The organism is Streptomyces sp. NPDC037401, assembly GCF_055602345.1.
This window is the reverse complement of sequence record NZ_JBVJWO010000013.1, coordinates 103,166-154,699: the sequence shown is the minus strand read 5'-3', so window position 1 is coordinate 154,699 and position 51,534 is coordinate 103,166. Positions and strand designations below refer to the sequence as shown.

Sequence of the window (51,534 nt, the reverse complement as noted above, 5' to 3'; positions counted from 1 at the left end):
CCCTCTCCAAGAACCAACCGGACGACCGATCCGCTCGTGGCGACGCCCACATGGTAGCTGGGGATCATTGGGACCCCCCCCCCCCCCCCCTGCGGCCCCCCCCCCCCCCCCCCCCCCCCGGTCCGCTGCTCCGGCGCCGCTCCCGCGGGCGTGCCCGCCAGCAGCGTTCCGGCCACGGCGGCGGCCACGACGGCCGCCCCCGCTCTCGATATGGGTCCCACCCGTGTACTCCCCCGTACCTGTCCTGCACGTGGCATGCGTGCATGGCGATGTGTGCTGACGCATTGTCACGCATCGCTTCAGGAAGGGAGATGGGGGGTGTCGATCAAGCCGGTCGGCCGGATCCTGCCGCGACCGCCCGGACCCGCCGGCCCGGTCAGGCCTGGATGCGGCCGCTCAGCCACACCAGCATCGGCGGGATCTCACGGCGCCAGGTGTTGAAGTTGTGGCCGCCGCTGTCGAGGACGATCGAGGAGACGCGGTCGGGGGACTTCACGTCCGCGATGAACCGCTTCGTCGGGCGCAGGTTGTCCTCGCCCTTCTTGCTCGTCGTCACCAGGAACGACGTCTTCGACGGCGTCTTCTCCTTGAGGCTGCGCAGCAGGTCGGCCCGCGCCTTCAGGGCCTTGTCGCCGTGGAAGAGGTCACCGGTGGTCGGGTCGTCCGCCGCCATGTAGTACGCCGACAGGCCCACGGCCGCACCGAAGGTCCCGGGGTGGTGGATGCCCATCTTCAGCGCGCAGTAGCCGCCGGTGGAGTTGCCGACGAAGGCCAGGTTCTGCGGCTTGTCGCCGACCCGGTAGGTCTCGCGGACCGCCTGCGGGACGTCCTTGGCGAAGAACGTCTCGGTCTGCGGGCCGTCGGGGATGTCCACGCACTCGGTGTCACGGCCGCCCGCGACGGTGGGCCGCATCATCACGAGGATCATCGGCTGCATCTTTCCCGCCTTGACCTGCTTGTAGGCCGTGATCGGGTAGTTCAGCCCTTTGATCAGGTTCTCCGCCATGCCGGGAAATCCCGTCAGGACGACTGCCGCGGGGAAGTTCCGCTTCGCGTACTGCGGCTGGAAGTACTCCGGCGGCAGGTACACGTAAGCGGGGCTGGTTATCTTCGACTGCTGGCCGGCCAGCACCACCTTCTGGATCTCACCGCCGACCGCGGGCTTCGCACCGCCCGGCACGTCCAGCTTCTGGGTGCCGACGACCTTGATGTCCTTGCTGCCGGCCGAATGGTCGACCACGACGCCCATCTCGGTCTCCTGGCCGAAGAGGTCGGCCCACGAACCGTAGAAGAGGAAGGATTTGTTCGCCCCGAGGCCCACGGCGGAGAACAGGGCCAGCTGGGTCGCGAGCAGGAGACCGACCCTTCCGAGCACGGCACGCCAGGACCGGCCCGCCAGCCGGGGCCAGAACCAGACCGTGGCTGCGAAGAGCAGCACACCGGCGACGATGGCCAGCGCCAGGACCGTATTGCTGGTGAGACCCATGAGCAGTCAGTGACTTTCTTGGTGGCGGGACGAGGCAGGATGAGTTTTTTCTTCGAAAACAGTGAACCCGCTTCCCTTCCGCGCCGTCCTAGTGGTCGCACATGTCCGGATGCCGCTGTGGCACCTCGGCCACAGGATCACTCACGGAGCACGGGAAGCGATGTCTAGCAGGATAGATGGCGATAAGTCGGGACAGGTTCCGAACAAGGCCCGCCGCATCCTCCGCGGGCCACGACCCGAGTCGGTGCCCCGGCTCGTCGGTACGGCGGTGGCCGTCGTCGGGCTGCTGGACATCGCGGCGGGTGTCTTCCCCCGTTTCCGTCACAGCCGCATCCACGCCGTCACCGAAGTGCTGCCCGGCTCGGTGGGCCCCTTCGCCGCGGCCCTCGCGCTGAGCGCCGGCGTCCTACTGCTGCTGCTCGCCCACGGGCTCAAGCGCCGCAAGCGCCGTGCCTGGCGGGCCGCGGTCATCCTGCTGCCCGCCGGCGCCGTGGCGCAGTTCACGTACCGGCACTCGATCCTGGGCATGGTCATCGCGGCCGCGCTGCTCGCACTGCTCCTTCGCCACCAGAAGGAATTCGACGCGCTGCCCGACCCGCGCAGCCGCTGGAAGGCCCTCGCCAACTTCGTCCTGATGAGCGCCGGCTCCATCGGCCTCGGCCTGGTCATCGTCAACAGCCACCCGCGGCGCGTGCTCGGCGACCCCGGCATCGCGGAGCAGATCACGCACGTCGTGTACGGGCTCTTCGGCTTCGAGGGCCCCGTCGACTACGCCGGCCGGGTGTCCTGGACCGTCGGCTACTCCCTCGGCGCCCTCGGCATGCTGACCGCGCTCACCACCATCTACCTGGCCTTCCGTCCCGAGCACCCGGCCGCCCGGCTCACCGCCGAGGACGAGGTGCGGCTGCGCGAGCTGCTCGCCCGGCACGGCGGCCGCGACTCCCTGGGCCACTTCGCCCTGCGCCACGACAAGGCCGTCGTCTTCTCCCCCAGCGGCAAGGCGGCCGTCACCTACCGCGTCGTCTCCGGCGTCATGCTCGCCTCCGGCGACCCCATCGGCGACGTCGAGGCCTGGCCGGGCGCCATCGAACGGTTCATGGACGAGGCCAGGGCCCACTCCTGGACGCCCGCCGTCATGGGCTGCAGCGAGACCGGCGGCGAGGTCTGGACCCGCGAGACCGGGCTCGACGCCCTGGAGCTGGGCGACGAGGCGATCGTCGACGTCGCGGACTTCTCCCTCAGCGGCCGCGCCATGCGCAACGTCCGCCAGATGGTCAAGCGCATCGAGCGCAACGGCTACACCACCAAGGTCCGCCGGGTCAGCGAGCTCGACGCGACCGAGCTGGAGCACGTACGGGCCGCCGCGGCCGCCTGGCGCGGCACCGACACCGAGCGCGGGTTCTCCATGGCCCTCGGCCGGGTCGGCGAGGCCGGCGACGGGGACTGCATCATCGCCACCGCGCACCGCACCGACGAAGAGGGAGCGCCCGCCTCCCCGTACGGCGACCTCAAGGCCGTCCTCCACTTCGTCCCGTGGGGCCCGGACGGCATGTCCCTGGACCTGATGCGCCGCGACCGCGCCGCGGACCCGGGCATGAACGAGCTCCTGATCGTCGCCGCCCTCCAGGCCGCCCCGCAGCTCGAGATCGAGAAGGTCTCCCTGAACTTCGCGATGTTCCGCTCGGCCCTGGCCCGCGGCGAGAAGATCGGCGCCGGCCCCGTCCTGCGCATGTGGCGCGGGCTGCTCGTCTTCCTGTCCCGCTGGTTCCAGATCGAGTCGCTGTACAAGTTCAACGCGAAGTTCCGCCCCCGCTGGGAGCCCCGCTTCGTCGTCTTCCGGACCACGGGCGACCTGCCCCGCATCGGCTTCGCCGCCATGCAGGCCGAGGGCTTCGTCACGCTGGCCCTGCCGCGGCTGTTCAACAGCCGCCCGGCCAAGAAGGAACGACCCTGCGCCCACGCCACCCTCACGGCCGCCGTACCGGCCCCCGCGGTCGAACGCGAGGTCCAGGCGGCGTAGCCCGAAGGCCCCGGCCCTACCCTTGAAGCCATGAACACATTCCGCGGTGCAGACGGCTCCAGGGGCCGGGTCGAGGGACTGCCGGACTGGGACCGCTGTGCGGTGATGGGCGTGGTCAACGTCACCCCGGACTCCTTCTCCGACGGCGGCCGCTTCTTCGACACCACCGCGGCCGTCAAGCGGGGCCTCGATCTGGTCGCCCAGGGCGCGGACCTGGTCGACGTCGGCGGCGAGTCCACCCGCCCCGGTGCCAGCCGCGTCGACGCCGACGAGGAGCTGCGCCGGGTCGTCCCCGTGGTCCGCGGCCTGGCCTCCGAGGGCGTCACCGTGTCCGTGGACACCATGCGGGCCGCCGTCGCCGAGCAGGCGGTGGCCGCCGGGGCCGTCCTCGTCAACGACGTCAGCGGCGGCCTCGCGGACCCCGCGATGATCCCGGCCGTCGCCGCCGCACAGGTCCCCTTCGTGGTCATGCACTGGCGCGGCTTCAGCGCCGACATGAACAGCCGGGCGGTCTACGACGACGTGGTCGCCGAGGTCACCGCCGAGCTCCGGGCCCGGATGGAGGCCGTCATCGAGGGCGGCATCGCCCCCGAGCGCCTGGTCCTGGACCCGGGCCTGGGCTTCGCCAAGCAGGCCGAGCACGACCTCGCCCTCGTGGCCCACCTGCGCGAGCTGCGGGCGCTGGGCCGCCCGCTGCTGGTCGCCGCCTCCCGCAAGCGCTTCCTGGGCCGGGTCCTCGCCGGCGCCGCGGACGGCACCCCGCCGCCGGCCCGCGAGCGCGACGCCGCGACCGCCGCGGTCTCCGCGATCGCCGCCCACGAAGGCGCCTGGGCCGTCCGGGTGCACGAGGTACGGGCCACCGCCGACGCCGTCCGGGTGGCGCGGGCCGTCGAGGGCGCCGCCCCGTGACCCGTAGGCAGACCGACGCCGAGACCGTCGAACAGACCAACACGGCCTTCTACGAAGCCATGGAGCGCGGTGATTTCGACGAGCTGTCCGCCCTCTGGCTGGACGACGAGATCTCCTGCGTCCACCCGGGCTGGCCGGTGCTCTCCGGCCGCGGCGAGGTGCTGCGCTCGTACGCGCTGATCATGGCGAACACCGAGTACATCCAGTTCTTCCTGACCGACACGAAGGTCACCGTGATCGGGGACGCCGCGGTCGTCACCTGCACCGAGAACATCCTCAGCGGCGGCCCCGCCGAGGACGGCGGGGAACTCGGCCCGCTCGTCGGCCAGCTGGTCGTCGCCACCAATGTGTTCCGCCGCACACCCGGGGGATGGCGCATCTGGTCGCACCACGGGTCCCCCGTCCTCACGGAATCCGACGACGCCGAAGACGCGCCGGACTCGCCGGACGCCTGAAAAAACCCGGGGAGAACGGGGCACGGCAACGGCCGCGGCAGGATCGGCGCTCCGGCCGGAGACCTGCCGGAGGAGCACCTGAGGCTCGCCGGAGGATTGCGCTCCGCTGTGGCCGGGAACACGCGATCCCGAGGCGCCGACCGCCCCGCGGCCACCCCTTGGGCGTCCGCCGCCGCAACTCGCAGGTAAATTCGAAGGAGGACGACGCCGACCGCACTCGGCGTAGGCCCATGGGACCGGGGAGCCCCGGAACCGGAAGTACCTACGAAAGCAGGAGTGATTCGCGTGGATCGTGTCGCGCTGCGCGGCCTCAAGGCCCGCGGGCACCATGGCGTCTTCCCCCGGGAGCGCGAGGAAGGCCAGACCTTCATCGTCGACCTGGTGCTGCACATCGACTCCCGCCCCGCGGCAGCCGACGACGACCTGGCGAAGACGGTGCACTACGGCGTGGTGGCCGAGGAAGTCGTGGACGTGGTCCAGGGCGAGCCCGTGGACCTGATCGAGACCCTCGCCGAACGGATCGCCCAGCAGTGCCTCAAGCACGAGGCGGTCGCCGAGGTCGAGGTGGTCGTCCACAAGCCGGACGCACCCATCACGGTGCCCTTCGACGATGTGACCATCACGATCACCCGGAGCCGCGCATGAACAACGGACTGAACGCACAGAGCGACCCCACCGTCCAGCCGGTACCGGCATCCGTCGTCGAGCAGGTGGACGCGGCGGACGTGACCCTGTCCAACCCCCGGCGTGCGGTGATCGCCCTCGGCGCGAACCTCGGCAACCGCCTGGAGACCCTCCAGGGCGCCATCGACGCCCTCGGGGACACCCCCGGCCTGCGGGTCAAGGCCGTCTCCCCCGTGTACGAGACCGAGCCGTGGGGCGTCGACCCCGGCTCCCAGCCCTCGTACTTCAACGCCGTGGTGGTCGTGAAGACCACCCTGCCCCCGAGCTCGCTCCTGGAGCGCGGCCACGCCATCGAAGAGGCCTTCGACCGGGTCCGCGAGGAGCGCTGGGGACCGCGCACGATCGACGTGGACATCGTGGCGTACGCCGACGTGGTCTCCGACGACCCCGTGCTGACCCTCCCGCACCCGCGGGCCCACCAGCGCGCCTTCGTGCTGGCCCCCTGGCACGACGTCGACCCGGAGGCCCAGCTCCCCGGCCACGGCGCCGTCTCCGGCCTGCTCGCCGCCCTCGGCGCTGCCGGAGTCACGCCGCGCCCCGACCTGGAACTCCGCCTCCCCGAGTAGTCGTTAACCTGTGAGCCGCCAGTGGCGCAGAAAGCGGGGATCGGGTACGTGAAGCAACTGAGGCTGGGCGTCCTCACGGGCATCTTCGTGATCGCCGGGGTGCTGTCCTGGGCGGGCGCCAGACTGTGGAACGCCTACGGCACCCTGCCCGGGGTGCCGCTGGCCGCTCCGATCGTGCTCGCGGTGATCGCCGTGGTCCTGCTGGCCACGGCCCTGTCCCTGCGCGCCCGCCTCAAGGCCCAGCGCGAGCGCCGGCCCGGCGCCAAGGGCGTCGAGCCGCTGATGGCGGCCCGTTCGGTGGTCTTCGGCCAGGCGAGCGCGCTGGTCGCGGCCCTGGTGTCGGGCATGTACGGCGGTACGGGCCTGTTCCTGCTGCTGGACGGCCTGGACGTACCGGCCCGCCGCGACCAGGCCATCTACGCCGGCTTCGCGGTCCTCGCCGGGGCCGCCGTGATCGCGGCCGCCCTGTTCCTGGAGCGCGTCTGCAAGCTCCCGGAGGACCCGGACGAGGACGGCACCGGCAAGGCCCGCGCCCGGGCCTGACACGCCCGTCCAGGTCCCGGGCGGGGTCCCCGGCGGGAACGTGGGCCCGTGCCGCCCTGCCGGTGTACCGCCGTCAGCGCGCCATGATCAGGCTCATGGCCTCGTTGCGGGTCGCGACGTCGCGGAGCTGGCCGCGGACGGCCGAGGTGATCGTCTTGGCGCCGGGCTTGCGGACACCGCGCATGGTCATGCACATGTGCTCGCACTCGATGACCACGATGACGCCGCGCGGCTCCAGGATCTCCATCAGGGAGTCCGCGATCTGGGTCGTCAGGCGCTCCTGGACCTGCGGCCGGCGGGCGTAGACGTCCACGAGGCGGGCCAGCTTCGACAGTCCGGTGATCTTGCCGTCGTTGGACGGGATGTACCCGACGTGGGCCACGCCGTGGAAGGCCACGAGGTGGTGCTCACAGGTGCTCTGGACCTCGATGTCCTTGACCAGGACCATCTCGTCGTGGCCGAGGTCGAACGTGGTCGTCAGCACCTCCTCCGGGCGCTGGCGCAGGCCTGCGAATATCTCCTTGTACGCCCGTGCCACGCGGGCCGGGGTCTCCAGGAGGCCCTCGCGGTCCGGGTCCTCGCCGACCGCGATGAGGAGCTCACGCACGGCGGCCTCGGCTCGCTTCTCGTCGAACTCGCCGATCGTGCCCTCGCCGTCCAGAGTCACTGGGTCGGTCATGTGTGCCTCGTTCCTGTCTTTGCTCACGCCGACACGTGAAAGTGCCGCGCCCCCCAGGCTAGAACCTGGGGGGCGCGGCATCCATTCCGGGCCGGTGAGGGCCGGTATCAGTCCTCGGGGCGGTCCTCCGGGGCCACCTCGAGACCCTTTTCCGTGGTCACCGGAGCCGGGCTGCCGTTGGCGGCGTTCGTCAGTGACAGCTCCTTGGGGGAGAGCACCGGCGGACGGGTCGACGGGGTGCGGCGGGAGGAGCCGGTCCACGCGGGGCGGGCCGGGCGCTTGACGATGGTCGAGAAGACCTCGGCGATCTCCTCCTTGCCCAGCGTCTCCTTCTCCAGCAGCGCGAGGACGAGGTTGTCGAGGACGTCGCGGTTCTCGACCAGGATCTCCCAGGCCTCGTTGTGCGCCGTCTCGATGAGCTTCTTGACCTCTTCGTCGACCAGCGCGGCGACCTCTTCCGAGTAGTCCCGCGGGTGCGACATCTCGCGCCCGAGGAACGGCTCGGTGTTGTCCCCGCCGAACTTGATCGCGCCGAGGCGCTCGGTCATGCCGTACTGCGTGACCATCGCGCGGGCCGTTGCCGTGGCCTTCTCGATGTCGTTCGCAGCGCCGGTGGTCGGGTCGTGGAAGACCAGCTCCTCGGCCGCGCGCCCGCCCAGCATGTACGCCAGCTGGTCGAGCATTTCGTTGCGCGTGGTCGAGTACTTGTCCTCGTCGGGCAGGACCATGGTGTAACCCAGGGCCCGGCCACGGGACAGGATCGTGATCTTGTGGACCGGGTCGGAGTTCGGGGAGGCCGCCGCGACCAGGGCGTGTCCGCCCTCGTGGTACGCGGTGATCTTCTTTTCCCGGTCCGACATGATCCGGGTCCGCTTCTGCGGGCCCGCCACGACACGGTCGATCGCCTCGTCCAGCATGTGGTTGTCGATCAGCTTCTTGTCCGAGCGGGCGGTCAGCAGGGCCGCCTCGTTCAGCACGTTGGAGAGATCGGCACCCGTGAAGCCGGGGGTGCGGCGGGCGACGGCCGAGAGGTCGACGTCCGGAGCGACCGGCTTGCCCTTCTGGTGGACCTTGAGGATCTCCAGACGGCCCTGCATGTCCGGGCGGTCGACGGCGATCTGCCGGTCGAAGCGGCCGGGGCGCAGGAGCGCCGGGTCGAGGATGTCCGGGCGGTTCGTGGCGGCGATCAGGATGACGCCGCCCTTCACGTCGAAGCCGTCCATCTCGACGAGCAGCTGGTTGAGGGTCTGCTCGCGCTCGTCGTGGCCACCGCCGAGACCCGCACCGCGGTGCCGGCCGACGGCGTCGATCTCGTCGACGAAGACGATCGCCGGGGCGTTGGCCTTGGCCTGCTCGAACAGGTCGCGGACACGCGAGGCACCGACACCGACGAACATCTCGACGAAGTCGGAACCGGAGATCGAGTAGAAGGGGACGCCCGCCTCGCCCGCGACGGCACGCGCGAGCAGCGTCTTGCCCGTACCGGGCGGGCCGTACAGCAGCACGCCCTTCGGGATCTTGGCGCCGACGGCCTGGAACTTGGCCGGCTCCTGGAGGAACTCCTTGATCTCGTGGAGCTCCTCGACGGCCTCGTCGGACCCCGCCACGTCGGCGAAGGTCGTCTTCGGGGTGTCCTTGGTGATGAGCTTGGCCTTGGACTTCCCGAAGTTCATGACCCGGGAGCCGCCGCCCTGCATCTGGTTCATCAGGAACAGGAAGACGACGACGATGAGCACGAACGGCAGCAGCGAGAGCAGCACGCCGAGGAACGGGTTCGTCTTGTCCGGAGAGACGGAGTAGCCGTCCGGGATCTGGCCGCTGTCGGAGGCGGCCTGGAGCTGCTTGGCGATGTCGACGCCCTGGTCGCCGATGTAGTTCGCCTGGAACTTGCTGCCGCTGTCCTTGTCGTCGAGCTTCTGGCCTTCCTTCAGCTCGATCTTGATCATCTGGGAGTCACCGGTGGTCAGCTTCGCCGACTCGACCTGGTTCTGGCTGATCGCGTGCAGAACCTTGCTGGTGTCCACCGACTTGTAGCCGCCGGACGAACCAACGACATTCATCAACACGACCACGGCGAGGACGGCCAGCACGATCCACATGACCGGCCCACGGAAGTATCGCTTCACGTCCATCCATACGGGGCGGCTAGCACCCCGTCCCTCCTGCCCGTAGGTAAATGCTGCTCTGAGTGAGACTGTGAGTAAGAACTGTTCTTCGGTTCTACGGAATGTACCCCTGCATTGTCACCCGTGGCCTCGTGGGACGGCTGACAAACCCGCCTTCCCCTGCTCCAACGGCGGGAATTCCCGAAGGGTTCCCCGGCGGCCGGGGCCGCCGGGGCGTCGCAGCCGGAGGTTCAGCCGCCGTAGACGTGCGGGGCGAGCGTTCCGACGAACGGGAGGTTGCGGTACTTCTCGGCGTAGTCGAGGCCGTAGCCGACGACGAACTCGTTCGGGATGTCGAAGCCGACCCACTTCACGTCGATGGCGACCTTGGCGGCGTCGGGCTTGCGCAGCAGCGTGACGACCTCGAGGGAGGCCGGCTCGCGGGAGCCCAGGTTCGACAGCAGCCAGGACAGCGTGAGGCCGGAGTCGATGATGTCCTCGACGATCAGGACGTGCTTGCCCTTGATGTCGGTGTCCAGGTCCTTGAGGATCCGGACCACGCCCGAGGACTGGGTGCCCGCACCGTAGGAGGACACCGCCATCCAGTCCATGGTGAGCGGGGTGGACAAGGCGCGTGCCAGGTCCGCCATCACCATCACGGCGCCCTTGAGGACACCGACGATGAGCAGGTCCTTGCCCGCGTACTCCGTGTCGATCTTCGCAGCCAGCTCGGCGAGCTTCGCGTCGATCTCTTCCTTGGTGATGAGCACCGACTGGAGGTCGCTGCCCATGTCCTTCTCGTCCACCCGCATCACTTTCGTTGTCGGCCGGGGCTCCGGGGGTGCCCCGGAGGACTCAGCCGTGTTTCAGCACCATCAGCCCTGCCGGATGACAAGTCTGCCACCCTGCCGCCGGGCCTCGACGCGGCCGGGCAGGTTGATCGCTCCCTGGCCGCGCCAGCCGGTGATGAGCCGGTCCACTTCCTCGATGTGCCGGGCGAACAGCGAGCCGGCCGGGGAGCCGGCCGCGACGGCCGCCTTGCGCAGCACCCGGCGGCGGACGGCCGGGGGCAGGGCGTAGAGCTTGGCGCACTCCAGCTGGCCGGAGTCGTCGCGTACGGACGCGTCGGCCTGGGCGGCCCAGGCGTCGAGCGCGTCGGCGTCGTCCCGGGAGAGCTGGGCGGTACGGGCGAGCGCCTCGACGACTCCCTTGCCCAGGGCCTTCTCGAGGGCGGGCAGTCCCTCGTGGCGCAGCCGGGAGCGGGTGTAGGCGGGGTCGGTGTTGTGCGGGTCGTCCCAGACGGGCAGGGACTGGACCATGCAGGCCTTGCGGGCGGTCTGGCGGTCGATGTTCAGGAACGGCCTCAGGTAGCGGCCGGTGCCCCCGCTGCCGCCGGACTTCTCGGCCATGCCGGAGAGCGAGCGGATGCCGGAGCCGCGGGCGAGCCCGAGCAGGACGGTCTCGGCCTGGTCGTCGCGGGTGTGGCCGAGCAGGACGGCGGCGGCGCCGAGCCGCTCGGCCGCCTCGTCCAGGGCGGCGTAGCGGGCGTCGCGGGCGGCGGCCTCGGGTCCGCCGTCGCGGCCGACGCGTACGGCGACGGACTCCACCGGTTCCAGGCGCAGCGCGGTCATGCGGGTGACGACCTCGGCGGCGCGCAGGTCCGAGCCGGGCTGGAGGCCGTGGTCGACGGTGACGCCGCCGGCGCGGACGTTCAGTTTGGGGGCTTCGAAGGCGAGCGCGGAGGCGAGGGCCATCGAGTCGGCGCCGCCGGAGCAGGCGACGAGTACGAGGGGGCGCGTGTCGGTGGTGCCGTTCGCGCCCGGGGTACCGGCGGGGTGGCCGGGTTCGGTGAGCTCGGTGAGGACGTCGTGGAGTACGCGGCGGACCGCCAGGCGTATCGCTGCGACCGCAGGATGGGGACCCATGTCCGGTGCCCTTCGGTGGAGTTGGGATGCCTCGGGGGTATGGCTTCGGGGTGTGGCTCGGGGGTGCGCTCGGGGTGCTGCCGCTCGGTTCCGCCCCGGGGGGCCGGGACCGGCGAGACGTCACTCAGAGTGCGTCGATGGTGACAGAGCCGAGCCGTTCCCTGAGCATCGCACGCCTATCCACGGCTCACGGTCCCTCGGATGGGTGATGCTGGGGCCTTCACAGAGACACCAATCAGCCCCATGCGTCACTCACGCCGCATCATTCCTCGCCCTCACCTTCCTCGGGGCGGGTCGGCTCCCCGGAATCCCCGGGGGCGGCGGCCTTGCGGTGCACGCGGGCGATCCAGTCGGCGGGGCGGGCGATCTCGGCCTTCGTCGGCAGGGTGTTGGGCGAGGTCCAGACGCGGTTGAACCCGTCCATGCCGACCTGGTCGACGACCGCGCTCACGAAGCGCTCGCCGTCCCGGTACTGGCGCAGCTTGGCGTCGAGGCCGAGCAGCTTGCGCAGGGCGGCGTCGAGCCGGCCCGCGCCGCTGGCCCGGCGCTTCTGGAACTTCTCGCGGATGTCGGCGACGGAGGGCACCACCTCGGGGCCGACGCCGTCCATCACGAAGTCCGCGTGGCCCTCCAGGAGGGACATCACGGCGGTCAGGCGGCCGAGCACCTCGCGTTGCTCGGGGGTCTGCACGAGCTCGACCAGGGACCGGCCCTCGCCGTCCTCGCCCTCGGGGCGGGCGCCGACGAGGGACTGGGCGGCCTCGCGCAGGCGCTCCAGCACGGTCGCCGGGTCCATTTCGGTGGCGCCCAGGAACGCCTGGATCTCGCCTTCGAGGTGGTCGCGGAGCCAGGGCACCGCGGTGAACTGGGTCCGGTGGGTCTCCTCGTGGAGGCACACCCACAGGCGGAAGTCGTGCGGGTCGACCTCCAGCTCGCGTTCGACGTGGACGATGTTCGGCGCGACGAGGAGCAGCCGGCCGCCGCCGTGCTGAGAGCCGGGCAGGTCCCGGCTCGCGGGGGCGAAGGTCTCGTACTGGCCGAGCACGCGCGAGGCCAGGAAGCTGAGCAGCATGCCCAGCTCGACACCGGTGACCTTGCCGCCGACCGCGCCGAGCACGGCGCCGCCGGGGGCCGTGCCGCGGCGCTCCTCCATCTTGCCGAGCAGCGGCTTGAGCAGCTCGCGGAAGCCGGCGACGTTCGCCTTGGCCCAGCCGGCCCGGTCCACGACGAGCACGGGGGTGTCGTGCACGTCCGTTCCGTCGGGGTCCTCGGGGAGCATCCGCGTGTAGGCCCGTACGTGGCGTTCCGCGGCCTTGGCGTGTTTGCGCAGTTCGGCCACGATCTCGCGGGCCTCTTCCCGGCTCACCTCCGGGCCTGGCCGTACCAGTCGGGTCGCGGTCGCCACCGCGAGGTTCCAGTCGACCATCCCTGTCGAGGCAGCACCACCGATGCTCGTCATGCGTCAACCGTACGTGGACCGGGGGCCCTGCGGGGTGCCCCGTGAACGGCCATTTCGCGGCCGGTGGCCGGGAAGCGGCCGCAGTGGCACGGCGGCGGGACTGCTTCCAGGCGCCTTCCCGGGGCTCACCCGGCGCTTGCCCGGCGCTTCAGCCGGCGGTCGCGACCGCCGCGGCCAGCCGGTCGAGGGCGGGCTCGGCGGTCTCCGCCCCCGCCGTGTCCGAGGCGAGGAAGGCGAAGGCGAGCAGCCTGCCGGCGGGTGAGACGACCGTGCCGGCGAGGGAGTTCACGCCGCTCAGGGTGCCGGTCTTGGCACGGACCAGGCCGGAGGCCGCGGCCTCGTCGCCGTAGCGGCTTCGGAGCGTGCCGGTGAACCCGGCGACCGGCAGGCCGGTGAGGACCGGGCGGAGCTCGGGGCGGGCCGGGTCGGCGGCGCGGGCCAGGAGGGTGGTCAGCAGCCCGGCGGTCACCCGGTCGGCCCGGCCGAGGCCGCTGCCGTCCGCGAACCGGGTACCCGCCAGCGGTACGCCGAGTTTTGCGAGCTGGGCGGTGACGGCCCGCTCGCCGCCCTCGAAGCTCGCGGGCTGTCCGGCGGCGATTGCCGTCTGCCGGGCCAGGGCCTCGGCGATGTCGTTGTCGCTCTGCGTCAGCATCCGCTCGGCGAGCGCGGCGAGCGGTGCGGACCTCACGGCCGCCAGTGCCGGGCCCGCGGCGGCGCGGCGGGCGGCCGGGGCGCCGGTGACCTTGATGCCTTGCTTGCCCAGCAGCCGGGCGAAGGTGCGGGCCGCGTCGGGGGCGGGCTCCTGGGTACGGTCCGCGCGGCCCGAGTCGGAGGCGTCGAGGCGGCCCTCGTCGGCCATGAGGGCGCTGACGGGGGCGATGTTGTCGTTGCGGGGGCCGATGGGGTGGTGGGCCGGGCCCGAGTAGAGCGAGGTGTCGTAGCCGAGCGTCACCCGGGTGGTCCCGCGCGCCTTGAGGGAATTCGCGGTCGCGGCCGCCAGGGTGCGCAGGCTCGCGCCCTGGGTGCGGCCGGGCCGGGCGGTGAGCGTGGGGTCGCCGCCGCCGACGAGGACGACGCCCTTGCCGTCGGGGTCCGCGACGACCTTGGTCTCGATGCGGTGGTCGGGGCCCAGCGCGGTCAGTGCGGCCGCGGCGGTGACGATCTTGATCGTGGAGGCCGGGGTCATGGGCTTGGCCGGACCGGCCGCGTGGAGCACCCGCCCGGTGGCCACGTCCACCACGGAGGCGGTGGGGGCGGGGCCGAGCGCGGGGTCGGCGAGGAGCGGCCGCAGGGCCGCACCGAGTGCGGCGGCGGTGGCGGGCTCGGCAGCGTCCTGGGAGGGGGCGCGCAGGCCGGGCAGCACGCCGGGGGCGCTCGGCGCGGCGGCGGGCTCGCCCGCCCTCCCGGCGCCCCGTCCGTGATCTGCGCCACCCGTGCGACCCCGGGAGGCGGCCCAGTCCCGCTCGGCCTTACGCTGGCCCGAGTCCCAGGGCCCGGCCGCGGTCACGGCCCCGGCCGCGAGGGCCAATCCGGCCACCGCCGACCCCGCGGCGAGCTGCCACGTCCTCACCAATGGCACCTCGGACCAGCCCCTTTCGCGATCACACCATTGCGTGAGGGACACTTAACCACTGCGTCTTGCCGCGAGCATGGCACCCCGGCCCCCGGGCGGACGCGCTGTCACTCGAAGCATTCCGATCATGGAGGAGCAGGACGTGGAGTTCGACGTCACCATCGAGATCCCGAAGGGTTCGCGGAACAAGTACGAGGTGGACCACGAGACCGGCCGGATCCGCCTGGACCGTCGCCTCTTCACCTCCACCAGCTACCCGGCCGACTACGGCTTCGTCGAGAACACCCTCGGCGAGGACGGCGACCCGCTGGACGCGCTGGTGATCCTGGACGAGCCGACCTTCCCCGGCTGCCTGATCAAGTGCCGCGCCATCGGCATGTTCCGGATGACCGACGAGGCCGGCGGCGACGACAAGCTGCTGTGCGTCCCGGCGTCCGACCCGCGTGTCGAGCACCTGCGCGACATCCACCACGTGTCCGAGTTCGACCGCCTGGAGATCCAGCACTTCTTCGAGGTCTACAAGGACCTGGAGCCGGGCAAGTCGGTCGAGGGCGCGAACTGGGTCGGCCGCACCGAGGCCGAGGCCGAGATCGAGGCCTCCTTCAAGCGTCTGCAGGAGCAGGGCGGCCACTGAGCCCCCGCGCTTCGGCGCACGGTTCCGCTTCCCGACGGGCGGCACTCCTTCACCGGGGTGCCGCCCGTCGGCGTATCCGGCGGCCCGGAGATCGCCCCTGACACGGGTGCCCCTCCGGGTGCACCTCGGACGAAACGATTCCGCATACTGGATCACGGGCCTGGACAGATGGAGTGCGGTGTGGCGGAGTCCGAGGGGGCTGAGGATCGAGACCTCAGGAAGCCCAAGTCCGACGAGGCGCGGAGCGCGTTCGCGTCGCCGTCCGGGGTAGCTCCCGCCGCGCCGCCCGAGGAGGACCACCCGACGTCGGAATTCGCCGTTCCGACCGGGATGGCCGGCCCGCCGGGCGAGGCGTCACCGCCCGAAGGGGCTTCCGCTTTCGTCCAGCCGAGCACCTACAGCGCCCAGCAGTCGCCGGGCGCGTACACCCCCGGGCAGAGCTTCCCGGTCACCCGGATGACCGAGTCGCCGTGGCAGGACCGGATGCGGACCATGCTCCGGATGCCGGTCGGCGAGCGGCCCGTACCCGAGACCGCGGTCAAGGCCGACGAGAGCGGCCCGCCCGTCGGCAGGGTCCTCGACCTCACCCTGCGCATCGGGGAGCTGCTGCTCGCGGGCGGGGAGGGCGCCGAGGACGTGGAGGCGGCGATGTTCGCCGTCAGCCGCTCGTACGGGCTGGACCGCTGCGAGCCGACGGTCACGTTCACCATGCTGTCGATCACCCACCAGCCCTCGCTGGTCGCGGACCCCGTCACGGCCAGCCGCACGGTGCGCCGCCGGGGCACCGACTACACCCGGCTGGCGGCGGTGTACCGGCTGGTGGCCGACATCAGCGCTCCCGAGGTGGAGATCTCGCTGGAGGAGGCGTACCGGCGCCTCGCGGAGATCCGCCGCAACCGTCACCCGTACCCGACCTGGGTGCTGACCGCGGCCGCCGGCCTGCTCGCGGGCGCGGCCTCGACGCTGGTCGGCGGCGGGGTGCCGGTGTTCTTCGCGGCGGCGCTCGGCGCGATCCTGGGCGACCGGCTGGCGTGGCTGGCGGCGGGCCGTGGGCTGCCGGAGTTCTACCAGTTCGTGGTCGCCGCGATGCCCCCTGCCGCGATCGGGGTGGCGCTGTCCCTGATGCACGCGGACGTGCGCGCCTCCGCCGTGATCACCGGCGGGCTGTTCGCGCTGCTGCCCGGGCGTGCCCTGGTGGCGGCCGTGCAGGACGGGCTGACCGGGTACTACATCACCGCCGCCGCCCGGCTGCTGGAGGTCATGTACCTCTTCATCGGCATCATCATGGGCGTGCTGGTGGTGCTCTACCTGGGGCTCCAGCTGGGGCCGCCGCTGGATCCGGATTCCGTCCTGCTGATCACCGAGCGGCCGGCCGTGCAGATCGCGGCCTCGATGGTGCTGGTGGCGACCTTCGCGATCCTGCTCCAGCAGGAGCGCTCGACGGTGCTGATGGTGACCCTGAACGGCGCGGTGGCCTGGTCGATCTTCGGGGCGATGCACTACGCGGGCGGGATCCCGCCGGTGCCGTCCACGGCGGTCGCGGCGGGCGTGGTGGGCCTCTTCGGCCAGCTCTTCTCGCGCTACCGGCACCATTCGGCGCTGCCGTACGTGACGGCGGCGATCGGCCCGCTGCTGCCGGGCTCGGCGACCTACTACGGGCTGCTGGCGATCGTCGAGAACCAGCTGAACAAGGGCCTCGGCTCGCTCATCAACGCGGCCGCGCTGGCGCTGGCGATCGCGATCGGGGTGAACCTCGGCTCCGAGATCTCCCGGCTGTTCATCCGCATCCCCGGGGCGGCCAAACGCCGCGCGGCCAAGCGGACGCGCGGCTTCTGACCTCGGATTGCGCTCTGCCTACGGGGGCTTCTAGCGCTTGGCGTGGCGGCCGCGGGGGGCCGGGGCGCCGGGGGCGGCGGTGCCGTCGCCCGCGGCTGCGGCGTTCTTGGACTCCCTGCGGGCCTTGAGGACCTCGAAGATCACGGGGATGACCGAGATCAGGACGATCAGGACGAGGATCGGCTCGACGTTGGTCTTGATGAACTCGATCTGGCCGAGGAAGTAGCCCGCGACCGTGACGCCCGCGCCCCAGCTGATGCCGCCGATGATGTTGTACGTCAGGAACGTGCGGTACTTCATCGAGCCGGCGCCCGCGACCATCGGCGCGAAGGTGCGGATGATCGGGACGAAACGGGCCAGCACGATGGCCTTGGGGCCGTGCCGGTCCATGAACTCGTGTGCCTTGTCGAGGTTCTCGGCCTTGAAGAGCTTGGAGTTGGGCCGGTTGAAGAGCTTCGGCCCGAAGAACTTGCCGATCATGTAGCCGACCTGGTCGCCGATGATGGCGGCGGCCACGATCAGGGTGCAGACCAGCCACAGCGGCTGGGTGATGTACTTGCCGTCGGCGACCAGGAGGCCGGCCGTGAAGAGCAGCGAGTCGCCCGGCAGGAAGGCGAAGAGCCCCGATTCGGCGAAGACGATGACCAGGATGCCGATCAGGCCGTATTCGGAGATCAGGTAGTCCGGGGAAAGCCACTCGGGTGCGAGCGCAAGCGTCGTGTACACGGGTTCCGGGCTCCTGGATTGGGGGTCGCGGCGGTGCGGTGGAAGAGGTGCCTCCCAATTATCAACACATGCAGACCCCGCCCGGTTCCAGTACCCGGAGGGGTCTGCTTTTCCTGCCATTTACCCTTTTTTTGCCGGCACCTTACGCACTGTCCTGCGGGGCGTGCCGGTCGGCGTTCGCCACGATCGCGTCCCGCACGAAGCGCGCGAGGCCCGGCCGGACGGCCTCGTACGCGGCGGTGAACCGCTCGTCGGCCACGTACATCTCACCCAGGCAGCGGTGCATCTCGTACGAGCAGGTGTAGTGGCTGCGGGTGATCCAGCCGCGGTGCTCCTCGGCGAGGTCCATGCCCTGCGGGGAGTCCGCCGGGACGCCGGCGTCCATGGCCTCGGCCATCCGGCGGGTGACGTCCTCACCCTCCGCCGTGATCCGCTTCCAGTCCTCCTTGGTGTACGAGGCGCTGCGGCGGGCCGACTCCCGGTAGGCGTCGGTGTCGCCCCAGCGCCGCTCGGCCTCTTCGGCGTACTGCTCCGGGTCGTGGTCCCCGAAGACCTCGAACTTCTCCTCCGGGGTGAGGTTGATGCTCATCCTGCGTGCCTCCATCGCGCGCTCGACTGCGGCCGCCATGGCCTGGAGCCGGGTGATCCGGTCCGCCAGCAGCGCGTGCTGGCGGCGCAGGTGCTCCTGCGGATCGGTGTCCGGGTCGTCCAGGAGGACGGCCACCTGTTCGAGCGGGAATCCGAGCTCCCGGTAGAACAGGATCTGCTGCAGCCGGTCGAGGTCGGCGTCCTCGTAGCGCCGGTGCCCGGCGTGGCTGCGCCCGCTCGGCGAGAGCAGGCCGATCTCGTCGTAGTGGTGCAGCGTGCGCACCGTCACCCCGGCGACACCGGCGACCCGGCCCACGGAGTAGCTCATCGTTCCCGCTCCCCTGTCCTCTGGTCGGTACGCACCTCACTGTGGTCCCTCACGCGGCGTGAGGTGCAAGCCGGGATGCCGCGCCCGAAATGCCCCACTACGTTAAGCGGATGACGATGAGTCCCCGCGCCCTGCTCGGCATCGCCCTCCCCGCGCTGGCCGTCGGGGTCGGGGCGAGCCTGCTGCTGCTCGGCGTGAGCGAGCTTGCCGAACTGCTCAAGCAGGTGCTGTGGGAGACCCTTCCGGACGCGGTGGGGGTGGGCCGGTACTCCGTGGTGTGGATGCTCGCCGTGCTGGCCGCGACGGGCGCGGCGGTGGGACTCGTCGTCTGGAAGGTGCACGGACACGCGGGCCCGGACCCGGCCACGACCGGGCTGGTGGACGCGCCGCTGCCGCCCGGGGTGGTGCCGGGGCTGCTGCTGGCGAGCGGGCTGGCGCTGGCGGGCGGGGTGAGCCTGGGCCCGGAGAACCCGATCACGGCGGCGAACATCGCGCTGGCCTGGTGGCTGGGCCGGAAGCTGGTCCCCGGCGCCCCGGCGCAGCTGTGGGTGATGCTGGCGGTGGCGGGGACGGTGGGGGCGCTGTTCGGGACGCCGGTGGCGGCCGCGCTGGTGCTGACGGAGACGCTGACGACCCCGCGCGCCGCCGAGTCCGGCGACCAGGGCGCGCTGTGGGACCGGCTGTTCGGGCCGCTGGTGGCGGCGGGAGCGGCCGGGCTGACGGCCACGCTGATCGCCCAGCCGTCCTTCGCGCTGGCCCTGCCGGCGTTCGACCGGCCGGGCTGGGGCGACCTGCTGGCCGCGCTGGTGGTCGCGTCGGCGGGGGCGCTGGCGGGGATGGCGGCGGTGTACGTCTTCCCGTACGCGCACCGGGTCTTCCACGCCCTGCCGCATCCGGTGGTGATGCTGACGGCGGGCGGGGTGGTCCTGGCGCTGCTGGGGGCGCTGGGCGGCCCGCTCACGCTGTTCAAGGGGCTGGACGAGGTCCGCGAACTGACCCTGGACCCGGGGGCGTATTCCGGGGCCACGCTGCTGCTGATGGCCGGGGTGAAGCTGGTCGCGCTGGTCGTCGCGTCCGCTGCGGGCTTCCGGGGCGGGCGGATCTTCCCGGCGTTGTTCGTGGGGGTGGCGCTGGGGATGGCCGCCCATGCGGTGGTACCTGCGGTGCACATGACGGTGGGGGTGACGTGCGGGGTGCTCGGGGTGCTGCTGGCGGTGACGCGGCAGGGCTGGCTGAGCCTGTTCACGGCGGCGGTCCTGGCCCCCACGGCCTCGGGGCTGCTCCCGCTGCTGTGCGTGGCCACGCTCCCGGCGTGGCTCCTGGTGACGTCGCGCCCCCTCATGCAGCTGACCCCGTCGGGCACCCCGCTCCGCTGACCCACCGGGGCTCCGCCCCGGCCCCCGTGCCTCAAACGCCGGCGGGGCTGAACGTGGCCGCAACTCGCCCGCGAGCGGGAGCCGACAGCAGCCACATCAAGCCCCGCCGGCGATCGAGGCGCCGCCGGAGGCAGGCTCGGCCGGCCTCCGGCGGGGCTGGAAGTGGCCTGGCGTCAGCGGGAGAGGGAGCGGAAGCGGTGGACGGCCAGGGGGAAGAAGACCGCCAGGAGGGCGAGGGGCCAGGCCACGGCCAGGAGCGTCGCGTGGGAGTACGCCCAGGAGTCCGGGATCCCGGCCGGGTTGCCGAACAGCTCGCGGACCGCCGTCGCCGTCGCCGACATCGGGTTCCATTCGACGGCCGCCCCCAGCCAGCCCGGCATCGACTCCGGCGTGGCGAACGCGTTCGACAGGAATCCGACCGGCCACACCAGGATCTGCACGGCCTGCACGAACTCCGGCTTGCCCGCCACCATCGCCAGGTGGATCCCCACCCACAGCATCGCGAACCGCAGCAGGAGCAGCAGCCCGAACGCCGCCACCGCCTGCGCCGCCGAGCCGTGCCAGCGCCAGCCCAGGGCCAGGCCGACCCCGGCCAGCACCAGCAGGCCCAGCGCCGACTGCAGCATGTCGGCCGCGCTACGGCCCACGAGCACCGCCCCGGGCGTCATCGGCATCGAGCGGAAGCGGTCGATCACGCCCTTGTTCAGGTCCTGGGTGACGGCCAACATCGTGCCCTCCAGCCCGAACACCATCGTGAGCGCCAGCATCCCGGGTACGAGGAAGTCGACGTACTCCCCCTCGATGGCGCGCCCGCCCCCGATCAGGTAGGCGAACATCAGCAGCATCATCACCGGGAAGACCAGTCCGACCAGCACCTGGACGGGCTGCCTGGCCCAGTGCGCCAGCTCCCGCCGCGTCATCGTCCAGGAGTCCGAGACCACCCACGCCGCACTCATGCCGCTGCCTCCACCGTCTTCGAGCCCGTCAGTCTGAGGAACACCTCGTCGAGGGTCGGGCGCCGGACCGCGATGTCCGACGCCTCGACGCCCGCGTCGGCCAGGGCCCGCACGGCATGCCCGAGCACCCCCAGCCGGTCGGGCGCCGGCAGGCTCAGCCGCAGGCCCTCCTCGTCCGCCTCGCCGCCCGGCAGCACCCGTACCGCCGCCGCCAGTGCGGCCGCGTCCGGCAGGACCACCTCCACCCGGTCGCCGCCCACCTTCTCCTTCAGCTGGTCCGGCGTGCCCTCCGCCACCGCCCGGCCGCCGTCGATCACCGAGATCCGGTCGGCCAGCCGGTCCGCCTCTTCCAGGTACTGCGTGGTCAGCAGCACGGTCGCGCCGCCGCCCACCAGCGAGCGCACCGCCGACCAGACCTCCGCGCGCCCCCGCGGGTCCAGCCCGGTCGTCGGCTCGTCCAGGAACAGCACCTCCGGGTCCGTGATCAGCGACGCCGCGAGGTCCAGGCGGCGCCGCATGCCGCCGCTGTACTGGCGCACCGGCTTGCGGCCGGCGTCCGCGAGCCCGAAGCGCTCCAGCAGCTCGTCGGCCCGCACCCCGGCGCGCCGGGCCCCCAGGTGGTAGAGCCGCCCGAACATCTCCAGGTTCTGCCGCCCGCCGAGCTCCTCGTCCACCGCCGCGTGCTGCCCGAGCAGACCGATCCGGCTCCGGACCTCGGCCGCGCGGGTCCGTACGTCCAGTCCTGCGACCCGTACCTCGCCCGCGTCGTGGCGCAGCAGGGTGCTCATGATCCGTACGGCCGTGGTCTTGCCCGCGCCGTTCGGGCCGAGCACCCCGTGCACCGTGCCGCGCCCCACGGCCAGGTCCAGCCCGTCCAGGGCCCGCTTCTCCCCGTACCTCTTGTGCACGCCGTTGACGAAGATCGCCGCCTCGTATTCCGCCATCGCACCCGCCTCCATTCCAACTAGTCAATCTTGACTAGCCGCCGCTCACCGTACTGCCCGGTTTTCCGATTCGTCAAACTTGAATAGTGTGGGTCGCATGTCTGCGATCCGTCTTCTCGTCCTCGGCGCCGTCCGTCAGCACGGCCGGGCGCACGGCTACCAGGTGCGCAACGACCTGGAGTACTGGGGCGCCCACGAGTGGTCCAACGCCAAGCCCGGCTCGATCTACCACGCGCTCAAGCAGATGGCGAAGCAGGGCGTCCTGCTGGCCCACGAGGTGGCCCCCAGCGCCGCCGGCGGCCCGCCCCGCACCGAGTACGAGCTGACCGACGCCGGCCGCGAGGAGTTCTTCCGGCTGCTGCGCGAGGCGCTCGCCGCCTACGACCAGAACCGCGACGTGCTCTCCGCCGCGATCGGCTTCATGGTCGACCTGCCGCGCGCCGAGGCCCTCCGGCTGCTCGGCGCCCGCCTGGAGAAGCTGGCCGGCTGGCGCAGCGCCGTGACCGAGTACTACGTCCCCGAGGAGGGCCCGGAACAGCTGGGCCACATCGGCGAGATCATGAACATGTGGGTCCACTCCGCCGACGCCGAGGCCGACTGGACCCGGGGGCTGATCGCCCGGATCGAGGGCGGGGCGTACGTGTTCTCCGGCGAGGGCGAGCCCTTCATCGGCGTCCTCGCCGAGGGCCAGGAGAACCCGTTCGCCACGACCACCTCGGCGGACGACCCCCCGGCTTAGCCCTGCCCTGCCGCGCCCTGCCCTGCCGCGCTCTGTTCCGCCGCGATCAGGGCGAAGGACGTGCCGCCGTCGAGCGACTCGCGGACGATGTCCGCGTGGCCGGCGTGCCGGGCGAACTCCTCGATCAGGTGGAGGACGAGCCAGCGCATCGAGACCTTGCCCTCCGGCGGGAACCACGGGGCCTCGGGGAGCGGGAAGGTGTCGTCGAGGCTCGGCACGGACCGGACGAAGGCCTCCGTCTCCGCCGCGACCCCGTCCCAGAAGGCCAGGGTGGCTCCGGTCGTCTCGTCGCCGACCAGCCGGAAGCTCTCCGCCCAGGTCTCCTCGGTGCGCTGACGCTCGTTCGGGCGCTGCTGCGCCAGCCGCAGCCAGTTCAGCTCCGTCTCCGCCACGTGCTTGAGCAGCCCGGACAGCGAGAGCTCGCTCGCGCTGGGGCGGCTCGCCGCCTGCTCCTCGGTGAGTCCGAGCAGCGAGCGCCGGATGGCGCCGCGCTGGGCCTCCGCGAACGCGAGGAGCGCGCCGCGCTCGTCGCCCCGGGCCTCTGCGGGAACGTGAGTGACCATGACCAACCGCCTCCGTCGTACCGTGCGTGGTGGGATGCCGTTCTGCCGACACGACACACGCTACGGACCCTTGCGGTCAGCCCCTGTCCTAGATGGGCGCCGCCTAGAAGGGGAATTCCGTGCGGCCGTGCTGCACGGAGATCCACTTCTGGGTGGTGAAGGCCTCGACGGTCGCGTCGCCGTTCAGGCGGCCCAGTCCGGAGGCCTTCTCCCCGCCGAAGGCGGCCAGCGGCTCGTCCCCGATCGTGGAGTCGTTGACGTGGATCATTCCGGTCTCGACCCGCTGGGCGAACCGCACGCCGCGCTCCACGTCCCGGGTGTGCACGGCGCCGCTCAGCCCGTACGGCGTGGCGTTGGCCAGCCGTACGCCCTCCTCCTCGCCGTCGAAGGGCACGATCAGGGCCACCGGGCCGAAGATCTCCTGGCCCAGCAGCGGGGAGTCCTCGGGCAGGCCGGTCAGGACGGTCGGCTCGACGAGGTTGCCGCGCGTGCTGCCGCGGACGAGCACGGTCGCGCCGTCCTCGACGGCCCGGTCGACGAGCGCGGTGAGGGCGTCGGCCTGGAAGGAGTTGATGAGCGGGCCGATCTGGGTGTCGTCCTCGCGGGGGTCGCCGGTCTTGAGGCCCTTGACCCGGGCGGTGAAGCGGGCGGTGAACTCGTCGGCCACGGAGCGGTCCACGAGGATCCGGTTGGCCGCCATGCAGACCTGGCCCTGGTACACGAACCGGCTGAAGACGGCCGCGTCGACGGCGTAGTCGAGGTCCGCGTCGTCCAGGACGACCAGGGCGCTGTTGCCGCTCAGCTCCAGCACGGTCCGCTTGAAGTGGCGGGCGGCGACCGCGCCCACGTGCCGGCCGACCCGGTCCGAGCCGGCGAAGGAGATCACCTTCGGCACGGGATGGGTGAGCAGCGCATCGCCTATCTCGGCGATGTCGGTGACCAGGACGTTCAGCAGGCCCGCCGGGAGCCCGGCGTCCTCGAAGAGCTTGGCGATGACCCCGCCGCCGACCACCGGGGCGTTCTGGTTCGGCTTGATCACGACGGCGTTGCCGAGGGCGAGGGCCGGGGCCACGGACTTCAGGGTCACGAGGAACGGGAAGTTGAAGGGGCTGATGACGGAGACCACTCCGACGGGCAGCCGCTGGACCCGGTTCTCCTTGCCCGGCACCGGCGAGGGCAGGATGCGGCCCTCGGGGCGGACGGCGAGCTGCATGGCCTCGCGCAGGAACTCCTTGGCGATCCAGACCTCGTACGCGGCCTTCGTCCGGGTGCCGCCGAGCTCGTCGATCATCATCTCGATGATCTCCGCCTCGCGTTCGCCCGTCAGGGCGAGGACTCTCTCCAGGACCGCGCGTCTGTCGTAGGGGCTGGTCTCGGCCCAGGCGCGCTGCGCCCGCTCGGCCGCCCGGTAGGCCCGGTCCACCTGCTCCACGGTGGCCACGGTGATCGCGGCGAGCTTCTCGCCGTTGTACGGATTGACGTCGATGATGTCCCACGAGCCGGTCCCGGCCAGCCATTCGCCGTCTATGTACTGGTGAGCCAGCTCGGTGAATATGGACATGCCATCCCTTACTGCGAGCGGCGGGAGCACCGTTGCACCCGCCGGACCCCGATGACCCGACAATGCTGAATGGCCGTCATCCTACGTGCGCTTCAAGACAGTTGGAGCAGACCGCGGAGAAGATCCCGGGTTGCCCCCGGGTCCGGGCAGTCCGCCTGGAGCCGCTCCATCGCCCGGCCGTACTGGGCGACCTCCTCGTCCTTGTCCAGGTAGAGGGCGCTGGTGAGCTGTTCCAGATAGACGATGTCCTGCAGGTCCGACTCGGGGAAACGCAGCAGCGTGAAGGCTCCGCTTTCGCCCGCGTGCCCGCCGAAGCTGAACGGCATGACCTGGAGCCGTACGTTCGGCCGCTGCGAGAACTCGATCAGGTGCTCCAACTGGCCGCGCATCACGCTCCGGTCGCCGTACGGGCGGCGCAGTGCGGCCTCGTCCAGCACGGCGTGGAAGACCGGGGCGTTCTCGGCGACGAGGACCTTCTGGCGCTCCAGGCGCAGCGCGACGCGGCGGTCGATCTCCGCGGTCGACGCGTGGGGCATGCCCCGGCTCACGACGGCGTGCGCGTACGCCTCGGTCTGCAACAGGCCGTGGACGAACTGCACTTCGTAGATGCGGATGAGCGATGCGGCGCCCTCCAGACCGATGTAGGTCTGGAACCACCCGGGAAGGACGTCTCCGTAACTGTGCCACCAGCCGGCCGCGTTGGCCTCGCGGACGAGACCGAGCAGCGATTCGCGCTCGGATCCGTCGGTGACTCCGTAGAGGGTCAGCAGATCCTCGACGTCTCTGGCCTTGAAGCTCACCCTGCCCAACTCCAAGCGGCTGATCTTCGATTCGGACGCGCGGATCGAGTAGCCGGCCGCCTCACGGGTGATCCCACGGGATTCACGCAGTCGCCTGAGCTGAGACCCCAGGAGGATGCGCCGCACCACTGAGCCGTTCGACTCGGTTGCGGTCACTTCTCCAACCCTCCCCATCGCGGTGTGTGCGTCTGTCTTTGCCTGTCCGTGCCTGATTGCGTGAGGCCCCCGTTGCCCCGGGTCCCGCAGTCTGCCACCAAAACGCAGTGGCCCGTACTCGTTCTGTAACGGAATCGAGGTTGCCGGAAAAGAAGTCCGTAAGTATGCGTAGGAAGAAATGAGCAAGAACCGTCACGGGAACGGACAGGTCCGGCGCGTGCACGTGCATCTGCCCTTGCATCTGCCCTACGCATTCGGAACCATGGTGCCCGCGCAGCTGCGTGCAATCCGCGCATGCGCACAGGGCCCGCCCCGCAGTACCGCTCCGTCCGCGACTTCCGGGAGTGCCTCGCATGGGGACGAATGGATCGACCATGCTCGAGCCTTTACGGCAGGGGCTGCCCCCGGTCGACCCCACGGCTGCTTCCGGGTCCGCATCCTGCGCCCTGCCCGCCCGGTTCGAAGCGGTGCGGGGCGCCCGTTCATTCACCCGCTCGACGCTCGGCCAGTGGGGTCTTGACGACCGCTTCGACGACGTCGCCCTGGTCGTCTCCGAACTCGTCACCAACGCGCTCCGGCACGCCCTGCCGGACCACCCGCGCGAGGGCGAGCAGGACGCGCCGGTCCGCCTGCACCTGCTGCGGTGGAGCACCCGCCTGGTGTGCGCGGTGCGGGACCCCAGCGAGGAGTGTCCGGCGGGCTCCGGCAAGCCGTTCTCGCCGGAGCGCACGGAGGAGAACTTCGACGCGGAGTCGGGCCGGGGGCTGTTCCTCGTGGACTCGTACAGCGACGGCTGGGGCTGGCACCCCTCCCCCCTCTTCGCGGGGGACGCGCCTTCCGTCGGCCGGCTCACCGGCAAGGTCGTGTGGGCGCTGTTCCTGCTCCAGGACTGACCGGCCCGCGCGACCCGCGGGGCATCCAGGGGATACGACGAAGCGCCCGGCCTGAGGGCCGGGCGCTCGTGCATGTGCGTGTGCGTGTGCGTTGCGCACGTACGTCAGGGGGTGCCGGGCACCGTCCGCAACCGAGCCGGGTCAGGGGCCGGTGAGGTGGTCGAACTCCCCGTCCTTGACGCCCAGCAGCAGCGCCTCTATCTCCGCCGGCGTGTACACCAGCGCAGGCCCTTCGGGAAACCGCGAGTTGCGCACCGCGACATTGCCCCCGGGCAGTTTGGCGAACTCCACACAGGAGCCCTGCGAATTGCTGTGCCTGCTCTTCTGCCAGATCACCCCGTCCAGTTCTGTGGCTGCCATGCCGTTGTACGCGTGGTCCACAGGACGCCCCCGTTACTGATGTCAACTGCACCGGATCATAGCTGTGTTCATATGCGCCTGCATGGGCAGATGCACGTGCACGCGGGGTGTCCGTACGGTCACAGATTAGGTGCCCAAGGCGTCGGACAGTTCGTCGAGTGCCTCCACGAGCCGAGCCGCACCACCGGGAAATACCGCCGTCCCGGGGGCCCGCAGTGGGCGAGGGCGGCGCGCAGGACCAGGGGGGCCAGCCTCGGCAGTGTGGGCCGGATGATCGACTCGGCGGGGGCGCCGACCGCGGGGTCGGCCAGGGAGGCGAGCACGGGGCGGATCCGCTCGGCGAGGCCGCGGGCGCCGTGCAGTTCGGCGGGGCGGCGGCGGGCCTGGCGCGGGGTGACGGATGCCGCGGCGCGGGCCGTCATCAGCGGTGCGGGGTCGAAGGGCGCCAGCGGGTCGTGGCGCAGCCGGCGGGCGTAGTCCGCCTCGGCGGCCAGGGCGTCGGCGAGGGCGTCGCCCTGGGCGCCCCAGCGGCGGACCGGGAACAGCACGATGAGCAGCGCCTGGACTACACCGCCCGCGGCGATCACGGCGGCGTGTCCGGCGGCGGCGCGGATCGCGACGAGCGGCTCCAGCCGGGCCCGCTCGACCTTCATCCCGGATCGGGCGGTCTCCTTCAGCGCCCGGAGCCAGCTCATGGCGTCGAGATTAGCCGGTTGACCAGTTTTCAGGACTTCTCAAGATTTGTCCGGAGTGCCCGTCAGGGGGTTTGATGGGCAGCCCGGTCGTCTTCCGGAAGTGGGTTTTTCGCATGATCAGGAATGGCTTCGAACCCTGGCACCTGGCGGTGCTCGCCATCGTCTGCCTGCTGGTCTTCGGCTCGAAGAAGCTCCCGGAGATGGCCCGTTCGGCCGGCAAGTCGCTGCGGATCCTCAAGGCCGAGACCAGGGCGCTGCGCAGCGAAGACCCGCCGCAGTAACGATCCTGTGCGGTGAGCGGGCCGTGAGCCGGGGCGCCGGGCCGGCCTCTCCGGGAGCGCGGCATCAGCCGCGGGTGGTGCGGAAGGCCGGCGGGAGCGCGGCCGCCACGGCGACCAGGGCGCAGGCTCCGGTGACGGCGGCGAGCGCGGCCCACGGGACGGACGGTGCGGCCGGCGCGTCCAGCAGCGCCAGCGCCCCCAGCAGCCCGCCCAGGTTGACCGCGGTCACCGCGAGTCCGAGGACCGTTCCCAGGAGGACCGCGAGCAGAGCCTCGCCGGCGACGACCCGCAGCACCTGCCCCCGGGTGGCCCCGGCCAGCCGCAGGGACGCGAGCTCGCGCCGCCGCGCCGAGGTGGCCATGAGCAGGGTGTTGGCCAGGGCGATCGCCGTGTAGAGCAGGGCGATGCCGAGGACGACCGCCATCCCGAGCCGGGTCTTGCGGTCGGCGCCCGGTTCCGTGTCGGCGAGCCAGGCGTCCGCCGTCCGCACCAACCCGCCGGTGGCGGCGGCGAGTCCCGCCTCGACCGCGGCCCGCGGTGCGGACCCGTCGAGCCTCACGTCGATCCGGTCCACCGCCGCGCCCGGCGCGTTCGCGGCCGTCACGTACGCGCCCTCGTCCCCGGTCCCGCGGGCCAGGACGGCCACGATCCGCAGCCGGGCCCGGCTGCCGTCGCCGCGCCACACGTCGACGGACTCGCCGACCGTGTGCCGTTCCCATTCGTCGTTCACGACGACCGAGGAGTCGTCGAGCGCGCGCACGTCCCCCGCGACCACCGGCAGGCTGCTCACCCGGGCCAGCGCATCCGGGTCGGACACCGCGCGGGCCTGCGCCTTCACCACCGCGACCCCGTCCTCCTCGGGCACGTACAGCGCCGTCGGGGCGGACGGCGAGGCGAGCGCGCCGGGCACCGCCGCCGCGCGCAGCCCCGGGCCACCGTCCGCCCGGGGCGTCACGACCAGATCGGCCGCCGTACGGGCCCGCACCTCGGCCGCCTTCGTCCGGGCCACCGTCCCCGCCGACCCGAGCAGCGACCCGGCCAGCGCCACCGTGATGAGCACGGGCGCCGCGACGGCGGCCGTACGCCGTACCGCGCCCGCGGTGTTCTCCCGTACGAGCAGGCCCGTCGCGCCCTCCCGCGGCAGCCGCAGCACCCGCGCCAGCGGACGGACCAGCAGCGGGGAGAGCACCGCCACCGCGGTGATCAGCACCATCGGCTGCACCGTGTACGACTTGCGGCCCAGCAGGCCCGCCGGACGGTCCGTCAGCGACCAGCCGAGCAGGGCCAGTCCGCCCGCCAGCAGGAGGGCGCCCACCAGCCGCCGCGACCACGGCATCGCGCCCTCGTCCACGGCGGCCTCGCGCAGCGCCTCGACCGGACAGACCCGGCCGGCCCGGCGCGAGGCCGCCCACACCCCGGCTACGGCGACGCCGAGTCCGACCGCGAAGGCCGTCCACAGGGGCCAGGTCTGCGTCCCGATCCGGAACCACTGCGGTGCGAGTTCCCCGTCGGCGAGGAACGCCGCCAGCCGCGGGGCTCCCCAGCGGCCCAGCGCGCAGCCGGCCGCCGAGGCGAGCACCCCGACCACGAGGGCCTCGGCGAGCAGCATCCGGCGCAGCTGCCCCGGGGTGGCGCCGGCGGTGCGCAGCAGCCCGAACTCCCGCCGCCGCAGGGCCACCGCGAAGGCGAAGGTCGAGGCGACGACGAAGACCGAGACGAAACCGGTCACCCCGCCCGCCGTGCCCAGCAGGGCGTTGACGCTCATCAGGGCCTCCGCGTCCTGCGCGGGCGAGGGCCGGTCGGCCTCGCGGCGGTCGTCGCCGGTCAGCACCCGGCCCCGGTCGCCGACGACGGCCCGGACCCGCTCCGCGGGCGCGTCGACGCCGACCGCCCGCAGGGGCCGCGCAGCGCCGCCGGTGTCGACCGGCCCGAGCGCGCGGAGCTCCCGGAGCAGCGCGCCGTCCACAGGGTGTGGATGGACGAGCTCGTGCGTGACCCGTCCGGTCTTCGGACCGCGCGGGACGGGTACGGTCAGCCGGTCCTGGCCCACGACCACGACGGTCGAGCGGGCGAACCGCTCCGGGGCGCGGTGCGGCGGGTCGAGGGTGGCCGCGAGGCCCAGCAGCATGGTGGCGACCAGGCCCACCCCGAGGGCGAGCGCGGTGAAGCTGCCGGCGAAGGACATCCAGCGGGCGCGCAGCCCGCCGAGCAGGAGGGTCAGCACGCCACGGCCTCCCAGCCGGCCACAGCAGGAGTCCCGGCCGCGGCCGAACTCCCGCCTGCGGCCGAACTCCCGCCCGCCGACTCCAGGTTGGCCATCCGCGCGGCGACGTCCCCGGCCCGCGGTGCGGCCAGCTCGCCCGCGACCCGGCCGTCGACGAGGAAGACCACGCGGTCCGCGTACGACGCGGCCACCGGATCGTGCGTGACCATGATGATCGTCTGGCCTTCGCGGTCGACGAGGTCCCGCAGCATCACGAGCACCTCGCGGCTGGTCGCCGTGTCCAGCGCACCCGTCGGCTCGTCCCCGAACAGCACCGCGGGCCGGGTGATCAGCGCCCGCGCGATCGCGACCCGCTGCTGCTGCCCGCCGGACAGCTCGGTGGGCCGGTGCCCGGCCCGCTCGGCCAGCCCGACCCGGGCCAGGGCCGCCCGTACCTCCGCCCGCGCCGGACGGCGGCCCGCGAGCCGCAGCGGCAGGGCGACGTTCTGCGCGGCGGTCAGCGTCGGGATGAGGTTGAAGGACTGGAAGACGAAGCCGATCCGGTCGCGCCGCAGCAGGGTCAGCCGGCGCTCGCTCAGGCCGCTGAGCTCGGTGTCCCCGACGGTCACCCGGCCGGCGGTCGGCCGGTCCAGCCCGGCCGCGCACTGGAGCAGCGTGGACTTCCCCGACCCCGAGGGGCCCATCACGGCGGTGAAGGTGCCCGCCGCGAAGGAGAGGTCGACCCCGTCGAGGGCGTGGACCTCGCCGTAGCTGCGGCGCAGCGCGCTCAGCAGCACGGCGGGCCGGCCGGCGGCTGCGGCGACTGCGCTCGGCGCGTTCTGTTCGGACTGTTCGGACTGTTCGGACTCTTCGATCGGTGCGGTCGGTGCGGTCTGCGGCTTCATGCCCCCAGGCTCCCGGCCCGCGGCCCCGCGATCACGACCACTGAAGGGCGTCCCGGGGGTAGTGCCAGCCCTACCCCCGGGCGTCCCGGCCGGCCCTCCTCCTACCCTGGAGGGATGCACACCCTCGTCGACCAGGCCTTCGCGGCCGCCCTGTACTCCCAGGACGACACCGGCCTCGACACCGGTGCCTCGCTGCTCGCCGCCGACGCCGACGCCTGGCCCGGCACCGGCCGTGAGCTGCTGCGCCGCGGCGAGGGCTTCGTACGCCAGGCCTGGGAGCGGGGCTGGCAGCCCGCCGACGTGGTGCGGCTGGTCCGCCGCGAGCTGGGCGGCGAGCGACACCTGCGGCTGGCCGCCGACCTGATCGCCGCGGAGGGGCGACGGTACGCGCGCCTGCCCGGCCGCTGGCAGGCGCAGCTGGCCGCGCTGGGCGGGGAGGGCGTGTGGTGGGGCGACGACGAGCATTACGCGGCCGGGCTGGCCCGGCGCGAGTCGGCGGACCGCTTCACCCTGGCCACCGATCTGCTGGAGCTGCTGCGCCTGCTGATCCGGCTGCCGTCGATCGAGCCGGTGGGACCCGTGCCGGGCGACCCGCTGTCCGTGGTGGAGGGCGTGCACGGCGACCCGAAGATGCTGGCCCGGATCCGGGCGCTGCTCGCGAAAGCGGAGGCCACGCAGTATCCGGAGGAGGCGGAGGCGCTCAGCGCGAAGGCCCAGGAGCTGATGGCGCGGCACACCGTGGACGAGGCGCTGCTCGCGGCGCGCGGCACCGGGCCCGCGCAGGTGCCCGGCGCCTGCCGGATCGGCGTGGAGCCGCCGTACGAGGAGGCGAAGGCCGTCCTGCTGGACGCGGTGGCCACGGCGAACCGCTGCCGGGCGGTGTGGAACGGCCACTTCGAGTTCTCGACCGTGGTCGGATTCGAAGCGGACCTCGAGGCGGTCGAGCTGCTCTACACCTCCCTGCTCGTCCAGGGCACCTCGGCGATGACCCGGGCCGAGCACGCCCAGCGGACGGGCGGCCGCAAGCGCACGAAGACCTTCCGGCAGTCCTTCTTCCTCGCGTACGCCAGCCGGATCGGGCACCGGCTCGAGGAGACCGCCTCGCACGCCGCCGAGGAGGCCGGCGGCGCCTCCCTGCTGCCGGTGCTGGCGGCCCGCGACGTGGCCGTGACCTCGCGCGCGGAGGAGCTCTTCCCGCGGACGACCACCACCCGGCTGCGGGGGGCCACCGACCACGCGGGCTGGACGGACGGCACCACGGCCGCCGACCGCGCCAACGTCGCCCCGCACCGCCGCCACCTCCCCTGATCCGGTCCGGCGCCGGGCCGCGTGGGGCGAGGGGATTGTCAGTGCGCGGTGCCACACTCGCACCCATGAGCGAGCGGTGGGCCCTGGGCGAGAGCGACGGCGGGCGGGTGCAGACGGTGCCCCTCGGCGCCGACGGCCGCCCGGCCGGAGAGGTCAGGACCGCACCGGACCTGGCCTCCGCGGTCGCGGCCGCGCCGCCCGCCACCCGCTGGATCTGGCGCGCCACCCACGAGGTCTATCCCCGCCTGCTCGCCGCCGGGGTCCGCGTCGAGCGGTGCTACGACATCGAGGACGCCGAGCTGCTCCTGCTGGGCCACGAGGGCCGCTTCGGGGAGCCGCGCTCCGCCGCGGCCGCCGTCGCCCGGCTGCGGCACGCCCCCGTACCCCCGGATCCGCCGCTGCGCTCCGCGGCCCCCGGCACCCAGTCCTCGCTGTTCGAGCCGCGCAGCACGCCGGTCTCGTTCGAAGACCTGCTGGAGGTGTACGCCGACCAGCACCGGCGGCACGACGCGGCCGTGCACCCGGACCGGATGCGGCTGCTGACCGCCGCGGAGTCGGCGGGGATGCTGGTGGCCGCCGAGATGAACGGCACCGGGCTGCCGTGGCGGGCGGACGTGCACCGCGCGGTGCTCACCGAGCTGCTCGGCGAGCGGTACGCCGGCGGGCAGCCCCGCCGCCTCGCCGAGCTCGCCGACGAGGTCTCGGCGGCCTTCGGCCGCCGGGTCCGGCCCGAGCTGCCCGCCGATGTGGTCAAGGCGTTCGCGGAGGCCGGGATCAAGGTGAAGTCCACCCGCCGCTGGGAGCTCCAGGAGCTCGACCACCCCGCCGTCGAACCCCTCCTCGCCTTCAAGAAGCTGTACCGCATCTACACCGCACACGGCTGGGCCTGGCTCCAGGACTGGGTGCACGAGGGCCGGTTCAGACCGGAGTACGTCCCCGGCGGCACCGTCACGGGCCGCTGGGTGACCAACGGCGGCGGAGCCCTCCAGATCCCCAAGGTGATCCGCCGGGCCGTGGTGGCCGACCCGGGCTGGCGGCTGGTCGTGGCGGACGCCGACCAGATGGAGCCGCGGGTGCTGGCGGCGATCTCGCGCGACCGGGGGCTGATGGAGGTCGCGGGGCAGCCCGGCGACCTGTACAAAGCCGTCTCCGACCGCGCGTTCTCCGGCGACCGCGACATGGCGAAGCTGGCCGTTCTCGGCGCGGTGTACGGCCAGACGTCCGGCGACGGCCTGAAGAACCTGGCCGCGCTGCGCCGCCGTTTCCCCCGGGCCGTGGAGTACGTCGACGAGGCGGCGCGGGCGGGCGAGGAGGGACGGCTCGTACGCACCTGGCTGGGCCGCACCTGCCCGCCGGCGGCCACCGCGGACCCGGACGGCGCCGACGGCGGCGAGGCCGGTCTGCCGCAGGACGAGTGGACCCCGGGGTACGCCTCGACCAACACCCGGGCCCGCGGCCGCTTCACGCGCAACTTCGTCGTGCAGGGCAGCGCCGCCGACTGGGCCCTGCTGATGCTGGCCGCGCTGCGGCAGGCCCTCGCGGGACTCCGGGCCGAGCTGGTCTTCTTCCAGCACGACGAGGTGATCGTGCACTGCCCGGCCGAGGAGGCCGCGGACGTGACGAAGGCGATCCGCTCGGCTGCCGATCTGGCCGGGCGGATCGCCTTCGGTGAGACTCCGGTGCGCTTCCCCTTCACGACCGCGGTCGTGGAGTGCTACGCCGACGCGAAGTGAAGCCGACCCGGGGTCACTTGCCCTTGGTCAGCCGCGGGTCCCTGGCGATCTCCTCCAGCTGGGCCATGGTCACGCCGGGCTCCGGACGGGTCGCCGGCAGGTGCTGGGCCGGGGAGTTGAAGGCGCTCACGATGATCCGCAGGCCCTCCGGGCTCAGCGTCTCGACGGTCCACCAGACCACGCCCTCGCCGCCCTTCTCGCCCGCCTGCTGGGTGCGCTTGACCTTCGTGCCGTCGGGCAGCGTGGTCACGTCCGGGCCGGTGTACAGCATGTCCGCGAGGTCGGCCATGCCCGTCTGGAGCTGGACGGACACGTGGAACTTGCCCTTGCCGTCGTCCATGATGACGAGGGCGCCCTCGCCGCCGCCTTCCTTGCGGATGAAGGTCAGGTCCTTGGGCAGGTGCGAGAGCAGCACCGGCAGCACCGGGCGGTTCAGGCTCGGCGGCTGCGACGACGGCCGGTCCTTCACGGGCGGCAGGTCGCTCACCGCGGGCAGCCACTCGGCCGACGTGGCCAGCGCCTTGAGCTGGGCCGCGGTCAGCGGCGGGTTCGGGCGGGAGACCGCGGCGCCCTTCTGGGCGGGCGCGTTCCACTCGCTCGCGTCGACGACGTAGCCCTCCTTGGTGACGAGGGTGGCCCGCCAGAGCTTGGTGTCCTCGCGCCGGTCGGGGTACTCGTAGCCCTGGATGACCAGCACCTTCGAGCCGCCGGGCAGCTTGTCGACGGTGCACGCGTCGTGGGGCACGGCGTACTCGTCGGGGCAGACCGTGAGGTCCTTGGCCTGGCTGCCCTTGGGGTCGATGCGGGACAGGCCCACGCTGAACGCCGACTTGCCCTGCCCGTCGTCGAAGACGCCGGAGACCATCGGGCCCATCTGGTCGCCGGTGCCGCGGGCCTCGGTCTCGGTGAGCTTGCCGCTCGGCAGGAGCTCCTTCAACGTCTTGACCAGCTGCTCGGCGCTGACCTTGCCGGTCCCCAGACGCCGTGCGTCCATGGCGTCGCGCACGTCGCCGAAGTCGGGCTGCTTGGGATCGCCGGGCGCGGCGACCGCGGTCCTGGCCGTGCCGTCGCCGCCGAGCAGCCCGCCCGTGTACGCGCCGGTCGTCGCGATGGCCGCCAGGGCGAGAACGCTGCCGCCGACGACGGCCGCCCGCCGGCGCCGCACCAGGCGCTGGCCGCGCTGCTCCCCGGCATCAACGAGGGCGCGCCGGTCGGTCGCGAAGATGTCCCCGGTCTGCCGGAGTGCTTCGCCGAGTTCGTCTTCAAAGGGCATGGGGAACCAGACCTTTCCACAGAGGTGGGGAGGTGGGGAGGGGTGATGCGGGTCAGTGCGCGACGAGCTCGGGAAGCGAGCCGCCCAGATGTTCGCGCAGCCGGGACAGCGCCCGGGTCGTGCGGGTACGGACGGCTGCGGAGCTGACGTTCATCGCGTCGGCCGTCTCCTCGATGCTGCGGTCCTCCCAGTAGCGCAGGACGACCACCGCCCGGTCCTTGGCCGAAAGCCGGGCCAGGGCGTCGAGCAGGGTCAGCCGGAGCGTCGGGTCGCCGCCGGGGGCGGCCCAGCTGTCGGGCATCTCCCCGATCGGACGCTCCGTCGCGGACCGGCGCCGCTGGTGGGTGAGGAACGTACGGACCAGGACGGTCTGCGCGTACGCGGCCGGATTGCCGATCCGCGAGATCCGCCCCCACAGCAGGTACATCCGGCCCAGGGTCTCCTGCACCAGGTCCTCGGCGAGATGGGTGTCGCCGCTGGTCAACAGGCAGGCCGAACGGAACAAATGGCCTGACCGGGCGTCCGCGAACTCGCGGAACGCCTCTCTGCGCGCCTGTCTCATGGCTCCCCCTCAGATGTTCTTCACCTCATTGACGCGCCGGGCCTCCCGCAATGTTTCACCTTTTTCCCGGCTTCTTTTCGCTTCCTTCCGCTGCCTTCCGCTGCCTTCGGCGAGGCCTCCGGTACGGCGTGGTGGCCGGACCCCCACCGGCGGGCCCGAGAGGGTGGCCGGCGCACCTTCTCCCGGCCTCCCCCTCCCGGCGAGCCTGTAGGGGGATAGGGGGAGGCCGGACGGCCCCCCACTGCACGGCAGGGGGATCGCATGCACACGCCTACGCTCCGGGACAGGCGCGGACGGCACGCCGGCACGGTGACCGGCGAGCTGTGCGACAGCCTGTTCGCGTCGCTGGCGCGGCGGGACCAGCGGATCAAGGGCGAGCAGTACCTGCGCGGGCTGCTCGTCGCACGCGGCCGCAAGTCGATCCGGAACATCGCCGCCCACCTGGGCGAGGAGGCGATGGAGCAGAGCCTGCACCACTTCATCAGCAGCTCCACCTGGGACTGGATGCCGGTCCGGGCCGCCCTCGCCGCCCACGTGGGCCGGGTCGTCCCCCCGCACGCCCTGGTGGTGCGGCTGCTGTCCATCCCGAAGACCGGGGAGCGCTCGGTGGGCGTCGACCGCGCCGTCGACCCGCTGCTGGGCCATGTCTTCCGCGGGCAGCAGGCGTTCGGCGTCTGGCAGGCGGCCCCCGCCCTGAGCACGCCCGTGCACTGGCGGCTGTTCCTGCCGGACAGCTGGACCGGGGACGCGCTGCGGCGGCGGCGCGCCGAGATCCCGGCCGACCTGGGGCCCGAGACCCTGGAGGAGTGCGCGACCGCGGCGGCACTGCAGGGCGTACGCCTCTCGTACGGGCCGCGGCGGCCGGTCGTCCTGGACCTGCCGGTCAACCGCGTCGGCGCGGTACTGCGGCAGTTCGGCGCGGCCGGGGTGCCCGCAGTGGTACGGGTCACCGAGGACACTCGGCTCACGGTCGAGGACCCGGCCCTGCCCGGGCACGGCCGGGGCCCGCTGGCGGCCCGGCAGATCCTGTCGTCCGTCAAAGGCCTGCGCAGACCCGCCTTCTGGAACGATCCGCAGTGCCCGGACGCGCCGCGGACCTCGCTCGTGACGACCGTACGGGCGGGTCTGCCCGGGGCGGCTCCGGCGGGCCCGGCCACCGGCCCGGGGCTGCTGCTGCTCGGCGAGTGGACCGACCCGCAGGCCCCACCGGAGGGCCTGTGGATCACCAACTCACCGCGGGTACGGCCCGAAACCCTGCTGCGGACCATCCGGCTGGCGACCCGGGTCGGGCACGACCTGGAGCGCGGCGGTGACGAGGCGGGCCTGCGGGACTTCGAAGGCAGGTCCTTCCGGGGCTGGCACCGGCACATCACCCTCGCCTCCGCCGCACACGCCGCCAACGCGCTGGACCGCCTCGTCGGGCTCGGCGGGGACGCCGGGGCCGCCGGGGCCGCCGGGGCCGCCGGGCCGTCGTCCGGACGGGTCCCGCAGAGCCGACAGGGCCGGCGGGGAAGCTATCCCTCCGCGCTGTCGGCCTGACGGGGCACCCGGCGGTGCGTGCCGCCGTGGCGGTGGCGGAGCAGCTCGCGGGTGTGCAGCAGGCGCAGGGCGAGCTGTATCTCCAGCGCCCGGGACGGCTCCTGCCAGTCCGCGCCGAGCAGTTCCGTGAGCCGTTCCAGGCGCCGCGAGACGGTGTTCGGGTGCACGTGCAGGATCCCGGCCGCCCGGGTCGGGCTGGCCTGCGAGGCGAAGTACGCCTCCAGGGTCCGGACCAGCTCGGCGTCCCGCTGCTCGTCGTACTTGAGCACCGCTCCGAAGGTGGAGTCGATGTACCGGTCGACGTCGAGGTCGTCGGAGAGCAGCATGCCGAGGAAGCCGAGGTCGCCGGTGGCGGCCGCGGAGCCCTCGCCGCCGAGGGCGATCAGGGCCTCCAGGGAGCGCTGCGCCTCGTCGTAGACCTCCTTGATCTCCGCCAGGGCGCGGGCGGGACCGGCCGACGCGACGGACACGGGCTGGCCCAGCAGCGTGGAGATCTCTCGGTGCGCGGCCCCGGCGGCCGCGGACGGGTCCGGCTCGGGCAGGAGCAGCACGATGCCGCCGCCGTGCACGGTCTTCAGCCCGGACTTGCGGTGGGCGTAGAGCGAGGCCCAGGCGAGGGCCTGGCCCTGCTCGGCTCCCTCCGGGCGGACCACGACGACGGAGTGCGGGCGGGTGGCGTCGATGCCCAGCCGGCGGGCGCGTTCGGCCAGCCGGCGCGGGGACCGGGAGGTTCCGACGAGGAGGTCGTCGAAGAGCTCGTCGCCGACCGGGCCGGCGGTGACGGCGGCGCCGCGCTGGAGCTTCAGGAGGAGGGCGGCGGTGCGCGACGCGTAGCCGAGGAACCCGCTCTCCTCCGGGCCGAGGGGGTCCCGGGGCCGCAGGAGCAGGACGCCCAGCTCCTCGGTGCCGGCGCTGAGCGGGGCGGCCCACAGCGTGTCGGTGACGGCGACCGGGGCGCGGGCGGCGAGGGCGGCCAGCAAAGCCCTGGCCACGGCCTCGTCAGTGGGCTCCTCCGGGTCCGCGGTCTCCCCGCCGGAGGGTCCGGCGGGGAGCGGGAGCGACGGTGCGCGGGTCGGCGCGAGCGACGGCACGGCGGAAGGCCCGGCGGCGGCGAGGGCGACGGACGAGGCGGCGGGCTGCGCATCGGACGCGCCGGACGCGACGGGGGGCTGCGCGGCCCCGGACAGCAGGCGTCCCGCCGGGTCGTACAGGTACACGGTCCCGCCGAGCACCTCCGCCGTCACGGCGGCGACCTCGGCCAGATCGGTCCCGTCCAGGACCATCGACGCCAACCGGTCCCGGGAGGCGGCCAGTTCGCGGCTGCGGCCGATCTCGGCCCGCTCGCGGGCACTGCGCTGCGAGAGCTGCGCCAGTTCCGACTTGGTGCGCTCCATCAGCCGGGCCTTCTCCAGCGCGACCGCCGCGAGGTCGGCCAGCGAGCGCATCAGGCTCACCTCGTCCGGCGTGAAGTGGCGCAGCTTGCGGTCGGCGCCGTAGAGCGCGCCGACCGTGGTGCTGCCGTGGCAGAGCGGGACGGCGAGGATGGCGCGCAGCCCTTCGGCCCGTACGACCTCGTCGATGCGCTCGGAGTGCGGGAACGCCGTGTCGTTCAGGTAGTCGGCGGTCCAGAACGGCGCCCGCTTGTCCTGGGCCGCCTCGCCCAGGCCGTGGCCGGTGTCGATCTGGAGGCCGACGTTGAACATGGTCGTCTCGCCGTCGGAGGAGTGGACGTACGAGCCGCCCCCGGGCTTCCGCAGGCTGATGTACGCCATGTCGAAGCCGAGCAGCCGCCGGGCCCGGCCGGCGATCACGCGGAGGAGGCCGTCGAGATCGTACGGGGAGGTCATGTCCCGTGCCGTGTCGACCAGGGCGGCCATCCCGGCCTCGCGCCGGCCCCGCTGGTCCACGGTGGCGTGCACGGTCCGGGCGAGCTGCACCGCCTGTTCCAGCACGGCGAGTTGCTCCGGGGTGCCGGCGGGGTCCTCGCGCGCGGTGCGCAGCAGGTCGTCGAACCGCTCGCGCGGGGCTTCCTGGGCGAGCAGGGTGAGCACGGTCAGCGCGTCGGCACCACCCTCACCGGACGCTTCATCCCATATCACGTAAAGCCCCTCATAATACGGCAAAATTTGGGTCAAATCCGCCTAGGATCGTAAGATACCGCAACCAGGCGCTTGGGCGGTTTGGGTGCCTGCGGGCGGTGTGCTCCGGGCACCGCGGCGAGGGCCGACAGTGTCGTGCGCACACCTTCCGGCCCGCACGGCCCCCGGCGACGATGGTCACGGGGGAAACGGAGGGCGGCCGTCCTCCGGCTCACAAAGGGGTGGGAATGGCAGAGATCAAGAGCTACAAGAGGTCGCTGGAGCGCAGCCGCGCCGCGCGGACCCGGCAGGACCGCCCGGACCGCTTCACCCAGTACGGCCGCACCTGGGACCTGCTGGACGACGTCTTCGCGCCGCCCTTCACCCGGTCGACCTCCGCGGCGATGGAGCTGCTGGGTCTGGCCGGCCCCCTGCACGCCCGCACCGGCTCCTTCCTGGAGATCGGCTCCGGCACCGGGATCATCGCGGTGTCCGCGGCCCTCGCCGGCTGCGACCGCGTCGTCGCCACCGACATCAACCCCCGGGCCGTCGAGAACACCGCGCTCAACGCCCGCCGCCACGGCGTCGACGAGCGGCTGAGCGCCGTGCACAGCGACCTCTTCGACGCGCTCGGCCCCGGGGACCGCTTCGACACCGTCTACTGGCACTCCAACTTCGTCCTGGCGCCCGAGGACCACGAGTACGAGCACGCGCACGACCGCGCCTACGTGGACCCCGGCTACCGCACCCACGAGCGGTACCTGTCCCGGGCGCCCGAGCACCTCGCCCCGGGCGGCCGCGTCCTGCTCCAGTTCAGCGACCGCGGCGACCTCGACCTGCTGCACGCGCTGGCGGAACGGCACGGACGGACGCTGCACCTGTGCGGCAGCCGCCGGGAGGCCGAAACCGGAGCGCCGGCGGACGCAGGTGGGACGATGGACGCGGAGACGGTCGAACACCTGCTCTTCGAGGTCCGCACCGCGCCCGCCCGCCGGCCCGCCCCCTCACGCACGCTCCCCCAGGTCTGTACGGCGGTCTGACCACCCGCCCTCACACCTTCCCGTCCGAAAGCCCGGAAACGACTGTGCGCACCCTCCTCGTCGACAACTACGACTCCTTCACCTACAACCTCTTCCACTACCTCTCCGAGGTCGGCGGCCGCGAGCCCGTCGTGATCCGCAACGACGACTCCGGCTGGCACCGCTCGCGGCTGGCGGAGTTCGACAACGTCGTCCTGTCCCCCGGCCCCGGCCACCCCGCCGTCCCCGCCGACTTCGGCATCTGCCGCGACATCCTGGAGGCCGGCGGGATCCCCACCCTCGGCGTCTGCCTCGGCCACCAGGGCGCCGCCCTGCTGTACGGGGCGACCGTCGGGCGGGCCCCCGAGCCGCGGCACGGGCGCCTGTCGCCCGTGACGCACACCGGCACGGGCCTCTTCGCCGGCCTGCCCTCCCCCTTCGAGGTGGTCCGCTACCACTCGCTGGCCGTCACCGACCTGCCCGCGGAGCTGGAGGCCGTCGCGTGGACCCCGGACGGGGTGCTGATGGGCTTCGAGCACCGCGAACAGCCCCTGTGGGGAGTGCAGTTCCACCCCGAGTCCATACTCACCCGGCACGGCCGCGACCTGCTGCGCAACTTCACCCGGCTGACCGCGGAGTGGCACGCCGGCCGGCCGGAGCGCGGACCTGCCGCGGCGGCGCCGGTCCCGGCGCCCGTACCGGAGCGGGTCGAGTTCGCGCCGGAGGCGGTCCGCTCACCGTCGCGGAAGCTGCGGGTCCTCGCGGAGGAGCTGACCACCGCGTGGGACGAGGAGGCCGCGTACGAGCGGCTGTTCGGGTCCGGGCACCCGGAGGGCGCCGGCGACCACGCCTTCTGGCTGGACGGCAGCAGGCCGGAGGGGGAGGCCGGGCGGTTCTCCGTGATGGGCGACGCGTCCGGCCCCCTCGCCCGGGTGGCCCGTGCCGACGTACGCAGCCGGACCGTGACCGTGCGGTCCGCCGGGGGCACCGAGCGGGTGTCCGGGGACTTCCTGGAGTGGCTGGACCGGGACCTGGCCGCCCTCCACACCGAACTGCCGCCGCTGCCCTGCCCGTTCGCGCTGGGCTGGGTGGGCTACCTCGGCTACGAGCTCAAGGCCGAGTGCGGCGGGGAAGCCGCACACGCCTCCGAGGACCCCGACGCCACCCTGGTCTTCGCGGACCGCGCGCTGGTCTTCGACCACGTCACGGGCACGACGACCCTGCTCGCCCTCGTCGAGGACGACACGGCCTGCGGCACCGAGGAAGCGGCCCGCGCCTGGCTCGAGTCGACGTCCGCCCTGCTCGCCGCGGGCGCCGCCGCCCCGGCGCCCGCGCCCGCGCCCGCCCCGCTCCCCGCGATCGGCCTGCGCCACGACCGCGACGCCTACCTGCGCCTGATCGCCGCCTGCCACGAGGACATAGCCGCCGGCGAGACGTACGAGGTCTGCCTGACCAACATGACCGAGGCCCAGGGCGCGCTCGACCCGTGGGAGGGCTACCGGCTGCTCCGCCGCCTGAGCCCGGCGCCGTACGGCGCGCTGCTGCGGTTCGGCGACCTGTCGGTGTTGAGCACGTCCCCGGAGCGGTTCCTGCGGATCGACGCCGACGGCACGGTCGAGTCCCGGCCGATCAAGGGGACCCGGCCCCGGGGCGCGACGGCGCAGGATGACGCCGCCCTGGTCGAGGACCTGCGCACGGACGAGAAGGACCGCGCGGAGAACCTGATGATCGTGGACCTGGTCCGCAACGACCTCGGCCGCCACGCCGAGATCGGCAGCGTGGACGCGCGGGACGTCTTCCGCGTCGAGACGTACGCGACCGTGCACCAGCTCGTGAGCACGGTACGGGCCCGCCTGCGGCCCGGGCACTCGGCCGTGGCGTGCGTACGCTCGGCCTTCCCGGCGGGCTCCATGACCGGCGCGCCGAAGATCCGCACGATGCGGCTCATCGACGGCCTGGAGCAGGGACCGCGCGGGGTCTACTCGGGCGCGATCGGCTACTTCTCGCTGTCCGGGGCCGCCGACCTGAGCGTCGCCATCCGCACGGCCGTGGTCACCCCGGGACGGGTGCGCTACGGCGTGGGCGGGGCGATCGTGGCCCTCTCGGACCCGGAGGCGGAGTTCGAGGAGACCGCCGTGAAGGCCGCCCCGATGCTGGCCCTCACGTCCGCCGGCTTCCCCGGCCGCCGCCCGCACTGACCTGCTGTCCCTGGGGTCCCAGCCTCGCCGTTCCCGCCCCCGAGGACAACGCCCGCCGGGACACTACGTCAGGTCCGGCAGCCGGCGGCGACTGCTTCCCTGCTTCGCCTACTCCCCCACTTCCCCTACTTCCCGAGATTGTGGAAGTAGATCTGGAAGTGCTCCTTCTCGAAGCCCTCGTCCTCGTACAGGCTCTGCGCGATGCGGTTGTCGTACGCCGTCTCCAGCTGGACGCCGGCGACGCCCTCGGCGCGGGCCCGGTCCAGGGCGTCGCGCAGCAGCGCCCGGCCCGCGCCGGTACGCCGGCCGGCCGGGGCCACGTACAGGTCGTTGAGCACCCAGGCCGGCGCCAGGGCCAGCGAGGAGAAGGTCCGGTAGATCTGGGTGAAGCCCAGCGCCCGCCCGTCCGCGTCCTCGGCGACGAGGACCAGCGACTCGTCCCGCCGGATCCGCTCCTCGAGGAACTGCCGGGGCTGCTGCGGGTCGGCGACCTCGACCTCGTAGAAGTCCAGGTATCCCCGGAAGAGTTCCGCCACCGCGTCGAGGTCCCCCACCCCGGCCTGCCGCACCGTCACGCCACCGCTCATCGCACTCCCCTTGCCGCCAGTACCCCGACCAGACCGAACGCACCCATGATCCCCCACGGCCCGCATCCCGGACGCACCGCGCGGAACGGTCCCCCGCCGACTTGCCTCAAGTCAGCAGCCCGACCCGGTTTTCACCCATGCCAGTTGCCTGCTGCACTTCCCAGAACCCAATCCCTTCAACAGGAGTTGCACTCTGCACAACCCACACCGAGTGCAAGATCAACCGATGCGCGACAACGCACCCCAGAAGCTCCCCCGCTACGGCAAGGCGTGCGCACAGCTCCACGTCAGCGGCGTGCGCAGGGTCAGCCAGTGCCACCACATCACGAAGTGAGCCGCACATGAGCACCCGCCCGACCTCGGAAGACCCGGCCATCGAGGCTAAGCGACGCCGCGCCGGCGTGACGGCCTTCCTGGCCGGCACCGCCGCGTCCCTCGCCGTCTTCGCCTTCCTGCCCGGCCTCCCCCACGTCATCGACTGGGGTGCCGTCCTCGTGTCCCTGGCCGTCGGCGCCCTGTGCCGCTGGGCATGGCTTACCCGAACGGCGAGGAAGCGGAAGGAAGCGGCTTAGACCCACCCGCACATCGGCCCCTCCGCCCGCCCCCCGGAGGGGCGTCCGGCACGGACGGGGAAAAGGCAAAAGCCCCAGGTCACGGCGAGTGAGTCCTGGGGCTTCTACGGAGCCGCCTTCGGGATTCGAACCCGAGACCTACGCATTACGAGTGCGTTGCTCTGGCCAACTGAGCTAAGGCGGCAAGCTACGGAGAGAGTCCCCCTCGGAAGAGGGATTCGCATCAGCAGCGGCGCCAAGTCTACAGGCTTCTTGGGGGTGCCCCTGACCAGGGGATGAATGCGATTGCGCGGGCGGTCGAAGTGCGGGCGATACTGGGGCATACGTGGCCGAAACGTTTCGGCCACGTTCTGCCGACATCCCGAAGGGATGCGATCTCCCGTGGCCCGAGCCGTGCAGCCCGCAGGCCCCGCCGCGGAAAGGCACCCGGCAGCCAGCCCGACGCCCTGCAGCAGCTCTGGATCATCGACATCTACGGCCTGGTCCTGGGCGGTCTGCTCGTCACGACCGCAGCGGTCGGTGACCGCTTCGGGCGCAAGAAGCTGTTCCTGATCGGCTTCGTGCTCTTCGGCATCGCCTCCGTTCTCGCCGGCGCCGGCGCAGCCATCGGGCCGCTCGTCGGCGGCCTGCTCGTTGAGCAGTACGGCTGGTCCGCCGCCTTCTGGGGCAACGTCCCGGTCGTCGTCGTGACCGTCGTGGCCGGCCTGCGGCTGCTGCCGGAGTGCAAGGCGAAGAGCGCCCACGCACTCGACTGGCTCAGCGCCGTGCTGTCCGTCGTCGGCATCGTCGCCCTGGCCTGGGGCATCAAGCGCGTGGCCACGGGCAGCCTCGCCCTCTCCGAGACGGCGTACGAACTCGGCGTCGGCCTCGGGGTCGCGCTGCTCGGCTCGATCCACGGCGCGATCTACGCCCACCACATGCCCGCCGACGCGCCCGCGGGCGCCCGCGAGTCGATCGGCGGGGCGGTGGACACCGGACCGCAGGGGCTCGTCGCCACCGCCCGCGCCGCCTTCGACAGCGCCCTGACCGTGACCTCGTGGGTGTCAGCCGGCATCGTCGCCGTCGTGACCGGCCTGGTGGTGTGCATGGTGCCGCGCGGCTTCCGGGCCACCGGCTCGGGCCACTGACCGGCCCGACCCTCGGCGCGCCCCTCGGCGCGGACGTGCGCCGACGTGCGCCAGCGCCGTCGGCACCGTCAGCACTTCTTCCCGTCGGCCGGGGCCTCGCCCTCGATCAGGTAGCGGTTGATCGCCGTGTCGATGCAGTCGCTGCCGCGCCCGTACGCCGTGTGGCCGTCGCCGTCGTACGTCAGCAGCACACCGGAGTCGAGCTGACCGGAGAGCGCCTGCGCCCACTTGTACGGGGTCGCCGGATCGCGCGTCGTCCCGACGACCACGATCGGAGCGGCCCCCTTCGCCTCCAGCCGGTGCGGCGAACCGGTCGCCTTGACCGGCCAGTACGCGCAGTTCAGGGAGGCCCAGGCAAGGCCCTCGCCGAAGACCGGCGAGGCCTTCTCGAAGGACGGCAGGGCGGTCTCGACCGCGCCCGGCCCGCTGAACGCGGCGGGCAGGTCGAGGCAGTTGACGGCGGCGTTCGCGAACATCAGGTTCGCGTACGTACCGTCCGACTCCCGCTCGTAGTAGCCGTCGGCCAGCGCCAGCAGGCCCGCGCCGTCGCCGTTCGCCGCCGACGTGATCGCCCCGCGCAGCTGCGGCCACGCGCTCTCGTCGTACATCGCGGCGATCACGCCGGTCGTGGCCAGCGATTCGCCGAGGCTGCGCTTCTGTCCGGTGTCGACGGGCTGGGCGTCGAGCTTGGCGAAGAAGTCCTTCAGCTTGCGGGCCGCCTCGTCCGGGCCACCCGTCCCGAGCGGGCAGTCGCTCTGCTTCGCGCAGTCCGCCGCGAACGACCGGAACGCCGTCTCGAAGCCCGCCGTCTGGTCGCGGTTCAGGTCGATCGCGGGGCGCGAGGGGTCCATCGCGCCGTCCAGCACCAGCCGCCCGACGCGCGCGGGGAACAGCTCGGCGTACGTCGCCCCGAGGAAGGTGCCGTACGACGCGCCGACGTACGTCAGCTTCTCGTCGCCGAGCACGGCCCGCAGCACGTCCATGTCCTTGGCCGCCTCGACGGTGGAGACGTGCGGAAGGACCTCGCCCGAGCGGCTCTTGCACCCCTCGGCGAACTCCTTGAACGCCGTGACGAGCGCCGCCTGCTCCGCCGCGTCGTCCGGGGTCTGGTCCACCTGCGTGTACGCGTCCATCCGCGGGCCGCTCAGGCACTCGACCGGCTCGCTGCGGGCGACCCCGCGCGGGTCGACCGCGACCATGTCGTACCGGGCGCGCACCGGGGCGGGGTAGCCGATGCCCGCGTACGCCTGCACGTAGCCGACGGCGGAGCCGCCGGGCCCGCCCGGGTTGACCAGCAGCGAGCCGAGCCGCTTGCCGGGGCCGGTGGCCTTCTTGCGGGCCACGGCGAGCTCGATGTCCTTGCCGTTGCCCGGGGCGGCGTAGTCGAGCGGGGCCTTGAGCGTGGCGCACTGGAACTCGGGGGCACCGCACTCGCGCCACGACAGCTTCTGCCCGTAGTACGGCTTGAGCGCGGCGGGCACGGCGGTGGTGCGGGGCCCCGGCTGGGAGAAGGACGCGGAGGCGCTGGGCGCCGAGCTTCCGGAGGTGCAGCCGGAGACGAGCAGTCCGGCTGCCGCGATCACGGTCCCGGTGGTGCGCAGCAGGTGCCTGGTGTCCATCCCCGGAGCGTAGCCTTCCGCGGCGGCGCCGTGCCCGGTCACGGCGGCTCCTTGCCCGTACGAGTGACGCCGCCGGGCAGGTCCGCGGCACCGGATCCGGGCCGTGCAGGCAGCAGATCCGGGCCACGCGGGCGGATCCGGGCCGTGCCTCAGCCCGCCCGCAGGGCCATCGTCACCGCCTCCACGGCCAGCAGCGGGGCGACGTTGCGGTCCAGCGCGTCCCGGCAGGCGATGATCGCCTCGATCCGCCGCAGGGTCCGCTCCGGGGTGGATGCGCGGGCGACCCGGTCGAGGTCGTCGCGCAGCGCGCCGTTGGCCAGTGCCACGCGCGAGCCGAGCTGGAGGGCGAGCACGTCGCGGTAGAAGCCGGTCAGGTCGGTCAGCGCCAGGTCGAGGGTGTCGCGCTGGGTGCGGGTCTTGCGGCGCTTCTGCCGGTCCTCCAGCTCCTTCATCACCCCGGCCGTGCCCCGCGGCATCCGGCCGCCCGTACCCGCCGCGGCGCCGAGGGCGGCCCGCAGTTCCTCGGTCTCCTTGGTGTCGACCTCCTCGGCGACCTGCTTGGCGTCCTCCGCCGCCGCGTCGACGAGCTCCTGCGCGGCCTTCAGGCAGCCGCCCACGTCGTCCACGCGCAGCGGCAGCCGCAGGACCGCAGCCCGCCGCTCCCGGGCCCGCTCGTCGGTGGCCAGCCTGCGGGCGCGGCCGATGTGGCCCATGGTGGCCTGGGCCGCCGCCTCGGCCACCGGGGGCTCGATCCCGTCCCGGCGCACGAGGACGTCGGCGACGGCAGCGACGGACGGGGTCTGCAGGGTCAGGTGCCGGCACCGGGACCGGATCGTGGGGAGCACGTCCTCAAGCGAGGGCGCGCAGAGCAGCCACACCGTGCGCGGAGCAGGCTCCTCCACGGCCTTCAGCAGGACGTTTCCGGCGCCTTCGGTGAGCCGGTCGGCGTCCTCCAGGACGATCACCTGCCAGCGGCCGACGGCTGGTGACAGCTGGGCCCGGCGGACCAGGTCGCGGGTTTCCTTCACGCCGATCGACAGCAGGTCCGTACGGACGATCTCGACGTCCGCGTGCGTGCCGACCAGCGTGGTGTGGCAGCCGTCACAGAAACCGCACCCCGGCTCGCCGCCGAGGGCACGGTCCGGGCTGGTGCACTGCAGGGCGGCGGCGAAGGCGCGCGCTGCCGTGGACCGGCCGGAGCCGGGCGGTCCGGTGAACAGCCACGCGTGGGTCATCTTCGACGCCGAGGGCACCGGCTCCCCCGCGCCCACCGCCGTGACCAGCGCGTCCGCGTCCCGGGCGGCAGCGGCAAGCTGCGCCTGCACGCGGTCCTGCCCCACCAGGTCGTCCCACACGGGCATCCGGCGGCCCCTTTCGTCTGCGTCCCCCCATTGTGTCGCCCCCCACCGACACGCGGGCGCAGCCATCCCTTCGGCGGGGGCGCGGGGCCGGGGGAAGGGTCAGCGGCGGCGGCGTCCGTCGTGCTCGCCCTGGTCTTCGTGCCCGTCGCGCCCGTCGTGGCGGCCGTGCCGTCCCAGCAGCTCGTCGGCCAGCGTCGGCAGATCGTCGAGGGGGGTCTCCTCCGCCCAGTCGGACCTTCGCCGCTGCTGTCCCGACGCGTCCGGAATCGGCAACTCCCGGGTGCGCTCGTTCCCGCCTTCGGCCGGGCCGGGGGCGGGCGCCTCGTCGCGGAAGATCCCCTGCGGGAACCGGTCCGCCGGGGCGTCCGGCCGTACGGGCGGCAGCACGGCGGTCTCGTCCAGCCCACGGTCCGCCGGCGCGTCCGGGCGTACGGGCGGCAGCACGGCCGTCTCGTCCAGCGCGCGCAGCTCCCGCGGGTCGGCCTTCGGGACCGGAACCGTCTGGGTGATCTCCTCGGACCGCACGATCGGCGTCTCGACGGTCACGGCCTCGTCCGCAGCGACCGCCGCCTCAGGGGCCTGCGGGGCCTCGGGGGCCTCAGGCTCCTTGGTCATCGGCACCCGGGGAGCCGCCGCGGCCGACGCAGGCGACGCAACATGAGGAACCGCGGCGGCAGGGGCCGGAGCAGCAGTCGCTGCCGCTGCCGCAGCGGCCGCAGCGGCAGCCGCCGAGGCCTCCGCCAGCCGCCGCGCCTCCTCCGCCTTCAGCAGCGCCTCTTCCGCCTTGCGCTGCTTCTCGCGACGGCGTTCCTCCGCCTCGGCCCGCAGCCGGGCTTCCTCCTCGGCCTGCCGGCGCAGCCGCTCGGCCTCCGCCGCACGGGCCTTCTCCTCGGCCTCGCGCCGGGCCCGCTCCTGCTCGGCCTGCCGCCGGGCCTCCGCCTCGGCCGCCAGCCGTGCTTCCTCGGCCTCGCGGGCCGCGCGCTCCGCCTCGGCCTTCCGCCGGGCTTCCTCCTCGGCCTTCAGCCGGGCCTCTTCCTCGGCGCGGGCCTTCTCCTCCGCCAGCCGACGGGCCTCCGCCTCGGCCTTGAGCCGCGCTTCCTCCTCGGCGCGCGCCTTCTCCTCGGCCTCGCGCCGGGCCTTCTCCTCGGCGGCCTTGCGGGCGGCCTCCTCCTCGGCCAGCCGGCGTGCCTCGGCCTGCGCCTCCCGCTCCGCCTCCGACAGCGGCAGGATCCGGTCCAGCCGGTGCCGTACGACCGTGGTCACCGACTCCGGGTCCTGCCCGGCGTCGACGACGAGGTAGCGGGCGGGGTCGGCCGCGGCCAGGGTGAGGAAGCCTGCGCGTACCCGCTGGTGGAACTCCGCCGGCTCGGACTCCAGCCGGTCCGGCGCCTCCGTGAACCGCTCCCGCGCCGCCTCGGGCGACACGTCCAGCAGCACGGTCAGGTTCGGTACGAGCCCGTCCGTCGCCCAGCGCGAGATCCGCGCGATCTCGGTCGGCGACAGGTCGCGGCCCGCGCCCTGGTACGCCACCGAGGAGTCGATGTACCGGTCCGAGACGACCACCGCGCCGCGCTCCAGCGCCGGCCGCACCACCGTGTCCACGTGCTCCGCGCGATCGGCGGCGTACATCAGCGCCTCCGCACGGTTCGACAGCCCGGCCGAGGAGACGTCGAGCAGGATCGACCGCAGCCGCTTGCCCACCGGCGTGGCGCCCGGCTCACGCGTGACGACCACCTCGTGGCCCTTGCTGCGGATCCACTCCGCGAGCGCGTTGACCTGCGTGGACTTGCCCGCGCCGTCCCCGCCCTCCAGGGCGATGAAGAAGCCGGTGGCCGCCGGGGCCTGCGTGGGCTCGCCGCCGCGCAGCGCCTCCCGCAGGTCGCGCCGCAGCGGCACGCCCTGCCGGTCGTCCGCGCGGGCCAGGACGATCACCGCGACCGGCAGCAGCAGCGCGCCGACCAGCATCAGCGTGAAGGCCGCGCCGCCGTGCGCGAAGACGACGTCGCCGTCCGCGAGCCGGTGCGGGCCGATCGCGGCCGCGAGCAGCGGGGCCGCGACCGCGCCGATCGCGACGGCGATCCGTACGACCGCCTGGAGGTGCTCGGTGATCCGGGCGCGCCGGAACTCCTCGGTCTCCTGGTCGAGCAGGGTGTGCCCGGTGTTCGCGGCGACACCCGCGCTCACGCCGGCGACCAGCGCCAGGAAGAGCACGGTGGCGGTGTCCACGACCAGCCCCATCGCGAGCAGCGCGAAGCCGGCCAGCGCGATCGCGAGCGCGAGCAGGCGCCGCCGCGACAGCGCGGGGAGCACCTTCCCGGCCTGCGTGGCGCGGATGCCGGCCACGGTGCCGCCGCTGAGGGCCGTGACGAGCAGGGCGAACGCGACCGGGCCGCCGCCCAGGTCGTCCGCGTGCAGCGCGGCGAGCGCGACCGCGCAGGAGACCGCACCGGCGACCGCGGCGCAGGCGAGGACGAGCAGCGGGATCGCGCCGGTCCGCCCCTTCTCCGGCCGGTCGGCGTGCTTCGGCGGCCGCAGGCCCTCCAGGGGCGAGCGCGGCCGCGGGGTCTTGGTGTCCGGCAGCACGAGGGGTACGAGCAGCGAGAGGGACGCGGCGAAGAGCCCTGCCGCCACGTACGAGCCCAGGGCGGCGGGATTGTCCTCGAACCAGGCCACGCCCAGCCCGAGGAGCTTGCCGACGAGCCCGGCGACGACCAGTACCGCGGCTGCCACGGGCAGTGCCACGAAGCCGGTGCGCAGCGACAGCCGCCGCAGCGCGTCGAGGTGGTCGGGCAGCGGCCGTACGGTCGCCCCCTCCGGCGGCGGCGCGGGAAGCAGGGCGGGGGCGGCGGTCTCCTTGGCCACCGTCCACACCCGCTCGGCGACACCGGAGACGAAGGCGGTGACCAGCAGCATCGTCAGCGCATGGGCGGGGAGCCAGGCGAGCCACAGCGGCGCGACGACGAACAGCGCGATCCGCACCCCGTCCGCGCCGACCATGGTCCAGCGGCGGTCGAGCTTGCCGCCGGCGGCGGTCAGCGCGTCCAGCGGCCCGAGCAGCACGGCCCCGGACAGGAGGGTGGCGAGGATCCGTACGCCGAACACCGCGGCGACCGCGAAGGCCGCTCCCCGGTATCCGCCGCCGAAGGAACCCTCCGAGACGGCGACCTGGAAGGCGAGCAGAACCACCACCAGCAGCGCGAGCGCATCGCCGACACCACTCACCAGCTGGGCGCCCCACAGCCGCCGCAGCGGGGGGATGCGCAGCAGGGCGCGCACCGCGCGCTCGCGTGAGTCTGCGGCTAGGGCTTCGTCGTAGGTGGGGTTCACGACCGTTGGCTGCTCGGCTCGCGTCATCCGCCCAGCCTATCCGCTGCGCCTGGGTCGGCGGATTCCGGAGCGGAACCGCCCCCCGGGGCCGGGCCGGCCGAGCACCGCGAACGGGTCCGCGAACGGGTCCGCGGTAGCCGAAAAGCCGGGGCAAAGGACGGGGCAAAGGGCGGGGGGGGGGGGGGGGGGGGGGGGGGCGGGGGGGGGGCGGGGGGGGGGGGGGGGGGGGGGGTTGTTTGCTCTTTCTTTGTGCTTCCCGTCTTCTTCCTTCCTTTCTTATTTC

The 51,534-nt window shown here is 73.0% G+C and carries 42 protein-coding genes, 1 tRNA gene and 2 pseudogenes; 19 read left to right on the top strand and 26 right to left on the bottom strand.

All coding sequences use genetic code 11. The features are described 5' to 3' along the window. Nucleotides 1–376: 376 nt before the first annotated feature. On the bottom strand, nucleotides 377–1,486 hold the full coding sequence (locus tag ACZ7H1_RS16305) for an alpha/beta hydrolase (protein ID WP_470787213.1): 1,110 nt from the start codon (nucleotides 1,484–1,486) through the stop codon (nucleotides 377–379). 160 nt (nucleotides 1,487–1,646) lie between these two features. On the opposite strand from ACZ7H1_RS16305, the gene ACZ7H1_RS16300 reads away from it, so the two are divergent. The 6 genes from ACZ7H1_RS16300 (at nucleotide 1,647) to ACZ7H1_RS16275 (ending at nucleotide 6,663) form a co-directional block, all read left to right on the top strand. Beyond that, entirely contained in the window at nucleotides 1,647–3,506 is a 1,860-nt protein-coding gene (locus tag ACZ7H1_RS16300) for a phosphatidylglycerol lysyltransferase domain-containing protein (protein ID WP_470787211.1), read from the top strand. Between the two features lie 30 nt (nucleotides 3,507–3,536). After that, entirely contained in the window at nucleotides 3,537–4,415 is an 879-nt protein-coding gene (gene folP / locus ACZ7H1_RS16295) for a dihydropteroate synthase (RefSeq protein WP_470787209.1), read from the top strand. Further along, nucleotides 4,412–4,870: a nuclear transport factor 2 family protein gene (locus ACZ7H1_RS16290; RefSeq protein ID WP_470787208.1), complete on the top strand. Its 459-nt coding sequence runs from the start codon at nucleotides 4,412–4,414 to the stop codon at nucleotides 4,868–4,870. Before folP ends, ACZ7H1_RS16290 begins: the two co-directional genes overlap by 4 nt. Nucleotides 4,871–5,155: 285 nt before the next feature. After that, on the top strand, nucleotides 5,156–5,515 hold the full coding sequence (gene folB / locus ACZ7H1_RS16285) for a dihydroneopterin aldolase (protein ID WP_361909351.1): 360 nt from the start codon (nucleotides 5,156–5,158) through the stop codon (nucleotides 5,513–5,515). Then, the gene (folK, locus tag ACZ7H1_RS16280; protein ID WP_470787206.1) at nucleotides 5,512–6,120 is read left to right on the top strand and encodes a 2-amino-4-hydroxy-6-hydroxymethyldihydropteridine diphosphokinase; all 609 of its coding nucleotides are present in this window, start codon (nucleotides 5,512–5,514) and stop codon (nucleotides 6,118–6,120) included. The genes folB and folK overlap by 4 nt, the downstream gene beginning before the upstream one ends. A 48-nt stretch (nucleotides 6,121–6,168) precedes the next feature. Beyond that, nucleotides 6,169–6,663: a DUF3180 domain-containing protein gene (locus ACZ7H1_RS16275; RefSeq protein WP_470787204.1), complete on the top strand. Its 495-nt coding sequence runs from the start codon at nucleotides 6,169–6,171 to the stop codon at nucleotides 6,661–6,663. Nucleotides 6,664–6,736: 73 nt separating this feature from the next. On the opposite strand, the gene folE is transcribed toward ACZ7H1_RS16275, so the two are convergent. From folE to dacB, 6 genes are all read right to left on the bottom strand, one after another. Beyond that, on the bottom strand, nucleotides 6,737–7,342 hold the full coding sequence (gene folE / locus ACZ7H1_RS16270) for a GTP cyclohydrolase I FolE (protein ID WP_470787202.1): 606 nt from the start codon (nucleotides 7,340–7,342) through the stop codon (nucleotides 6,737–6,739). A 107-nt stretch (nucleotides 7,343–7,449) separates the two neighbouring features. After that, nucleotides 7,450–9,474, bottom strand: coding sequence for an ATP-dependent zinc metalloprotease FtsH (gene ftsH, locus ACZ7H1_RS16265; RefSeq protein ID WP_470787201.1), 2,025 nt, complete (start codon nucleotides 9,472–9,474; stop codon nucleotides 7,450–7,452). Nucleotides 9,475–9,698: 224 nt separating this feature from the next. After that, nucleotides 9,699–10,259: a hypoxanthine phosphoribosyltransferase gene (gene hpt / locus ACZ7H1_RS16260; protein WP_470787200.1), complete on the bottom strand. Its 561-nt coding sequence runs from the start codon at nucleotides 10,257–10,259 to the stop codon at nucleotides 9,699–9,701. A 63-nt stretch (nucleotides 10,260–10,322) separates the two neighbouring features. Then, nucleotides 10,323–11,372, bottom strand: a complete 1,050-nt coding sequence (gene tilS / locus ACZ7H1_RS16255; protein ID WP_470787199.1) for a tRNA lysidine(34) synthetase TilS — start codon at nucleotides 11,370–11,372, stop codon at nucleotides 10,323–10,325. A gap of 262 nt (nucleotides 11,373–11,634) precedes the next feature. Continuing rightward, nucleotides 11,635–12,831 carry a zinc-dependent metalloprotease gene (locus ACZ7H1_RS16250; RefSeq protein WP_470787197.1) on the bottom strand — a complete coding sequence of 399 codons (1,197 nt, stop codon included), beginning with the start codon at nucleotides 12,829–12,831 and terminating at the stop codon, nucleotides 11,635–11,637. Between the two features lie 148 nt (nucleotides 12,832–12,979). Further along, nucleotides 12,980–14,410, bottom strand: a complete 1,431-nt coding sequence (gene dacB, locus ACZ7H1_RS16245; protein ID WP_470787196.1) for a D-alanyl-D-alanine carboxypeptidase/D-alanyl-D-alanine endopeptidase — start codon at nucleotides 14,408–14,410, stop codon at nucleotides 12,980–12,982. A 136-nt stretch (nucleotides 14,411–14,546) separates the two neighbouring features. Here dacB and ACZ7H1_RS16240 point away from each other — a divergent pair, with 136 nt between their 5' ends. Both ACZ7H1_RS16240 and ACZ7H1_RS16235 read left to right on the top strand, forming a co-directional pair. Continuing rightward, the gene (locus ACZ7H1_RS16240) at nucleotides 14,547–15,038 is read left to right on the top strand and encodes an inorganic diphosphatase (protein ID WP_470787315.1); all 492 of its coding nucleotides are present in this window, start codon (nucleotides 14,547–14,549) and stop codon (nucleotides 15,036–15,038) included. A 180-nt stretch (nucleotides 15,039–15,218) separates the two neighbouring features. Further along, complete coding sequence (locus tag ACZ7H1_RS16235; protein ID WP_470787194.1) at nucleotides 15,219–16,874, top strand: threonine/serine exporter family protein; 1,656 nt, start codon at nucleotides 15,219–15,221, stop codon at nucleotides 16,872–16,874. Between the two features lie 87 nt (nucleotides 16,875–16,961). Here the strand turns inward: ACZ7H1_RS16235 and ACZ7H1_RS16230 are convergent. After that, nucleotides 16,962–17,600, bottom strand: a pseudogene (locus tag ACZ7H1_RS16230) (VTT domain-containing protein); the annotation flags it as partial. Between the two features lie 142 nt (nucleotides 17,601–17,742). Further along, nucleotides 17,743–18,516: a MerR family transcriptional regulator gene (locus ACZ7H1_RS16225; protein ID WP_470787192.1), complete on the bottom strand. Its 774-nt coding sequence runs from the start codon at nucleotides 18,514–18,516 to the stop codon at nucleotides 17,743–17,745. Between the two features lie 110 nt (nucleotides 18,517–18,626). Here ACZ7H1_RS16225 and ACZ7H1_RS16220 point away from each other — a divergent pair, with 110 nt between their 5' ends. Beyond that, a complete protein-coding gene (locus ACZ7H1_RS16220; protein WP_470787190.1) occupies nucleotides 18,627–19,892 on the top strand; it encodes an ion channel protein in 1,266 nt (421 codons plus the stop codon). Nucleotides 19,893–20,065: 173 nt separating this feature from the next. Here the strand turns inward: ACZ7H1_RS16220 and ACZ7H1_RS16215 are convergent, their stop codons facing one another. After that, complete coding sequence (locus ACZ7H1_RS16215; RefSeq protein WP_470787188.1) at nucleotides 20,066–20,848, bottom strand: ABC transporter permease; 783 nt, start codon at nucleotides 20,846–20,848, stop codon at nucleotides 20,066–20,068. Further along, nucleotides 20,845–21,792 (bottom strand): ATP-binding cassette domain-containing protein, encoded by a 948-nt coding sequence (locus ACZ7H1_RS16210; protein WP_470787186.1) that lies wholly within the window; start codon nucleotides 21,790–21,792, stop codon nucleotides 20,845–20,847. Before ACZ7H1_RS16210 ends, ACZ7H1_RS16215 begins: the two co-directional genes overlap by 4 nt. A gap of 97 nt (nucleotides 21,793–21,889) precedes the next feature. Between ACZ7H1_RS16210 and ACZ7H1_RS16205 the strand changes: the two genes are divergently transcribed. Beyond that, nucleotides 21,890–22,531 carry a PadR family transcriptional regulator gene (locus ACZ7H1_RS16205; protein ID WP_470787184.1) on the top strand — a complete coding sequence of 214 codons (642 nt, stop codon included), beginning with the start codon at nucleotides 21,890–21,892 and terminating at the stop codon, nucleotides 22,529–22,531. Here ACZ7H1_RS16205 and ACZ7H1_RS16200 read toward each other — a convergent pair. The 3 genes from ACZ7H1_RS16200 to ACZ7H1_RS16190 all read right to left on the bottom strand — a co-directional run bounded on the left by ACZ7H1_RS16200 (nucleotide 22,528) and on the right by ACZ7H1_RS16190 (nucleotide 25,629). After that, on the bottom strand, nucleotides 22,528–23,094 hold the full coding sequence (locus ACZ7H1_RS16200) for a DinB family protein (RefSeq protein WP_470787183.1): 567 nt from the start codon (nucleotides 23,092–23,094) through the stop codon (nucleotides 22,528–22,530). The two genes, ACZ7H1_RS16205 and ACZ7H1_RS16200, sit on opposite strands and share 4 nt — an antisense overlap. 103 nt (nucleotides 23,095–23,197) lie before the next feature. Further along, nucleotides 23,198–24,655 carry an aldehyde dehydrogenase family protein gene (locus tag ACZ7H1_RS16195; protein WP_470787182.1) on the bottom strand — a complete coding sequence of 486 codons (1,458 nt, stop codon included), beginning with the start codon at nucleotides 24,653–24,655 and terminating at the stop codon, nucleotides 23,198–23,200. A gap of 92 nt (nucleotides 24,656–24,747) precedes the next feature. Then, a complete protein-coding gene (locus ACZ7H1_RS16190; RefSeq protein ID WP_470787180.1) occupies nucleotides 24,748–25,629 on the bottom strand; it encodes a helix-turn-helix domain-containing protein in 882 nt (293 codons plus the stop codon). A 335-nt stretch (nucleotides 25,630–25,964) separates the two neighbouring features. On the opposite strand from ACZ7H1_RS16190, the gene ACZ7H1_RS16185 reads away from it, so the two are divergent. Continuing rightward, nucleotides 25,965–26,504, top strand: a complete 540-nt coding sequence (locus tag ACZ7H1_RS16185) for an ATP-binding protein (protein ID WP_470787178.1) — start codon at nucleotides 25,965–25,967, stop codon at nucleotides 26,502–26,504. A 141-nt stretch (nucleotides 26,505–26,645) separates the two neighbouring features. Here the strand turns inward: ACZ7H1_RS16185 and ACZ7H1_RS16180 are convergent, their stop codons facing one another. Both ACZ7H1_RS16180 and ACZ7H1_RS16175 read right to left on the bottom strand, forming a co-directional pair. Further along, nucleotides 26,646–26,885: a DUF397 domain-containing protein gene (locus ACZ7H1_RS16180; RefSeq protein WP_470787177.1), complete on the bottom strand. Its 240-nt coding sequence runs from the start codon at nucleotides 26,883–26,885 to the stop codon at nucleotides 26,646–26,648. Between the two features lie 245 nt (nucleotides 26,886–27,130). Further along, nucleotides 27,131–27,559, bottom strand: a pseudogene (locus ACZ7H1_RS16175) (hypothetical protein); the annotation flags it as partial. A 113-nt stretch (nucleotides 27,560–27,672) separates the two neighbouring features. Between ACZ7H1_RS16175 and tatA the strand changes: the two are divergent. Then, complete coding sequence (gene tatA, locus ACZ7H1_RS16170; protein ID WP_470787175.1) at nucleotides 27,673–27,840, top strand: Sec-independent protein translocase subunit TatA; 168 nt, start codon at nucleotides 27,673–27,675, stop codon at nucleotides 27,838–27,840. A gap of 64 nt (nucleotides 27,841–27,904) precedes the next feature. Here tatA and ACZ7H1_RS16165 read toward each other — a convergent pair whose 3' ends face one another. Both ACZ7H1_RS16165 and ACZ7H1_RS16160 read right to left on the bottom strand, forming a co-directional pair. Further along, nucleotides 27,905–30,064 carry an ABC transporter permease gene (locus tag ACZ7H1_RS16165; RefSeq protein ID WP_470787173.1) on the bottom strand — a complete coding sequence of 720 codons (2,160 nt, stop codon included), beginning with the start codon at nucleotides 30,062–30,064 and terminating at the stop codon, nucleotides 27,905–27,907. After that, nucleotides 30,058–30,948 (bottom strand): ABC transporter ATP-binding protein, encoded by an 891-nt coding sequence (locus ACZ7H1_RS16160; RefSeq protein ID WP_470787172.1) that lies wholly within the window; start codon nucleotides 30,946–30,948, stop codon nucleotides 30,058–30,060. Before ACZ7H1_RS16160 ends, ACZ7H1_RS16165 begins: the two co-directional genes overlap by 7 nt. A gap of 114 nt (nucleotides 30,949–31,062) precedes the next feature. Between ACZ7H1_RS16160 and ACZ7H1_RS16155 the strand changes: the two genes are divergently transcribed. Further along, nucleotides 31,063–32,256, top strand: coding sequence for a DUF2786 domain-containing protein (locus ACZ7H1_RS16155; RefSeq protein ID WP_470787170.1), 1,194 nt, complete (start codon nucleotides 31,063–31,065; stop codon nucleotides 32,254–32,256). 65 nt (nucleotides 32,257–32,321) lie between these two features. Further along, nucleotides 32,322–33,989 (top strand): bifunctional 3'-5' exonuclease/DNA polymerase, encoded by a 1,668-nt coding sequence (locus ACZ7H1_RS16150; protein WP_470787169.1) that lies wholly within the window; start codon nucleotides 32,322–32,324, stop codon nucleotides 33,987–33,989. Nucleotides 33,990–34,002: 13 nt separating this feature from the next. On the opposite strand, the gene ACZ7H1_RS16145 is transcribed toward ACZ7H1_RS16150, so the two are convergent. Continuing rightward, nucleotides 34,003–35,262, bottom strand: a complete 1,260-nt coding sequence (locus tag ACZ7H1_RS16145) for a hypothetical protein (RefSeq protein ID WP_470787167.1) — start codon at nucleotides 35,260–35,262, stop codon at nucleotides 34,003–34,005. Between the two features lie 52 nt (nucleotides 35,263–35,314). Next, on the bottom strand, nucleotides 35,315–35,824 hold the full coding sequence (locus ACZ7H1_RS16140; RefSeq protein WP_470787166.1) for a SigE family RNA polymerase sigma factor: 510 nt from the start codon (nucleotides 35,822–35,824) through the stop codon (nucleotides 35,315–35,317). Nucleotides 35,825–36,085: 261 nt separating this feature from the next. Between ACZ7H1_RS16140 and ACZ7H1_RS16135 the strand changes: the two genes are divergently transcribed. Further along, on the top strand, nucleotides 36,086–37,363 hold the full coding sequence (locus tag ACZ7H1_RS16135; protein ID WP_470787164.1) for an IS701 family transposase: 1,278 nt from the start codon (nucleotides 36,086–36,088) through the stop codon (nucleotides 37,361–37,363). Here the strand turns inward: ACZ7H1_RS16135 and ACZ7H1_RS16130 are convergent. Continuing rightward, a complete protein-coding gene (locus tag ACZ7H1_RS16130; RefSeq protein WP_470787162.1) occupies nucleotides 37,339–39,462 on the bottom strand; it encodes a helix-turn-helix domain-containing protein in 2,124 nt (707 codons plus the stop codon). The two genes, ACZ7H1_RS16135 and ACZ7H1_RS16130, sit on opposite strands and share 25 nt — an antisense overlap. Before the next feature lie 227 nt (nucleotides 39,463–39,689). Here ACZ7H1_RS16130 and ACZ7H1_RS16125 point away from each other — a divergent pair, with 227 nt between their 5' ends. Both ACZ7H1_RS16125 and pabB read left to right on the top strand, forming a co-directional pair. Then, nucleotides 39,690–40,481: a 50S ribosomal protein L11 methyltransferase gene (locus ACZ7H1_RS16125; protein ID WP_470787160.1), complete on the top strand. Its 792-nt coding sequence runs from the start codon at nucleotides 39,690–39,692 to the stop codon at nucleotides 40,479–40,481. Nucleotides 40,482–40,525: 44 nt separating this feature from the next. Next, nucleotides 40,526–42,658 carry an aminodeoxychorismate synthase component I gene (gene pabB / locus ACZ7H1_RS16120; protein ID WP_470787158.1) on the top strand — a complete coding sequence of 711 codons (2,133 nt, stop codon included), beginning with the start codon at nucleotides 40,526–40,528 and terminating at the stop codon, nucleotides 42,656–42,658. A 125-nt stretch (nucleotides 42,659–42,783) separates the two neighbouring features. On the opposite strand, the gene ACZ7H1_RS16115 is transcribed toward pabB, so the two are convergent. Next, entirely contained in the window at nucleotides 42,784–43,245 is a 462-nt protein-coding gene (locus tag ACZ7H1_RS16115) for a GNAT family N-acetyltransferase (protein WP_470787156.1), read from the bottom strand. A gap of 341 nt (nucleotides 43,246–43,586) precedes the next feature. Here ACZ7H1_RS16115 and ACZ7H1_RS16110 point away from each other — a divergent pair, with 341 nt between their 5' ends. After that, on the top strand, nucleotides 43,587–43,817 hold the full coding sequence (locus ACZ7H1_RS16110) for a hypothetical protein (RefSeq protein ID WP_470787154.1): 231 nt from the start codon (nucleotides 43,587–43,589) through the stop codon (nucleotides 43,815–43,817). A 110-nt stretch (nucleotides 43,818–43,927) separates the two neighbouring features. On the opposite strand, the gene ACZ7H1_RS16105 is transcribed toward ACZ7H1_RS16110, so the two are convergent. Beyond that, nucleotides 43,928–44,001, bottom strand: a tRNA-Thr gene (locus ACZ7H1_RS16105). Nucleotides 44,002–44,092: 91 nt separating this feature from the next. Between ACZ7H1_RS16105 and ACZ7H1_RS16100 the strand changes: the two genes are divergently transcribed. Continuing rightward, a complete protein-coding gene (locus tag ACZ7H1_RS16100) occupies nucleotides 44,093–44,944 on the top strand; it encodes a hypothetical protein (RefSeq protein WP_470787152.1) in 852 nt (283 codons plus the stop codon). Nucleotides 44,945–45,012: 68 nt separating this feature from the next. Here ACZ7H1_RS16100 and ACZ7H1_RS16095 read toward each other — a convergent pair whose 3' ends face one another. The 3 genes from ACZ7H1_RS16095 to tmk all read right to left on the bottom strand — a co-directional run bounded on the left by ACZ7H1_RS16095 (nucleotide 45,013) and on the right by tmk (nucleotide 51,278). Further along, nucleotides 45,013–46,563: an alpha/beta hydrolase gene (locus ACZ7H1_RS16095; protein ID WP_470787150.1), complete on the bottom strand. Its 1,551-nt coding sequence runs from the start codon at nucleotides 46,561–46,563 to the stop codon at nucleotides 45,013–45,015. Between the two features lie 149 nt (nucleotides 46,564–46,712). Further along, the gene (locus ACZ7H1_RS16090) at nucleotides 46,713–47,924 is read right to left on the bottom strand and encodes a DNA polymerase III subunit delta' (protein WP_470787148.1); all 1,212 of its coding nucleotides are present in this window, start codon (nucleotides 47,922–47,924) and stop codon (nucleotides 46,713–46,715) included. Nucleotides 47,925–48,023: 99 nt separating this feature from the next. Then, nucleotides 48,024–51,278, bottom strand: coding sequence for a dTMP kinase (gene tmk, locus ACZ7H1_RS16085; RefSeq protein WP_470787147.1), 3,255 nt, complete (start codon nucleotides 51,276–51,278; stop codon nucleotides 48,024–48,026). Nucleotides 51,279–51,534 lie beyond the last annotated feature (256 nt).

Excerpts from the sequence above, each read along its gene's own strand:
- folK (WP_470787206.1), top strand. The coding sequence starts at position 5,512 with ATGAACAACGGACTGAACGCACAGAGCGACCCCACCGTCCAGCCGGTA.
- ACZ7H1_RS16150 (WP_470787169.1), top strand. The coding sequence starts at position 32,322 with ATGAGCGAGCGGTGGGCCCTGGGCGAGAGCGACGGCGGGCGGGTGCAG.
- ACZ7H1_RS16160 (WP_470787172.1), bottom strand. The coding sequence starts at position 30,948 with ATGAAGCCGCAGACCGCACCGACCGCACCGATCGAAGAGTCCGAACAG.
- ACZ7H1_RS16095 (WP_470787150.1), bottom strand. The coding sequence starts at position 46,563 with ATGGACACCAGGCACCTGCTGCGCACCACCGGGACCGTGATCGCGGCA.
- ACZ7H1_RS16135 (WP_470787164.1), top strand. The coding sequence starts at position 36,086 with ATGCACACGCCTACGCTCCGGGACAGGCGCGGACGGCACGCCGGCACG.
- ACZ7H1_RS16300 (WP_470787211.1), top strand. The coding sequence starts at position 1,647 with ATGTCTAGCAGGATAGATGGCGATAAGTCGGGACAGGTTCCGAACAAG.
- tatA (WP_470787175.1), top strand. The coding sequence starts at position 27,673 with ATGATCAGGAATGGCTTCGAACCCTGGCACCTGGCGGTGCTCGCCATC.
- ACZ7H1_RS16140 (WP_470787166.1), bottom strand. The coding sequence starts at position 35,824 with ATGAGACAGGCGCGCAGAGAGGCGTTCCGCGAGTTCGCGGACGCCCGG.
- ACZ7H1_RS16205 (WP_470787184.1), top strand. The coding sequence starts at position 21,890 with ATGTCTGCGATCCGTCTTCTCGTCCTCGGCGCCGTCCGTCAGCACGGC.
- tilS (WP_470787199.1), bottom strand. The coding sequence starts at position 11,372 with ATGGGTCCCCATCCTGCGGTCGCAGCGATACGCCTGGCGGTCCGCCGC.
- hpt (WP_470787200.1), bottom strand. The coding sequence starts at position 10,259 with ATGCGGGTGGACGAGAAGGACATGGGCAGCGACCTCCAGTCGGTGCTC.
- ACZ7H1_RS16200 (WP_470787183.1), bottom strand. The coding sequence starts at position 23,094 with ATGGTCACTCACGTTCCCGCAGAGGCCCGGGGCGACGAGCGCGGCGCG.
- ACZ7H1_RS16225 (WP_470787192.1), bottom strand. The coding sequence starts at position 18,516 with ATGAGCTACTCCGTGGGCCGGGTCGCCGGTGTCGCCGGGGTGACGGTG.
- ftsH (WP_470787201.1), bottom strand. The coding sequence starts at position 9,474 with ATGGACGTGAAGCGATACTTCCGTGGGCCGGTCATGTGGATCGTGCTG.
- ACZ7H1_RS16195 (WP_470787182.1), bottom strand. The coding sequence starts at position 24,655 with ATGTCCATATTCACCGAGCTGGCTCACCAGTACATAGACGGCGAATGG.
- folP (WP_470787209.1), top strand. The coding sequence starts at position 3,537 with ATGAACACATTCCGCGGTGCAGACGGCTCCAGGGGCCGGGTCGAGGGA.
- ACZ7H1_RS16215 (WP_470787188.1), bottom strand. The coding sequence starts at position 20,848 with ATGAGTGCGGCGTGGGTGGTCTCGGACTCCTGGACGATGACGCGGCGG.
- ACZ7H1_RS16210 (WP_470787186.1), bottom strand. The coding sequence starts at position 21,792 with ATGGCGGAATACGAGGCGGCGATCTTCGTCAACGGCGTGCACAAGAGG.
- ACZ7H1_RS16110 (WP_470787154.1), top strand. The coding sequence starts at position 43,587 with ATGAGCACCCGCCCGACCTCGGAAGACCCGGCCATCGAGGCTAAGCGA.
- ACZ7H1_RS16220 (WP_470787190.1), top strand. The coding sequence starts at position 18,627 with ATGACGATGAGTCCCCGCGCCCTGCTCGGCATCGCCCTCCCCGCGCTG.
- ACZ7H1_RS16185 (WP_470787178.1), top strand. The coding sequence starts at position 25,965 with ATGGGGACGAATGGATCGACCATGCTCGAGCCTTTACGGCAGGGGCTG.
- tmk (WP_470787147.1), bottom strand. The coding sequence starts at position 51,278 with ATGACGCGAGCCGAGCAGCCAACGGTCGTGAACCCCACCTACGACGAA.
- ACZ7H1_RS16125 (WP_470787160.1), top strand. The coding sequence starts at position 39,690 with ATGGCAGAGATCAAGAGCTACAAGAGGTCGCTGGAGCGCAGCCGCGCC.
- folE (WP_470787202.1), bottom strand. The coding sequence starts at position 7,342 with ATGACCGACCCAGTGACTCTGGACGGCGAGGGCACGATCGGCGAGTTC.
- ACZ7H1_RS16190 (WP_470787180.1), bottom strand. The coding sequence starts at position 25,629 with ATGGGGAGGGTTGGAGAAGTGACCGCAACCGAGTCGAACGGCTCAGTG.
- ACZ7H1_RS16115 (WP_470787156.1), bottom strand. The coding sequence starts at position 43,245 with ATGAGCGGTGGCGTGACGGTGCGGCAGGCCGGGGTGGGGGACCTCGAC.
- ACZ7H1_RS16305 (WP_470787213.1), bottom strand. The coding sequence starts at position 1,486 with ATGGGTCTCACCAGCAATACGGTCCTGGCGCTGGCCATCGTCGCCGGT.
- ACZ7H1_RS16145 (WP_470787167.1), bottom strand. The coding sequence starts at position 35,262 with ATGCCCTTTGAAGACGAACTCGGCGAAGCACTCCGGCAGACCGGGGAC.
- ACZ7H1_RS16090 (WP_470787148.1), bottom strand. The coding sequence starts at position 47,924 with ATGCCCGTGTGGGACGACCTGGTGGGGCAGGACCGCGTGCAGGCGCAG.
- ACZ7H1_RS16155 (WP_470787170.1), top strand. The coding sequence starts at position 31,063 with ATGCACACCCTCGTCGACCAGGCCTTCGCGGCCGCCCTGTACTCCCAG.
- ACZ7H1_RS16250 (WP_470787197.1), bottom strand. The coding sequence starts at position 12,831 with ATGACGAGCATCGGTGGTGCTGCCTCGACAGGGATGGTCGACTGGAAC.
- ACZ7H1_RS16100 (WP_470787152.1), top strand. The coding sequence starts at position 44,093 with ATGAATGCGATTGCGCGGGCGGTCGAAGTGCGGGCGATACTGGGGCAT.